At 71.4% G+C, this 48,776-nt stretch carries 46 protein-coding genes (1 of these 46 cut by a window edge); 24 read left to right on the top strand and 22 right to left on the bottom strand.

All coding sequences use genetic code 11. The features are described from left to right. Positions 1-487: 487 nt before the first annotated feature. From ABZ725_RS38420 to ABZ725_RS38410, 3 genes are all read left to right on the top strand, one after another. Complete coding sequence (locus ABZ725_RS38420; RefSeq protein WP_358807044.1) at positions 488-2,092, top strand: MFS transporter; 1,605 nt, start codon at positions 488-490, stop codon at positions 2,090-2,092. A 180-nt stretch (positions 2,093-2,272) separates the two neighbouring features. After that, complete coding sequence (locus ABZ725_RS38415) at positions 2,273-3,247, top strand: Lrp/AsnC family transcriptional regulator (RefSeq protein ID WP_358807035.1); 975 nt, start codon at positions 2,273-2,275, stop codon at positions 3,245-3,247. A gap of 160 nt (positions 3,248-3,407) precedes the next feature. Then, a complete protein-coding gene (locus ABZ725_RS38410; RefSeq protein WP_358807034.1) occupies positions 3,408-4,814 on the top strand; it encodes a cation:dicarboxylase symporter family transporter in 1,407 nt (468 codons plus the stop codon). A 9-nt stretch (positions 4,815-4,823) separates the two neighbouring features. On the opposite strand, the gene ABZ725_RS38405 is transcribed toward ABZ725_RS38410, so the two are convergent. Then, on the bottom strand, positions 4,824-5,390 hold the full coding sequence (locus tag ABZ725_RS38405) for a carboxymuconolactone decarboxylase family protein (RefSeq protein ID WP_358807033.1): 567 nt from the start codon (positions 5,388-5,390) through the stop codon (positions 4,824-4,826). Next, entirely contained in the window at positions 5,387-6,757 is a 1,371-nt protein-coding gene (locus ABZ725_RS38400; RefSeq protein ID WP_358807032.1) for a hypothetical protein, read from the bottom strand. The genes ABZ725_RS38405 and ABZ725_RS38400 overlap by 4 nt, the downstream gene beginning before the upstream one ends. A gap of 150 nt (positions 6,758-6,907) precedes the next feature. Here ABZ725_RS38400 and ABZ725_RS38395 point away from each other — a divergent pair, with 150 nt between their 5' ends. From ABZ725_RS38395 to ABZ725_RS38355, 9 genes are all read left to right on the top strand, one after another. Next, positions 6,908-7,732 carry an SDR family NAD(P)-dependent oxidoreductase gene (locus ABZ725_RS38395; protein WP_358807031.1) on the top strand — a complete coding sequence of 275 codons (825 nt, stop codon included), beginning with the start codon at positions 6,908-6,910 and terminating at the stop codon, positions 7,730-7,732. Continuing rightward, the gene (locus ABZ725_RS38390) at positions 7,725-8,675 is read left to right on the top strand and encodes an amidohydrolase family protein (protein WP_358807030.1); all 951 of its coding nucleotides are present in this window, start codon (positions 7,725-7,727) and stop codon (positions 8,673-8,675) included. Before ABZ725_RS38395 ends, ABZ725_RS38390 begins: the two co-directional genes overlap by 8 nt. Positions 8,676-8,758: 83 nt before the next feature. Next, positions 8,759-10,126 carry an FAD-binding oxidoreductase gene (locus ABZ725_RS38385; RefSeq protein ID WP_358807029.1) on the top strand — a complete coding sequence of 456 codons (1,368 nt, stop codon included), beginning with the start codon at positions 8,759-8,761 and terminating at the stop codon, positions 10,124-10,126. A gap of 14 nt (positions 10,127-10,140) precedes the next feature. Next, positions 10,141-11,148 carry an ABC transporter substrate-binding protein gene (locus ABZ725_RS38380; protein WP_358807028.1) on the top strand — a complete coding sequence of 336 codons (1,008 nt, stop codon included), beginning with the start codon at positions 10,141-10,143 and terminating at the stop codon, positions 11,146-11,148. 2 nt (positions 11,149-11,150) lie between these two features. Then, positions 11,151-11,918 carry an ABC transporter permease gene (locus ABZ725_RS38375; protein WP_351911853.1) on the top strand — a complete coding sequence of 256 codons (768 nt, stop codon included), beginning with the start codon at positions 11,151-11,153 and terminating at the stop codon, positions 11,916-11,918. Positions 11,919-11,923: 5 nt separating this feature from the next. After that, positions 11,924-12,802, top strand: coding sequence for an ABC transporter permease (locus tag ABZ725_RS38370; protein WP_358807027.1), 879 nt, complete (start codon positions 11,924-11,926; stop codon positions 12,800-12,802). Continuing rightward, complete coding sequence (locus ABZ725_RS38365) at positions 12,799-13,632, top strand: ABC transporter ATP-binding protein (protein WP_358807026.1); 834 nt, start codon at positions 12,799-12,801, stop codon at positions 13,630-13,632. The genes ABZ725_RS38370 and ABZ725_RS38365 overlap by 4 nt, the downstream gene beginning before the upstream one ends. Then, a complete protein-coding gene (locus ABZ725_RS38360) occupies positions 13,629-14,048 on the top strand; it encodes a VOC family protein (RefSeq protein ID WP_358807025.1) in 420 nt (139 codons plus the stop codon). Before ABZ725_RS38365 ends, ABZ725_RS38360 begins: the two co-directional genes overlap by 4 nt. Positions 14,049-14,181: 133 nt before the next feature. Then, a complete protein-coding gene (locus ABZ725_RS38355) occupies positions 14,182-16,173 on the top strand; it encodes a hypothetical protein (protein WP_358807024.1) in 1,992 nt (663 codons plus the stop codon). Positions 16,174-16,247: 74 nt separating this feature from the next. On the opposite strand, the gene ABZ725_RS38350 is transcribed toward ABZ725_RS38355, so the two are convergent. Both ABZ725_RS38350 and ABZ725_RS38345 read right to left on the bottom strand, forming a co-directional pair. After that, positions 16,248-17,030, bottom strand: a complete 783-nt coding sequence (locus ABZ725_RS38350; RefSeq protein WP_358807023.1) for an SDR family oxidoreductase — start codon at positions 17,028-17,030, stop codon at positions 16,248-16,250. A 40-nt stretch (positions 17,031-17,070) separates the two neighbouring features. Continuing rightward, on the bottom strand, positions 17,071-17,811 hold the full coding sequence (locus ABZ725_RS38345) for an SDR family NAD(P)-dependent oxidoreductase (RefSeq protein ID WP_358807022.1): 741 nt from the start codon (positions 17,809-17,811) through the stop codon (positions 17,071-17,073). Between the two features lie 106 nt (positions 17,812-17,917). Between ABZ725_RS38345 and ABZ725_RS38340 the strand changes: the two genes are divergently transcribed. Genes ABZ725_RS38340 through ABZ725_RS38320 form a run of 5 tightly spaced genes read left to right on the top strand, consistent with a single transcriptional unit; the run spans position 17,918 to position 22,877 of the window. Further along, on the top strand, positions 17,918-18,802 hold the full coding sequence (locus ABZ725_RS38340; protein WP_358807021.1) for a fumarylacetoacetate hydrolase family protein: 885 nt from the start codon (positions 17,918-17,920) through the stop codon (positions 18,800-18,802). A 4-nt stretch (positions 18,803-18,806) separates the two neighbouring features. Beyond that, a complete protein-coding gene (locus tag ABZ725_RS38335; RefSeq protein WP_358807020.1) occupies positions 18,807-19,634 on the top strand; it encodes a fumarylacetoacetate hydrolase family protein in 828 nt (275 codons plus the stop codon). Further along, positions 19,631-20,887: an amidohydrolase family protein gene (locus tag ABZ725_RS38330; RefSeq protein WP_358807019.1), complete on the top strand. Its 1,257-nt coding sequence runs from the start codon at positions 19,631-19,633 to the stop codon at positions 20,885-20,887. The genes ABZ725_RS38335 and ABZ725_RS38330 overlap by 4 nt, the downstream gene beginning before the upstream one ends. Continuing rightward, complete coding sequence (locus tag ABZ725_RS38325; RefSeq protein ID WP_358807018.1) at positions 20,884-22,362, top strand: carboxylesterase family protein; 1,479 nt, start codon at positions 20,884-20,886, stop codon at positions 22,360-22,362. The genes ABZ725_RS38330 and ABZ725_RS38325 overlap by 4 nt, the downstream gene beginning before the upstream one ends. 23 nt (positions 22,363-22,385) lie before the next feature. After that, on the top strand, positions 22,386-22,877 hold the full coding sequence (locus ABZ725_RS38320; RefSeq protein WP_358807017.1) for a carboxymuconolactone decarboxylase family protein: 492 nt from the start codon (positions 22,386-22,388) through the stop codon (positions 22,875-22,877). A gap of 9 nt (positions 22,878-22,886) precedes the next feature. Here the strand turns inward: ABZ725_RS38320 and ABZ725_RS38315 are convergent, their stop codons facing one another. Then, positions 22,887-23,888, bottom strand: a complete 1,002-nt coding sequence (locus ABZ725_RS38315) for an alpha/beta hydrolase (protein ID WP_358807016.1) — start codon at positions 23,886-23,888, stop codon at positions 22,887-22,889. A gap of 193 nt (positions 23,889-24,081) precedes the next feature. Between ABZ725_RS38315 and ABZ725_RS38310 the strand changes: the two genes are divergently transcribed. Continuing rightward, on the top strand, positions 24,082-24,825 hold the full coding sequence (locus ABZ725_RS38310) for a GntR family transcriptional regulator (protein ID WP_358807015.1): 744 nt from the start codon (positions 24,082-24,084) through the stop codon (positions 24,823-24,825). A gap of 39 nt (positions 24,826-24,864) precedes the next feature. Here the strand turns inward: ABZ725_RS38310 and ABZ725_RS38305 are convergent, their stop codons facing one another. The 5 genes from ABZ725_RS38305 to ABZ725_RS38285 all read right to left on the bottom strand — a co-directional run bounded on the left by ABZ725_RS38305 (position 24,865) and on the right by ABZ725_RS38285 (position 30,368). Continuing rightward, entirely contained in the window at positions 24,865-25,638 is a 774-nt protein-coding gene (locus ABZ725_RS38305; protein WP_358807014.1) for an SDR family oxidoreductase, read from the bottom strand. Positions 25,639-25,727: 89 nt separating this feature from the next. Further along, on the bottom strand, positions 25,728-26,480 hold the full coding sequence (locus ABZ725_RS38300) for a FadR/GntR family transcriptional regulator (protein WP_358807013.1): 753 nt from the start codon (positions 26,478-26,480) through the stop codon (positions 25,728-25,730). Between the two features lie 65 nt (positions 26,481-26,545). Beyond that, a complete protein-coding gene (locus ABZ725_RS38295) occupies positions 26,546-27,586 on the bottom strand; it encodes an ABC transporter permease (protein ID WP_358807012.1) in 1,041 nt (346 codons plus the stop codon). Between the two features lie 2 nt (positions 27,587-27,588). Beyond that, positions 27,589-29,268, bottom strand: coding sequence for a sugar ABC transporter ATP-binding protein (locus ABZ725_RS38290; protein ID WP_358807011.1), 1,680 nt, complete (start codon positions 29,266-29,268; stop codon positions 27,589-27,591). 50 nt (positions 29,269-29,318) lie between these two features. After that, positions 29,319-30,368, bottom strand: coding sequence for a sugar ABC transporter substrate-binding protein (locus tag ABZ725_RS38285; protein ID WP_358807010.1), 1,050 nt, complete (start codon positions 30,366-30,368; stop codon positions 29,319-29,321). Positions 30,369-30,607: 239 nt separating this feature from the next. Here ABZ725_RS38285 and ABZ725_RS38280 point away from each other — a divergent pair, with 239 nt between their 5' ends. From ABZ725_RS38280 to gndA, 4 genes are all read left to right on the top strand, one after another. Then, positions 30,608-31,930 (top strand): enolase C-terminal domain-like protein, encoded by a 1,323-nt coding sequence (locus tag ABZ725_RS38280; protein WP_358807009.1) that lies wholly within the window; start codon positions 30,608-30,610, stop codon positions 31,928-31,930. A 100-nt stretch (positions 31,931-32,030) separates the two neighbouring features. Beyond that, positions 32,031-33,764, top strand: coding sequence for a cellulase family glycosylhydrolase (locus ABZ725_RS38275; RefSeq protein ID WP_358807008.1), 1,734 nt, complete (start codon positions 32,031-32,033; stop codon positions 33,762-33,764). Between the two features lie 110 nt (positions 33,765-33,874). Further along, entirely contained in the window at positions 33,875-34,381 is a 507-nt protein-coding gene (locus ABZ725_RS38270) for a MarR family winged helix-turn-helix transcriptional regulator (RefSeq protein ID WP_358807007.1), read from the top strand. 203 nt (positions 34,382-34,584) lie between these two features. After that, a complete protein-coding gene (gene gndA / locus ABZ725_RS38265; protein WP_358807006.1) occupies positions 34,585-36,024 on the top strand; it encodes an NADP-dependent phosphogluconate dehydrogenase in 1,440 nt (479 codons plus the stop codon). Between the two features lie 80 nt (positions 36,025-36,104). Here the strand turns inward: gndA and ABZ725_RS38260 are convergent, their stop codons facing one another. Then, complete coding sequence (locus ABZ725_RS38260; RefSeq protein ID WP_358807005.1) at positions 36,105-37,559, bottom strand: glyceraldehyde-3-phosphate dehydrogenase; 1,455 nt, start codon at positions 37,557-37,559, stop codon at positions 36,105-36,107. Positions 37,560-37,904: 345 nt separating this feature from the next. Here ABZ725_RS38260 and ABZ725_RS38255 point away from each other — a divergent pair, with 345 nt between their 5' ends. Next, positions 37,905-38,303, top strand: a complete 399-nt coding sequence (locus tag ABZ725_RS38255) for an SseB family protein (RefSeq protein ID WP_358807004.1) — start codon at positions 37,905-37,907, stop codon at positions 38,301-38,303. A 6-nt stretch (positions 38,304-38,309) separates the two neighbouring features. Here ABZ725_RS38255 and ABZ725_RS38250 read toward each other — a convergent pair whose 3' ends face one another. Genes ABZ725_RS38250 through ABZ725_RS38210 form a run of 9 tightly spaced genes read right to left on the bottom strand, consistent with a single transcriptional unit; the run spans position 38,310 to position 46,991 of the window. After that, positions 38,310-39,683 (bottom strand): FAD-linked oxidase C-terminal domain-containing protein, encoded by a 1,374-nt coding sequence (locus ABZ725_RS38250; protein WP_358807003.1) that lies wholly within the window; start codon positions 39,681-39,683, stop codon positions 38,310-38,312. Next, entirely contained in the window at positions 39,680-40,801 is a 1,122-nt protein-coding gene (locus ABZ725_RS38245) for an acyl-CoA dehydrogenase family protein (protein WP_358807002.1), read from the bottom strand. The genes ABZ725_RS38250 and ABZ725_RS38245 overlap by 4 nt, the downstream gene beginning before the upstream one ends. Continuing rightward, positions 40,798-41,796 carry an ABC transporter substrate-binding protein gene (locus ABZ725_RS38240; RefSeq protein WP_358807001.1) on the bottom strand — a complete coding sequence of 333 codons (999 nt, stop codon included), beginning with the start codon at positions 41,794-41,796 and terminating at the stop codon, positions 40,798-40,800. Before ABZ725_RS38240 ends, ABZ725_RS38245 begins: the two co-directional genes overlap by 4 nt. A 10-nt stretch (positions 41,797-41,806) precedes the next feature. Next, on the bottom strand, positions 41,807-42,907 hold the full coding sequence (locus ABZ725_RS38235; RefSeq protein WP_358807000.1) for an LLM class flavin-dependent oxidoreductase: 1,101 nt from the start codon (positions 42,905-42,907) through the stop codon (positions 41,807-41,809). A 23-nt stretch (positions 42,908-42,930) separates the two neighbouring features. Then, complete coding sequence (locus ABZ725_RS38230) at positions 42,931-43,899, bottom strand: ABC transporter substrate-binding protein (protein WP_358806999.1); 969 nt, start codon at positions 43,897-43,899, stop codon at positions 42,931-42,933. Then, positions 43,896-44,612 carry an ABC transporter ATP-binding protein gene (locus tag ABZ725_RS38225; RefSeq protein ID WP_351911909.1) on the bottom strand — a complete coding sequence of 239 codons (717 nt, stop codon included), beginning with the start codon at positions 44,610-44,612 and terminating at the stop codon, positions 43,896-43,898. Before ABZ725_RS38225 ends, ABZ725_RS38230 begins: the two co-directional genes overlap by 4 nt. 5 nt (positions 44,613-44,617) lie before the next feature. Further along, the gene (locus ABZ725_RS38220; RefSeq protein ID WP_358806998.1) at positions 44,618-45,475 is read right to left on the bottom strand and encodes an ABC transporter permease; all 858 of its coding nucleotides are present in this window, start codon (positions 45,473-45,475) and stop codon (positions 44,618-44,620) included. After that, positions 45,472-46,311: a sulfurtransferase gene (locus tag ABZ725_RS38215; protein WP_358806997.1), complete on the bottom strand. Its 840-nt coding sequence runs from the start codon at positions 46,309-46,311 to the stop codon at positions 45,472-45,474. Before ABZ725_RS38215 ends, ABZ725_RS38220 begins: the two co-directional genes overlap by 4 nt. Next, the gene (locus ABZ725_RS38210; RefSeq protein ID WP_358806996.1) at positions 46,308-46,991 is read right to left on the bottom strand and encodes a lysophospholipase; all 684 of its coding nucleotides are present in this window, start codon (positions 46,989-46,991) and stop codon (positions 46,308-46,310) included. The genes ABZ725_RS38215 and ABZ725_RS38210 overlap by 4 nt, the downstream gene beginning before the upstream one ends. Before the next feature lie 307 nt (positions 46,992-47,298). Here ABZ725_RS38210 and ABZ725_RS38205 point away from each other — a divergent pair, with 307 nt between their 5' ends. After that, entirely contained in the window at positions 47,299-48,174 is an 876-nt protein-coding gene (locus tag ABZ725_RS38205; RefSeq protein ID WP_358806995.1) for a LysR family transcriptional regulator, read from the top strand. Positions 48,175-48,270: 96 nt separating this feature from the next. On the opposite strand, the gene ABZ725_RS38200 is transcribed toward ABZ725_RS38205, so the two are convergent. Together ABZ725_RS38200 and ABZ725_RS38195 are read right to left on the bottom strand one after the other, a co-directional pair. Beyond that, a complete protein-coding gene (locus tag ABZ725_RS38200) occupies positions 48,271-48,663 on the bottom strand; it encodes a MarR family transcriptional regulator (protein ID WP_358806994.1) in 393 nt (130 codons plus the stop codon). A gap of 66 nt (positions 48,664-48,729) precedes the next feature. Beyond that, positions 48,730-48,776, bottom strand: the end of a protein-coding gene (locus tag ABZ725_RS38195; RefSeq protein ID WP_358806993.1) for a VOC family protein. It continues 304 nt past the right edge of the window; the window shows 47 of its 351 coding nt (coding positions 305-351); the start codon falls outside the window, past its right edge; it ends in the stop codon at positions 48,730-48,732.

The raw sequence follows: 48,776 nt of genomic DNA, 5'->3' as shown, positions 1-48,776 counted from the left end.
TCGAGGGTGGACTGCTGGCGGTTCAGCTCGGCGTCGACCGCGGCGGCGATCTCCGGGTCGAGCTCGTGCAGGGGCGTGTTCAGAACAGTCATCTGCGGCTTCCTCGAAGAGCTACGAGTGGACTACGAGCGGACTACGAGTGAACTCGGTGTCTCGAATAACGCAACACGCTTCTGTATGTGCAACATGGTCTTCCGTCCGCTTCGAGGTTGTCAAGGAGCCTGCCGCTCCGCACCGAAGGCCTGAGCCGGTCCGGGAGTCGAAGACCGTCGGAAAGGCGGCCCCGGATGTCGGTTTTCCGGGTTTCGGCGGCCGTGGCTGGAGTCGGACGGCAGCCGGGGCCGAAGGTGATCCCCGTCAGTCGATCCCGGCTCCCAGCCCTCAGCCCCCGGCGCTCAGCGCCGCGGCGCCCCGAGAAAGAGTCTTCCCCGTGAATGCCACGACCACGGCGAACGCGCCGCAGGAACGGCGGGCCGCCACGCTCGTCATGGCCTGCGTCGGTGTGTTCGTCGCCTATCTGCCGGTGACCACCGTCTCGGCGAGCCTGCCCGCCGTCCAGCGGGCCCTCGGCGCCTCGACCTCCCAACTCTCCTGGGTCTCCGACGCGTTCGTCCTGCCGATGGCCGCCCTCATCCTCACCGCCGGAGTCTTCGGTGACGTCCACGGCCGCAAGAAGGTCTTCCAGGCGGGCCTCGCGCTCAGCGGCCTCGGCGCGCTGGTCGCGCTGTGCGCGCAGAACGTCCAGACCGTCTGGGCCGGCCAGGCCCTGGCCGGTCTCGGCTCGGCCGCCCTACTGCCCACCACCCTCGCCCTGATCAGCCACGCGGTGCCGGACCCGCGCGAGCGCGGCAAGTTCATCGGCCTGTGGGCCACCGCGCTCACCGCCGCCCTGGCCCTGGGGCCGATCATCGCCGGCACCATCCTCGACCACTTCGACTGGCGCTGGATCTACCTCCTGCCCGTGCCCGCCTCGCTCCTCGCCATGGCCGCCGCGGCGAAGCTGCTGACCGACTCCCGTGCCCCGGGCTCGCGCCGCCTGGACTGGCCCGGCCAGATCACCGCCGCCCTGACGATCACCGCGCTCGTCTACGGCATCATCGAGGGCGGCGCCGAGTCGTTCACCGACGTCAAGGTCATGGTGGCGCTGTTCGCCGCGGCCGTAGCGGCCGTCGCGTTCGTCCTGCTGGAGCGCCGCAGTGCGAGCCCGATGCTGGACCTCTCCCTGTTCCGCAGCCCGGCCTTCACCGCCACCACCCTGATCGCCATGATCAGTTTCCTGGGGCTGATCGGGTTCTTCTTCGCCCTCAGCCTCTACTTCGGGATGGTCCAGCAACTGTCCACGCTGGACGCGGCCTGGCGGCTGCTGATGGTGTCGATGGTCCCGCTGGTGCTGGGCGCCCCGGTCGGCAAGCTCGTCCACCGCGTCTCGCCGCGGCTCCTGATCCCCGGCGGCCTGCTGGTCGTCACGGCCGGACTGCTCTCCCTCACCGACATCGCCGCCGACACCTCCTTCGGGTCGCTGGCCTGGCGGCTGGCGCTGCTCGGCCTCGGCATGGCTTTCGTCATCACCCCGATGACCGCCACCGCGGTCAGCTCGGTCCCCTTCCACCAGGCCGGCATGGCGGCCGCCGGCAACAACGCCTTCCGTCAGGTCGGCGCCGCGCTCGGCCCGGCCGTCCTCGGCGCCCTGCTGTCCACCAAGGCCGTCGACGCCCTGCCGGGTCATCTGACCGACGCCGGGCTCAGCGGGCAGACCGTCCAGCAGGTCAAGGCGGTCGCCGACGCCGGCGGCATCGGCGCCGTGGCCGGTGTCGACGTCGGTGCGGACACGCCCCGCGTCCTGGGCGCGCTGTCCGAGTCCTTCCTCGACGGCCTGCACCTCTGCCTGGTCGTCGCCGCGGTGCTGACCCTGCTCGCGGCCGCCGTCGGAGCGCTCCTGCTGCGCCGCCCGCAGCACGCGGCGCCGACGAAGACCGTCGGGCCGCGTCAGGAGTCCGCCGCCCAGGGCTCCGCCGCCCGGAGTTCCGGCGGCGCGGGAGCCCAGGGGCTCGGCGAAACCCCCTCCCTGGCGGGCAACCAGACCGGAGGGTGACATCGGACGTGCCGGGCCGCGGGCGTGCCGAGCGGAACGCCAGGCCCGGCACCGACGCCGTCCGTGGGGACGGGCACGGCGTCGCACCGGGGCCCGGGATCGCGCACGATGATCCCGGGCCCGGTGCGACCGCGGCCGCCCACCCGATCACCTCGCCCCGCCTTGAACCAGGAGACCCCCGTGGACTCACCGCCCGTCGACGCACTGGACCTGAAGTTGCTGCAGGCCCTGCAACTCGACGGCCGGGCGCCCTTCAGCCGCATCGGCGAGGTGCTCGGAGTGTCCGACCAGACGGTCGCGCGACGCCTCCGGCGGTTGCGCACCACGGCGGGCCTGCGGGTGGTCGGCCGGCTCGACGAGAGCCGCCTCGGCCGCGCCAGCTGGATCGTCCGGCTGCGCTGCACGCCCGACGCGGCGGAGCGGTTGGCGAACGCCCTGGCCCGGCGCCCCGACACCTTCTACGTCGAGTTGATCTCGGGCGGCACCGAGGTCCTGTGCGCCATGAAGCCCCGCAGCCGACATGATCGCGACGAACTCCTCCTGGAGCGACTGCGGCGCACCCCCGGCCTCGTCTCCGTCAGCGCCCACTGCCTGCTGCACAAGTTCTACGGCGGTCCGCTCGGCCGGCTCGACAAGATCCAGGCACTCGATCCGGACGAGGCGGCGGCACTGCGTCCGCCGAAGAGCGAGCCGGACGACGCATCGGTGCACCTCGACGCGGACGACGAGGCGCTCGTGGACCTGCTCCAGCGCGACGGGCGGGCCACGTTCAGCGAGCTCCAGAGCGCGACCGGCCAGTCGGAGTCGGTGGTCAAGCGGCGGGTGGAACGGCTGCTCTCCTCGGGAGCCCTCTACTTCGACGTGCAGCACGACAGCGCCTTGCTGGGCCTCGCCGTCGGGGCGATGCTGTGGCTCACCGTGGCGCCCTCCGCCCTCGCCGAGGTCGGCCGGGCGCTCGCGGAACACCGCGAGGTCGACTTCGCCGGGGCCATCACGGGCCAGGCCAACCTGGTCGCGTCGGTCGTCGCCGCCGACACCGGCGAGCTCTACCGCTACCTGAGCGAGAAGATCGGCGCCCTCCAGGGCGTCCAGGCGGTCGAGACGACCCTCACTCTGCGCCAGGTCAAACAGCTGACGTACGAACCGACCCGCTGAGCACCGACACGGCGACGCATCGACCCGCTGGCGTACTTGGACGAACCTCCAAGATTTCGCCGGTGCGAGTCCGGGCTCTTCTGCGGAGTCGTCACTTGATCCATAGTGACGGGCACATCGCGGAAGATAATTTCCGCATGACGAAAGTCTGGCTCGGAGGATGCCTGTGTCGCTGTCCGTACCGTCCCGCGCGCGACGCGTCGCACGTCTGCTGCGTACCTCGCTGTTCATCCAGGTCGCCTGCGCCCTGGTGCTCGGATTGCTCGTAGGCCGGCTGTGGCCCGATGTGGGCACAGCGGTCCAGCCGTTGGGCGACGGCTTCGTGAGGCTCATCAAGGCGGTCATCGCGCCGCTGGTGTTCTGTGTGGTGGTCACCGGCATAGCCAAGGCCGGCAACCTCAGGGCGTTCGGCCGCATCGGCCTCAAGGCCCTGATCTGGTTCGAGGTGGCGACGACGTTCGCCCTGCTCATCGGACTGGTCGCGGGAAACCTGGTGCAGCCCGGCGCCGGTATGAACGTCGACCCGGCCAAGCTCGACGCGGGCGCGGTCGACGCGAAGACCGGCGGTGGCTCACTGCCGTCGACCGGCGAGTTCCTGCTGCACGCCCTCCCCGAGAGCGCGGTCGGAGCGTTCGCCGAGAACGCGCTCCTGCAGGTCCTGGTCCTCGCCTGTCTCGTGGGCGCGGCTCTGTTGCACCTGGGCCACACCAAGGTCCCCGCGATCCTGCCGGCCGTCGAGCAGGTGCAGGAGGTCGTCTTCGCGATCGTCGGCTTCGTCATGAAGCTCGCGCCCCTCGCCGTCTTCGGCGCCACCGCGCACCTGGTCGGCCAGTACGGGCTGGGCGTGCTGTCGACGTACGGCAAGCTCATCGGCGTCTGCTACGCCGTCGCCCTGCTGTTCCTGCTGCTGCTCGCGGCGGCGCTGAAGGCGTTCACCGGGCTGAGCCTGTGGAAGTTCGTCCGCTACACCCGCGAGGAGATGCTGCTCGCCCTCGGCACCGCCTCCAGCGAGACCGTCATGCCCCGCATGATGCAGAAACTGCGCCACGCCGGCTGCCGTGACGACGCCGTGGGTCTCGTGGTGCCCACCGGCTACTCCTTCAACCTCGACGGCGCCTCGATCTACCTGTCGATCGCGACGCTCTTCATCGCGCAGGCCGTGGGCGTCGACCTCACCCTCGGCCAGCAGGTGACCGTCGTGCTGATGCTCATGCTCACCAGCAAGGGCATGGCGGGCGTGCCCGGTTCGGCGTTCCTCGCCCTGTCGGCGACCGCCTCCGCGCTCGGCGTCATTCCCGCCGGGGCCGTCGCCCTGCTCCTTGGCGTGGACCGCATCATGGACTCGATGCGCGTCGCCACCAACCTCCTCGGCAACTGCGTGGCCGCCTTCGCGGTCTCCCGCTGGGAAGGCGCGCTGGATCTGGACCGGGCGAAGCGGGTCCTGAACGGGGAGGCCCCCATGGCGCCCACGGACCTCATGGACCCGGTGGACCCCGTGACCCCGACGGCTCCGGACACGGCCCCGGCTCCGGACGCCCCGCGCGTGGACGTCGACCGCCCGAGCTGACGCCCGCCGTCAGGCCGGTACCTCGAAGAGCCGCAGTTGGAGCGCCAGGGTGCTGTAGTAGCCCACCAGCGTGGACAGTTCGAAGAGCGTGCATTCGCCCAGCGTGGCGCGGGCCGTCTCGTACCCGGGCTCGTCCAGCACCCCGGCGCGGTCGGTCAGGGCCCGCGTGAACGCCCAGGCGGCCCGCTCGACGGGATCGGACAGGCCCGGGTCGCGGCCCTCGCGCAGGGCCAGCAACTCGTCGTCCGTCAGGCCGACAGCGGCCCCGACGCGTTCGTGCGCATGGCGTTCGAAGGCGCTGTCCCAGGCCTGGGCGACCACCAGGATCGCGATCTCGCGCAGCCGCGGACCGAGGCCGGTGCGGTAGCGGATCGCGGCGCCCAGCTCCTGGAGCGCCCGGCCCGCGCCGGGGCTGAGCAGCATCGCGTTGAACGGCCCCCGCAGACACCCTTCGTCGTCGGTGAGCGCGAAGAGCTGCGGGCCGGCGGAACGCGGTCCGCCGGTGATATCGGCGTACAACGCCCGCTGCTCGGTGTCGAGTTCGGCCGGGGTGAGCAGCCGCAGCCGGGTGCTCACCGCGCTTCCCCCGCCGCCGAGGCCGCGTCGGAGACCGCATCCGGCGTCGCTGCCTTCGCCAGCGCGGCCAGATCGTGGTCCGTCAGGAGCCGACCTTCACGGGCCATCAGCTCCCGGGCCCGGTCGAGAACGGCGTCCACCTGGGCGGGCGTCGGATCGACGCCGAGGGCCGTCAGCTTGTCGGTGAGGGTGTAGGGGCCGCTGTCCGGAGTGAACGGCACCTTGCGGAAGTTGCCGACCGCCGCCGGTTCGAGACAGTTGTGCAGGAGGGGGTCGATCTCCGTCTCCTGGGTGATGAGATCCATGCCGCCCCAGCAGAAGGCGTGGGTGCCGGTGACCGGATGGTTCCAGGCCGGGTGATAGTTCGTCAGTTCAGCGCCCACCCGGGCCAGTTCGGTGAGGTTCTCGGTTCTGATGCCGGTGCGCACGCCGTACAGCGCCTCGAAGGCGAGCGTGGTCGCCGCCAGGTCGGCGTTGCCGGGGCCGCCGCAGTATCCGTTGACCGACAGTTCGACGGCGCCGGCGCCGGCCCGCACGGCCGCCACCGCGCAACCGACCGCCAGGCCGAAGGTGTTGTGCGGGTGCAGCCCGATCTCCACTTGCGGTGCGAGGGCCTTCGTGCGCCCGACGAGATGCGCGAACGCCTCCGGGCTCATCGCGCCCGGGCCGTCGAACAAGGTGAGTTCACCCGCTCCGGCGGCGGTGAGGACGGCGACCGACTGCTCGTGGGTCTCGTCGGTGGCGTAGGAGACCATGAGCAGCGGCACGATCACGTCGAGGCCGCGGGCCCGGGCGTACTCGACCAGGCCCGCCGCACGGGCGAGCACGCCGGCCCGGTCGCGCGGGGTGTCCGGGGTGCGCCACTCCTCGCCGCGCCACGCCCGGCCGTACACCGGGGCCTGGTAGATCAGCGAGGTCTCGCCGAAGCCCTGCACCCAGACCTGGACGGCGTCGTAACCGGCCGCCGCCGCCCGGTCGATGTCCTCGCGTGAGCGCATCAGCGGGCAGATCACCCTGCAGTCCGGGTTCTCGCCCTTGACCAGCTCGACTTCGGCCTTCAGCGCGGCCGCGTCCCGGCCGCCGAGCCCCGCCGTGACGACCTCCGGCACTCCGCAGGCGACGAGCCGGCGCAGGAACGCCCTCTTCGCCTCGACCGGGGCCACCACGCCGGGCAGTGTCTCGACGGATCGCAGCGTCGCGTCCCGCAGCCGTACCGCGCGGGGGAGTGAACCGGTCACTTCCGGACGGCGGTTGAGGGGACTGACCGACCAGCGGCCCGGCTCGTAGGCGCCGGCCGCGCGGCGCGACGCCAGCTCGGCGCGAAACCGGGCGATCTCGTCGGGGGTGAACACGGGCGGCTTGTCCATGGATCTCCTCGGATCTCCTCAGTCGCTGTCTCTCGACTCTGTCGACACTATAGGCAATAGATATGGGTTGGCGGCCTGGATATTTACTTTCTGTCGACACATGGCTAAAACTGTCGACAGTCTCGCCCCACCGACCCGAGGGAGATCCCCGTGACCCAAGACGTGCCCGACAAGCGGCTCGGCCGACTGGCGGGCCGCATCGCCGTCATCGGCGGCGCCGGAAGCGTCGGCCCCGGCTGGGGCAACGGCCGCGCCACCGCCGTCGTCTTCGCCCGGGAGGGCGCCACCGTGTTCCTGGCCGACCGGGACGAAGCGGCCCTCGAGGTCACCGCGCGCCAGATCCGCGACGAGGGCGGCAGCGCGCACACGGCGGTGCTGGACGTCACCGAACCCACCGCCGTACGGGACTACTTCGCCGAGTGCGAGGGGCTCGCGGGACGCGTCGACATCCTTGTCAACAACGTCGGCGGCTCCCGGCCGGGGGGTGCGGTGGACCTCAGTCTGGAGGACTGGGAGAGCCAGCTGCGCACCAACCTCACCAGCGCCTTCGTGGCCTGCAAGCACATCGTCCCGATCATGCGGCGGGCCGGCGGGGGCGCCATCGTGAACACCGCCTCGGCATCCGGGCTGCGCTGGACCGGCGCCGCCCAGGTGGGCTACGCGGCGGCCAAGGCCGCGGTCATCCAGCTGTCCCGGGTCACCGCCGTCGAGTACGCGCCGGACGGCATCCGGGTCAACACCGTCGTCCCGGGGCAGTTGCACACGCCGATGGTCGAGGCCCGGCTCGCCGGTCAGCGTGCGGACGGCGACGTGGCGAAGCTGCTGGCCCAGCGGCAGGCCCGGATCCCGCTCGGCTTCATGGGCGACGGTCGCGACACGGCGTACGCCGCGCTCTTCCTCGCCTCCGAGGAGGCCCGCTTCGTCACCGGCACGGAGATCGTCGTCGACGGTGGAATGACGGCCCGCTGTGACTGAACCGGCCCTCCAGGGAGCACAGTCGGCGGTCTCGCCCGGCTGCCCGCCCCCGCACCCCGCCCCCCGCACCCCGTCCCTGGTGCTCCCGCCGGACAGCTGCGACGCCCACTGTCACATCCTCGGCCCGGCCGACGTCTTCCCCTACGCCCCGGACCGCACGTTCACGCCCGTGGACGCTCCCAAGAAGCAAGTCCACGCGCTGCACGCCCACTTGGGGATCACCCGTGCGGTGATCGTGCAGTCGTCCTGCCACGGCCACGACCACTCCGTCCTGCTGGACGCCCTGCGATCCGGCGACGGCCGACTGCGCGGAGTCGCCCTGATCGGCGAGACCACCACCCGGGCCGAGGTCGAGGAACTGCACCGGGCCGGGGTGCGGGCCTTCCGGCTCAACTTCCTTCCCCATCTGCGCACTCCGCCCAGCCGCGCCGAGATCGACTCCGTCCTCGAACTCGTCGACGGACTCGGCTGGGCGGTCCAACTCCATGTCCGGGGCGAGGAGATCGCCGTCCTGGAAGCGCTGGTGCGCGCCCTGCCCGGCAGAACCGTCATCGACCACATCGGACGGGTCGACCTCGCCGCGGGGCGCGACGACCCCGCCCTGCGCAGCCTGCGCGCGCTGCTCGACGGCGGGGAGGTGTGGGTGAAGCTCAGCGGCGTCGACCGGATCTCCCGGCAGGGCCCGCCCTACGCCGACGCGGTCGCGCTGGCCGCCTCCCTGGTGGAGTACGCCCCGGAGCGCGTCGTCTGGGGGACGGACTATCCGCACGTCAACATCGCCTCGGACGCCCCCGACGACGGCCTGCTCGTGGACCTCGTCGAGAGCATCGCACCCGACCCCGCACACCTCCATCGGCTGATGGTGGACAACCCCGCCGAGCTCTACGACTTCCCGTCAACTGCCCTTCGGCGCACTAGTGTCGGCAGTAGTGACAGGAAATGACAGGTAATTCACTGTCAGATCCCTTGAAGGGGAAAAGTGTCGACAGTAGGGTCCCGACTCGAACCCCGCGTGAGGAGAACGGCATGGTTCGGCTGTCCCGGCACAATGTCTTACGGCGCGGCGACGAGCGGTACGAGCGCGCTCGTCTCGACGCCGTCTGGAACGAGCGTAAGCCCGACCGGTATCCGGACGTCATCGTGCTCGCCGACAGCGAGCAGGACGTGGTGGCCGCCGTACGGCTCGCCCGCCGCGAGGGCCTGGCCATCGGCATCCGCTCCGGCGGTCACAGCTGGGTGGGCAACGGAGTGCGGGACGGCGGCATGCTGCTCGACCTCTCGCGACTGCAGGACGTCCGGGTCGATCCCCTGACGGGGACGGCCGCCGTACAGCCCGCGGCCAAGGGCCCGGCCCTGCTCGATCAACTGGCTCCACACGGTCTGTTCTTCCCCACCGGACACGCGCCCACCGTCGGCATCGGAGGTTTCATCCTGGGCGGCGGCTACGGCTGGAACTCCCGCCGGCTCGGCCCGGCCTGTCTGAGCATCCAGGCGATCGACGTCGTCCTCGCCGACGGCACCCTGGTGCACGCCACCGACGAGACGCACCCCGACCTGATGTGGGCGGCCCGCGGCAGCGGCCCCGGCTTCTTCGGCGTCGTCACCCGCTTCCACCTGGCCCTGCACAATCTGCCGCGCCGCATCCTGCGGACCGTGCACACCTATCCGCTCGACCTGCGCGACGAGGTGCTGGCCTGGTCGCACGCCACCCTCGAACGGCTCTCGCCGACCGTCGAGTTCTCGGCGAAGATCGGCTTCGCCCCGGGGCTCGACCGGCAGACGGTCTCCGTCACCGCCACCGCCTTCTGCGAGACGGACGAGAACCCTCTCGCCCTCCTGGAGGAGGCGCCCTTCCGTGAGCGGGCGATCCGGTGGACGGTCGCCCAGGAGACCACCATGGCCGAGCTGTACGACTACGCCGACCGCATGACCCCGCCCGGCATGCGCTGGGCGCTCGACGGGATCTGGACCGACGAGCCGGTCGAGAAGCTCCTCGACGCCGCCCGGCCGCTGTTCGACTCCGTCCCGGACACCACCAGCCATGTGCTGTGGATGCTGTGGAGCGGCCACCCGCAGCGCGCCGACGCCTGCTGGTCCAGCCAGGGCAAGGTCTACCTCTCGCCCAACGCGGGCTGGACCGACCCCGCCGAGGACCTCGCCCACGAACGCTGGGCCCACGGACACCTCGCCGACCTCCAACACCTGTCGACGGGGCTGCAGTTCTCCGACAACAACCTCGCCGACCGCTTCGACCACGGACTCAGCCCGGCCAACTCCGCACGTCTGGAGGAGATCCGGGCCGCATACGACCCCGACGGCGTCTTCCGCACCTATATGACGCCACGGGAATCCACGACCGCCTACGCCGCCGCGGGACGCGCGCGGACCCACTGAAGGAGAGCCGTTCCATGGAAACCTCGAGAAGCCCGCGGCGTCGTGGCCTCGTCGTCCTGTCCGTCCTCGCACTCACCGGATCCCTCACCCTCACCGCCTGCGGCGGGGACTCCACCACCGCCGCCTCGGCCGACGGCAAGGCCGAGATCACCGTCCTGCGCTCCAACGGCGCGATCTTCGAACCCCTCTACATAGCCGAGCAGCAGGGCTACTTCGAGGACGCGGGCCTCGACGTCACCATCAAGGCCGGCGCCCAGGACACCTCGCAGAACGCGCCGTCCGTCCTCAACGGCGAGGCGCAGTTCGCGATGACGGACAGCTCCGGCTTCCTCAAGGGCGCGGCCCAGGACATGCCCATCCGGATCGTGACGGGCCTGCAGTCGGCGACCACCAAGACCGACCCCACCGACGGACTGCTGGTCAAGGAGGACAGCGCGATCGAGTCCTTCGCCGATCTGGAGGGCAAGACCGTCGGCATCTCCGCGCTCGGCGGCACCATCCAGTTCATCTGCGAGTACCTGGTGCAGAAGGCCGGCGGCGACCCGAGCAAGGTCAAGTTCGTGGCCCTGCCCACGACTTCGCTCACCGACGCCGCCACCTCCGGCAAGACCGACGCGATCTTCTCCTTCGGCCCCTTCTACTTCGCCGGTCTCGACAGCGGACTGCGCTCCATCGGCAACGGCATGAACGACGTGCCCGGCATGGTGCAGGGCCTGCTGTTCTCCAGCGAGAAGTACCTGTCGTCCAACGGCGACACCGCGAAGAAGTTCATCGACGCGGTCGCCAAGGCCATCACCTACGCCAACGCGAACCCCGCGGCCGTGAAGGCGATCGACAAGAAGTACACCCAGGTGCCCGCCGCCTTCATCGACGCGCACGACACCAACCACTACGACAAGAACCTCGACACCACCGTCATGCGCACGGTCATCACCAAGATGCACGAGTTCGATCTGCTCGACAACGAGCCCAAGGACAAGGCCCTCTACTGGGACCAGGCCCCGACCTCGGCCGGGGAGTAACGATGGCCAAGGTCCGACTGCTCCAACTCGGCGCACTGGCCGCCGTGTTGGCGCTGTGGGCGCTGATCGCCGCGGTGGGCGTGGTCAGTTCGACCGCGCTCCCGGGGCCGGCGCCCGTGGCCGCCGCACTCGGCGACCTCCTCGGCAGCGGCGACTTCTGGCAGGCCGTCGGGGAGACGCTGCGCGGCGCGGTCACCGGGCTGGCCGTGGCGATCGCCGTGGGCGTCCCGCTCGGGCTGGTCACCGGGGTGTACCAGGCGGCCGAGGAGTCGTCCCGGCTGCTCATGGAGATCCTGCGCTCGTTCCCGGTGATCGCCCTGCTGCCGGTGTTCCTGCTGGTCCTCGGCTCCACCCCCGGGATGAAGGCGACCGTCGTCTTCCTCGCCTGCGTCTTCCCGGTCCTGCTCCAGGCCCAGTACGGCGCCCGCAGCGTGACCCCGGCGATCCACGAGACGGTGCACGGCTACCGCATCCCGCGCCTGCTGCGCTTCCGCCGGGTGATCCTGCCCGGCGCGGTGCCCTCGATCATGACCGGACTGCGGCTGGCGGCGACCACCTCCGTCCTGGTCGCCATCGGCGTCGAAGTGCTCACCACGCTCCCCGGCATCGGCCACATGATCATGGAGTCGCAGCAGGGCGGTGCCTCGGCACGGGCGTACGCCTACATCCTCGTCGCCGGCTGCATCGGCTACTCGATCACCGTGCTGGCCCAGTTCGCCGAACACCGGCTGCTGCGCTGGCGACCGCCCACCCACCAGGGAGGCGAGTAGCCGCCATGCCGTCGAAGACCCCGCCGCACATTCCGTCGAGGCTGCCGTGGAAGCCGATCCTGCGCCAACTCTGGCTGCCCGCCCTGGTGTTCGCCGTCCTGCTCGTCGCGACGGCGGGCAGCACCAGCTTCTACTTCCCGCCGCTCACCGAGGTCCTCACCACCCTGTGGGACGAACTGCTGCACGGCTCTCTCGTCGAGGACCTGCTGTTCAGCCTGCGCAACATCCTGCTCGGACTGGCCCTCGCCACCGTCGTGGGAGCCGGCGCCGGACTCGTCATCGGGGAGATCCGCACCCTGCGACTGGCCACCGGCCCGCTCCTCGACTTCGCCCGCGCGACCCCCACGGTCGGGTTCGTGCCCGTCATCATCCTCACCCTGGGCATCGGCTCCGGACCCAAGATCTTCCTGATCTTCCTGGGCTCGGTGTGGCCGATCCTGCTCAACACCATCAGCGGCGTACAGGCCATCGGCCCGGCCGTGCACGAGACCGCCCGCGGCTACCGCATCCCCTGGCCGCTGCGCCTGCGCCGGGTGATCCTGCCCGGGGCCCTGCCGCAGATCCTCGCCGGCATCCGGGTGGCGCTCTCCATCGCCGTCGTCCTCATGGTCGTCAGCGAGATCTACGGCTCGCCCATCGGCCTCGGCAACTTCATCCTGCAGAGCGGATCGAGCTTCCACGTCGCCGAGACCTGGGCCGGCACCATCCTGATCGGCGTCCTCGGATACGGCCTGAGCGTGCTGCTCCTGCTCGTCGAGCACCGCGTCCTGGGCTGGTACCACCAGCGCGCACCCCGGACGCGCTCCCCGCGGCCGGTCCCCGCCGAGACCACCGACAACACCGACAGCACCGAGAGCATCAAGAGCAACGGAGTCGTCGTATGACACGCGGTTCGAGCCTGTACGTCGAGGACCTCTGCATGAGCTTCGGGCAGGGCCCGCAGGAGCACCGGGTGCTCGACGGCCTCACCCTGCGCGTGGAGCCCGGCGAGTCGGTGTGCATCGTCGGCCCGTCCGGTGCGGGCAAGACGACGCTCCTGCGCTGTCTCGCCGGGCTGTCCCGGCCGACCGGGGGCCGGGTGCGCTACGGCGACCAGGCGCTCACCGAGCCGCACGCGGACATCGCCGTCGTCTCCCAGGACTACCGCGGCTCCCTGCTGCCGTGGCTGCGCGTGTGGGACAACGTCGCCTTCCCGCTCCAGGGCCGGGGCGTCAGGAAGGCCGTGCGCAAGGCGCGGGCGCTGGAGTGCCTGGAGGCGGTCGGCCTCCCGGACGTCGGCGACAAGTACCCCTGGCAGCTCTCCGGAGGCATGCAGCAGCGCGTGGCCATCGCGCGCGGCCTCGCCTACGACGCCCCGGTCCTGCTGATGGACGAGCCGTTCGGGTCGGTCGACGCCCAGTCCCGGTTCGACCTGGAGGACCTGACCCTGCAACTGCGCCGGCAGCTCGGCATCACCGTGGTCGTGGTCACGCACGACATCGACGAGGCCGTCTACCTGGGGGACCGCGTCGTCGTCCTCGGCGGGAAGCCGACGGCCGTCCTGGACAACCTCACCATCCCGCTCGGCCCCGACCGCGACCAGCTGACGACCCGGGCCGATCCGCGGTTCGCCGAGCTGCGCACCCGGGTGCTGGCCCTCATCCGCGGAGAGAAGGTGCCGACCCGACCGACTCGACCGTCCCGACCGACCCGACCCGAAGCGGCGCATCAGTGACCGCCAGGCTCGACCACGTCGGCATCTGCGTACCCGACCTCCGGGCCGCCGTCGCCTGGTACTGCGAGGCGCTGCACCTCACCGAGGAGCACGCGTTCACCGTGCCCGGCACCGACCTGCAGGGTGTGATGCTCCGCCATGTCGGCGGCCACCGCATCGAGTTGCTCCACCGCCCGGACGCCGTACCGGGCCTGGTCGCCGACGGCCCGGTGGAGGCGGCGGGCACGCTCGGCTACGGCCACCTCTGCCTTGCCGTCGACACCGCCGACGAGGTCGACACCGAGTTCGCCCGGCTTGTCGCCGCGGGCGCGGGCGTGCGGATGAGCCCGCGCCCGGCGCCCAGACCGGACGCCCGGATGGCCTTCGTGGCCGACCCGTACGGGAACCTCATCGAGCTGATCGACCGGGCCGGCTGACCGCCTGCCTGTCTGACCGACGGCCCGCCTCCCCCACCGCTTCCCCTCTCCTCCTTCCCTCTCGCTGACCGGCGTCCGTCGGTCAGCCATGCCCGAAAACCCACTGAGAACACTGAGAACAAGGGAGTTCACCGTGACTCGCACCAGCAGGCCCGGACCCGACGTCACCTACCGGGCCCGCCCCCGTGCCCTGCTCGTGGCGGTGGCCGCCGCCATGGCCCCGACGCTCATCGCCCCCGCGAGCGCGCACGCCGCGTCCACGAAGGCCGCGAGGAGGGCCGCCGCGTGCATCGAGGTCGCCGCCGGGGAGACCCTGGAGCTGACCGCGACGACCACCGCGAGCTGCCTCACCATCGAAGAGGGCGGCGTCATCACCGTCCCCGACGGCTACCGCCTGAGCCTCACCGTCAACGGCGTCGAGACCGGCTCCCGGCTCGCCGCACTCACCGACGGCTACGGCGGCGCGGCCACCGCGATCGCCGCCGGCAGCTACACCGGCACGATCGTCCTGACGGTCGCCGAGGCCACCGACCTCGCCTACGACGACCTCACCTTCCCCTTCCGGCAGGCGATCTACGTCGACGCCGACGGGGTCGACGAGGCCAAGTCGGTCCCCTCCGACGTGCGCGGCGGCACCGTCACCGACACCGCCGCCTCGGACATCACGCTCCTGTCCAACGGCGAGGCGTTCAACGGCGTCTACGTGACCGGCGGCGGCAGCTACACCCTCACCGACCCGAAGATCGCCTTCGACGGCAACGGCCGCTGCGACTTCATCGGCTACGGAGCCTCGGTCGTGGGCACCGGCGCGGGCACCAGGCTCGTCCTCGACGGAGCCACCATCAGCAATGTCGGCGTGGTCCGCACCGCGGTCATCGCCGACGCGAGCGCCAACGTGATCGTCAAGAACTCCACCCTGCACTGTGCCGACGGAGTCGTCCCCGACGAGTACCCCACGGCGGGCACCGGCGACACCCGCTACATGATCACCGTGCCGTGGATGCTGGGCCTGTCCGGCAACGTCCGCACCACCAACCTGCTCGGCGCGAGCACGAAGGCGTCGTTCATCAACTCCTCGATCTCCTCGGAGAAATGGGGCGCGCTCTCCGTCGACGGCGGCAGCTACTGCACCCTCACGGCCATCAACAGCACCATCGCCAACACCGGCGGCCAGGGCTACGGCTCCTACGCCATCGGCAACGTGACCGAGCACTTCCTCGGCTGCACCTTCGACGTCGGCGACTACGCCCTCATCCACTGGGGAGCGTCGGCGCACTACGGCAACAGCACGGCAGCGGCCGTCGCCGCCCTGAACACGTCGCTCGAACTCGGCCTCACCAGCGCCGAGTTGAGCGCGCTGACGGAGAAGCCGACCGTCGTGAACGCCGGTCGCTTCATGGTGCTGTGGTACGCGGCCGGCTCCGTCGCCATCGACGGCGGAACCGAGGTCAACACGGGCGAGACCACGTTCATGTGCAAGGCGGTCGCCGGCTCGGTCACCGTGAACGGCTCCCAGGGCGCCACGATCAACCCCGGCAACGGGGTCGTCTTCCAGCTCATGGACACCGACCGGCCGAGCAGTGTCTCGGTGTCGGGCAAGGCCTGGAAGACGGAGACGACCGGCACGTACACCGAGCCGACCGGGTCCCCGACCAAGTCGTCGAGCTGGGTCACCACCAGCGGCCAGTCCACCGACGCGAAGGGCTCCTTCACGGACATCGAGCTGACGGGGGACTTCTACAACTCCGTGTGGGGCGGCGGCAACGCGAGCCTCCAGGGCCAGAACCTGAACCTCACGTTCACCCGCTCGACCGTCGAGGGCGTCATCTCGGCGAGCACGGCCAAGCACAGCGTGTCCACGATCACCTCGGCCCAGTACCGGCAGATCAGCGAGGTCACCAACACCCCGAGCGCGGTCGTCAACAACGGCGTCCTCGTGACGCTGGGCGCCGGCTCCACCTGGACGGTCACCGCGACGTCCTACCTGAGCGCCCTCACCCTGGCGTCGACCGCCGCGGTGACCGCCCCCTCCGGCAAGACCGTGACCCTGACGGTCAACGGCACGACCACAGCGATCCAGGCGGGTACCACCTACACCGGAGCCCTCACCCTGACCGTCGCGTAGCCGAAGCAGCCACAGAAAGAACCGGCCCCCGGGATGCGAACCATCTCCCCGGGGGCCGGCGTTCGTGGTGAGCGCTACGCGCCCAGCATGTTGTAGCCGCCGTCCGCCACGAGGAACCCGCCCGTGATGTGGTTCGCGTCCTCCGTGGCCAGGAACAGGGCCGCTCCCGCGAGCTCCTCCGGTCCCGGGATGCGTCCCATGGGCGTCGCCGCCCGCAGTGCGTCCCCGCGCCCGCCCTGCCAGTCCGCACGGCCCAGCGTGGCCTCGGTCTCGATGAACCCCGGCGCGAACACGTTCACCCGCACCGTCGGCGCGAAAGCGTGCGCGTACGACTTGGTCAGGCCGATGATGCCGTACTTGGCGGCCGCGTACTGCGGCGCGCGCGCACTGCCCCGTACGACGACGGTGGAGCCGATGTTGACGATGGAGCCCCCGCCGTCCTGCTCCAGCATCCGCGCCCCGAACTCGTGCGTGCACAGCAGGGTGCCCTTGATGTCGACGGCGAGGACGTGGTCGACGGAACTCTCGGTGAGGTCCCGCCACGACATCTGCTCGCGGGCCACGTCGCCGACGTTGTTCACCGCCACGTCGAGTCGGCCGAAGTGCGCCCACACCTCGTCGGCGAGACGCTTGATCTGGTCGTGCTCGGCGATGTCGGCCTGGACGACGAAGGCCTTGCGGCCGAGCGCCGTCACCCGTTCCGCCGTCGCCTGCGCGCCCGCGTGCGAGCTTCGGTAGTGGACGGCGACATCGGCGCCCTCCTGCGCGGCGCGTACGGCGATCTCGGCGCCGAATCCGGTGCCCGCGCCGGTGACGAGGACGGTCCTGCCGGCGAATCGCTCGGGGACGGGTTTCATACGTTCTCCGTTCATGAAGTCTCGTGACGTGCAAGGGCGTTCATACGAGGGTCCGCCCGCCGTCCGCGTACAGCACCTGGCCGGTGACGAACGCGGACTCGGCGGACGCGAGGAACAGGACAGGCCCCGTCAGGTCCTCGGGCCGGCCGAGGCGTCCGGCGGGCACCAGCGACTCCAGGGACGCGCGCATACCGGGCTTGGCCAGGTAGCCGCGGGTGAGGTCGGTCTCGGTGTAGCCGGGGGCGACCGCGTTGACGGTGACCCCGGAAGCCGCCCACTCGCGTGCCATCACCCGCATCAGCTGGTTCACGCCGCCCTTGGTCGCCGCGTACGGCGCGTGCTCCGCGTGGGCGAGCAGCCCGGAGACGGAGGACAGGTACACGACGCGCCCGTAGCCGTTCGGCACCAGTACGGCCCCCGCGGCCCGGCCCAGCCAGAACGCGCTGGAGAGGTTGACCGCGACCAGCCGTTCCCACACCTCGTCCGGCGTCTCCAGCACGGGTCTGCGGTCGTTGACGCCGACCGCGTGCACGAACACGTCCAGCCCGCCGAGGAGTTCGACCGCCTCGCCGACCGCGGTCCGGCAGGCCTCGGCCGAGGTGAGGTCGGCGGCGATGCCGTGCGCGCCGTCCTGGGCGATGTCGTCGAGCCGGTCCTTGTCCACGTCGAGCGCGACGACCGCCGCGCCCGCCCCGGCGAGTGCCCGGGTCACCGCTCTACCGATCCCGCCGGCTCCGGCGACGAGGGCACGGGTACCGGCGAAGTCCCATGTTGTCCGCATGCCCGGACCGTAAGCCACTCCTGTGTTTTGTGTCCACACTTGGCGCACCTCTTGACGGTCGATAGGGCGATTGGCAGGGTGAGTGTCGACAGTTAGGGAGGTTCTGATGAAACTGGTGACGTTCGACGCGGGTCCGGAGACCGGACTGGTGGGGAGGCTCGACGGCGACACCGTCGTGGGGCTGGACGTGCCCTCCACCCGCGTGTTCTTCGAACGCGAGGGCCAGGTCGGCGAGACGGGACAGACGTTCGCGTCGGCCGACGTCCGGCTGCGGGCGCCGATCACGCCCAAGAAGTTCTTCCACACGGCCGGCAACTTCCGCGAACACCACGAGGATCTGGTGCGCGTGGACTGGTCCCACCCGGTGAACAAAGGCATCGTGTTCTTCCAGAACGTCGACGCGATCATCGGCCCCGACGAGCCGATCGTGTACCCGGCGAACCTCACCCGGGAACTCGACTACGAGCTCGAACTCGCCGTCGTCATAGGCAAGCCGGGCCGCTTCTTCTCCGCCGAGCAGGCCGCCGAGCACATCGCCGGCTATCTGGTCTTCAACGACATCACCGCCCGCGACATCCAGCGCAAGGAGATGGAGTCCGGGGTCTTCTCCTTCTCCAAGGCCATCGAGACCTTCTGCCCGATCGGCCCGTACATCGTCACCGCCGACGAGATCGACGACCCGCACGACCTCGACATGGAGCTACGGGTCAACGGCGACGTCCGCCAGAAGTCCAACACCGCCCGGATGTCGGTGTCCATCCCGCAACTGGTCGCCTACCACTCGCCGCAGGTCTACAGCGCCGGCGACCTCATCACCACGGGCACCGTCGCCGGAGTCGCCGCGAGCACCGAGGACCCCTTCGCCAACTACCTCAAGCCCGGCGACGTCGTCGAGGCCGAGATCGAGGGCCTGGGCGTCCTGCGCAACCGGGTCGTCTCCTGGGCCGACGCGTACGGCGGCGAAGAGCCGCCCGCCGGGCTCTGGGTGTGAGTCGATGAGGATCGCACAACTGGCCGGAAGGCCCGTCCTATTGACCGAGGACGGCGCCCTCGACCTCCCCGCCGAGTACGCCGGGGACCTCTTCCTCCACTGGGACGACCTGCTCGACTGGTCCAGGGGCGCCACAGGGGGGCGTCCCTACGACGAGGCCGAGCTGGAAGCGCCCGTCCCCGCCCCACGCCAGATCTTCGCCGTCGCCCTCAACTACCGCCCCCACACCGCCGAGGCGGGGTACCAGGAGCCCGAGGCGCCCCTGGTGTTCACCAAGTTCCCGACCTGTCTCACCGGCCCGCACACGACCGTGGAGCTGCCGGACGGCCATGTCGACTGGGAACTCGAACTGGTCGCCGTCATCGGCCGCGAGGCCCGCCGGGTGCCGGTGGAGAAGGGCTGGGAGCCGGTCGTGGCGCTCACCGTCGGCCAGGACCTGTCCGAGCGGATCGCCCAACTCGCCGGCCGCCCGGCCCAGTTCTCCCTCGCCAAGTCGCACCCCGGGTTCGGTCCGGTGGGACCCGCGCTGGTGAGCCTCGACGAGATCGACGCGACCGGCGACCGCGACGACCTGGAACTGACCTGTGAACTCAACGGCGAGCGGGTCCAGCACGACCGCACGGCCGGCATGATCTTCCCGATTCCCGAACTGATCGCGCATCTCAGCGAGTTCTGCACCCTGCTGCCCGGCGACCTCGTCTTCACCGGGACCCCGGCGGGCGTCGGCAACCGCCGGTCGCCACAGCGCTTCCTCACCCCCGACGACGAACTCGTCAGCCGTATCGGGGGCGTCGGCGAGATGCGGCACCGCTTCCGGAGGGCGACGCCATGACCCGCACGCTCTTCACCGACGTCCAGGTCTTCGACGGCACCGGGAAAGACCCCTTCCCGGCCGATGTGCTCGTCGAGGGAAACCGCATCACGGCGGTGGCCGACCGCATCCCGCGCGACCTGCGGACCGAGGCCCGGGTGATCGACGGAGGCGGCGGCACCCTGCTCCCCGGACTCGTCGACGCCCACGCCCACCTCGGCTTCGGCTCCACCGTCGAGCACCGCTCGGCGCGCCGCGACGAGCCCGAGGAGGAGAAGGCGCTGCTCGTGGCGCACGCCGGACGCGTACTGCTCGACCACGGCATCACCAGCGCCTACTCCGGCGGCAACCGGCTCCCGCGCACGGAGATCGCCGCCCGCAAGGCCTTCGCCGAGGGCTGGATGCCCGGACCGCGGCTGAAGGCCGCGTCCTGGGAGGGCAGCGCGGGCATGGTCGAACCCGGCGTCTACGACTTCCCGGGCATCGACGGGCGCGCCTCCGACCCGTACTCGGTGGCCCGGTTCGTCACCGACATGGCCCAAGTCGGCGTCGACATCGTGAAGTTGTCGCTGTCCGGGGAGAGCGCGGTCGTACAGGGGACGTCCCGGATCGTGCAGTTCACCGCGGAGGAGGTCGCCGCCGCGGCCAAGGCGGCGGAGCAGCACGGCGTCTGGCTCACCGCGCACGCACACGCGGCCGAGTCGATCAAGATGGCCGTGCGGTACGGCATCCGCGCCGTCTACCACTGCACCTTCGCCGACGAGGAGGCACTCGACCTCCTCGAAGCGGCCCGCGACCGCGTCTTCGTCGCCCCGACCCCGGGCATCATCCACGCCAACCTGCACGAGGCCGGCAGCGAACCCGAGCCGGGGATGGAGGTCGAGGCCACCGCCGAGGCCGTGCGCGCGGTCGTGCCCGAACTGGTCCGGCGCGGAATACGGGTCGTCCCGGGCGGCGACTACGGCTTCGCGTGGAACCCGGTCGGCCGCAACCTCCGCGACCTCGAACTGTTCGTCGACTGGTTCGGCTTCACCCCCGCCGAGGCGCTGCGCGCGGCGACCCGCCACGGCGGGCAGATCATGGGCATGGAGCACGAACTCGGGCTGATCCGCCCGGGGTTCCTCGCCGACCTGGTCCTCGTCGACGGCGACCCGCTGGAGGAGATCGGCATCCTCCAGGACCGCGACCGGCTGGCGGCGATCATGAAGGACGGCAAGCTGCACAAAGCCCGCGAGCTGCACAAGATCCGCGAGCCGCACAAGGCCCGCGGATGATCCGGGTCCGTACGCCCGCCGGGCGGCTCCTGGGGGAGTGGGACCGGGGCGTGGCGGTGTTCCGGGGCATCCCGTTCGCCGAGCCCCCCGTCGGCCCGCTGCGCTGGCGACCGCCCCGGCCCGCCGCCCGCTGGGCCGGCGAGCGGCGGGCGTACGACTTCGGGCCCGCTCCGCTCCAGCCGCAGCCGCCCCGCGACTCGATCATGTTCCACACCAACTTCGCCGACCGCCGCGCGCTGGTGACGAGCGAGGACTGCCTCTACCTCAACGTGTGGACACCCGACCCCGCACCCGCCGCCGCCCTGCCGGTCATGGTCTGGATCCACGGCGGCGGCAACCGCTACGGTCACGGCGGCCAGGAGATCCACGACGGGCGTGCGACGGCCCGTCGGGGGCTCGTCGTCGTGACCCTGAACCACCGGCTGGGAGCGCTCGGCTTCCTCGCCCACCCCGAACTGGCCGCCGAGGACGACCTCGGCGCGTCCGGGAACTACGGGCTGCTGGACATCGTCGCCGCCCTGGCCTGGGTGCGGGAGAGCATCGCGGCCTTCGGCGGCGACCCCGACCGGGTGACCCTCGCCGGCAACTCCGCCGGAGCCGCCCACATCTGCCACCTCATGGCCGCACGGGCCGCCCGGCCCCTCTTCCGGGCGGCCCTCGGGCAGAGCGCCTCCGGCATCGGACGCGCCGAGGGGCCGCTCGCCGACCAGCTCGCCGCCCAGAAGCAGGGGCTGCGCTGGGCGGCCGGCCTCGGCGACCCGGACGTCGACGCACTGCGGCGGTTCGACGGCACGGAACTCGTGCTCCGCGGCCACTTCGGGCCCGTCGTGGACGGACGGATCCTGACCGAGCCGAGCGACGACGTCTTCGCCGCCGGCCGTCAGCACGCCGTACCGCTGCTGGTCGGCGCCAACGTCGACGAGGGCTCGGTCTACGCGACCCCGGACGTCCTGCGCAGCCTCCCGGTGGAACCCGGCGCCGACGCGCTGTATCCCGTAGGGGACCTGGCGGAAGCCCGGCGCACGGCACGGCTGTTCACCGGCGAGAGCCGATTCGGCTACCCGGTGTGGCGTTGGGCCGTCGCCCACGCGCAGCAGGCGCCGACCCGGATGTACCGCTTCGCCCGGACGCCCCCGCTGCCGGACGGCCTGGACCTGGCGGCGCCGCGCGACGGACTGCCGGGATACGGCGTCCACCACACCGCCGAACTCCCCTACGTCCTCGACAACCTGGACTGCCGACCCTGGCCCTGGACCGAGTCCGACCGCGAGCTGGCCCGCACCATGGCGGACGCCTGGGCCCGCTTCGTGGAGACGGGCGACCCGAACGGCGGCGCGCTGCCGGTGTGGTCGGCGTTCACCGGCACCGAGACGATGGAGTTCGGGAACCCCGAGTTCGGCGACTCCGCACGGGCGGCCACCGTCGAACGCCTCGACGCCATGCGGCTGTTGGCCCGCTGTCCCCGCCCCCTCTGACTCCCCACGAGAGGACCCTGAGAGTGGCAAGACTCCCCGAGACCGAAGGCGCCGGCGAGATCGCCCACCGCGTCCGCGAACGCCGAGGCGGCGCACTGCGCCCGCTCGACCGCATGCTGCTGCACAGCCCACAGCTCGCCGACGGCTGGAACACCCTGCTCGGCGCCATCCGGGGGCGGCTGGAACTCCCGGCGGACATACGCGAGTTGGTGATCCTGCGGATCGCCGTGCTCAACCGTGCCCCGTACGAGTGGACGGCGCACGAGCCCGAGGCGCGCAGGGCAGGGCTCGACGACTCCGACCTGACCGAACTGCGCTGTGAGAAACCGGAGTTCGACGAGCGCCGACAGCGGGTCATCGCCTACACCGACGCGATGACCCGCGACGTTCACGTCCCCGACGAGGTGTTCGACGCCCTCCGCGCCCACTTCACCGACGCGGAACTCGTCGAACTGACGGCGACCGTGGCCGCGTACAACATGGTGTCCCGCTTCCTGGTCGCACTCGACGTCTAGGAACGGCTGCTAGGAACGGCTGCCGCGCTGTCGCCTGACGAAGCCGACGAGCAGCCGGTTCCACGCGGCCGGCTGTTCCCAGTGCGGGTTGTGACCCGCCTCGCGGACGACATGCGTCTCCACGTCCCGCAGGTGCCCGGCGTTGAGGCGCATGACGGACGGCGGACTGTAGAGGTCGGCGTCGCCGGTGATGAGCTGGACGGGCAGGGTGAGGGTCTCCAGGGCCGCCCAGGTGATCGTGTGCGCGAGGGACTGCGGGAAGGCGTCGGCGGTCCTGGCCCGGTCGTGGATCTCCAGCCAGGCCGCCACCCCGTCCCGGTCGCCGCCCCGGTACGACGGGCCGAGCTCCTTGAAGTCGACGGGCAGGTCGCCGAACGGGTCGGGCTGGAGCGCCGCGGTCAGCTCCGCGTACTCCGCGTCCTGGACGCCCATGATGCTGCCCGACACGGTGAGACTGCGCAGCCGGTCCCCGTACGAGAGGGCGTAGTCGATCGCCACGGGTCCGCCCGCCGCCGAACCGCAGAGGTGGAAGGTCTCCAGGCCCAACCGGTCGGCCAGCGTGTCGAGGTCGCCGGAGGCGGTGTCGGCCTCCGCCCTGACGCCCGCCACCGAGTTGTACGCGCCCCGCCGTGAGTAGCCCACGACTCGGAGCCCCGCCGCGGCCAGCACCGGCTGCTGGTACGGCCAGCTCTCGCCGCTCCCCGAGCCGGGATGCAGCAGGACCACGGCCTCCCCGGCGCCGCCGGTGTCCCAGCACCACAGGCTGCCGCCCCCGGACACCGGCACCTGATACTCGGTCACCGGAGCCTGCTCGGGCACCGGCACCGGCTCCCACGGCTGCGAAGGCTGCCCGGCGGACGTGTCCCCGGCCTCGGCCGTACCCTGGGCGACACCGGTCGCCGCGATCGCGGCCAGCGCGCCCCCCACCACGGAGCGTCTGGTGAGCGCGGACGGGGCGGACGGGGTGGACCGGGCGGCCGGGTCGGACGGGTTCGTGCGGACTCGCTTCATGATTCCTCGTTTCCTCGGTGAGATTCCGGTGAGATTCGGCGGGTTCCCCGGCGGGTCTCTCCGGTGACTGATGCTCTCTGTCGACAGGACGCAGGAGATCGCGGGGGATCCCCGCCGTGACCCGTCCTGGGGTGAGATAGTGTCGACACCGTTGTATTGGCTGTGAGCTCGGACAGGCAGGGAGAAGTGCCGCATGACCGATCAGGACACGCATCTCGTGCTGGAGCGCCTCCTGCGGCTGCGGGACCGGCGTGAGCCGCTGGTCGCGCAGATCGCCGAGTGGGTCGGCGCGGGCATCATCGAGGGCCGGCTGGAACCGGGTCAGGACCTCAACAGCGTCGATCTGTCACGCCGGTTCGACACCAGCCGTACGCCCGTCCGCGAGGCGCTGATGCTCCTCGAACAGGAGGGGCTGGTCGAGATGAAGGCGCGCCGCCGGCCCCGGGTGGCCGCGCCGTCCCCGCAGGACATCCGGGACATCTACCAGGTGCGCAAGCGCCTGCTGTCGATGCTCGCGGCCCTGCTGGTGGAGCGGGCCGACGACGAGGAGCTCGCCGAGCTGCGCACCCGCGTCGAGCGGATGCGGGAGCTGGCCGACGCCGGTGACGTGGACGCGTACTTCTGGAACCACGTACTGCTCCAGGAGCGGATGACCGAGATCGTCGGCAACGCCACCCTGAAGCAGATCCTGGACTCGCTGGCCCTGCGCACGCTGATGCTGCGACACCTGAGCCTGACCCGGGCCGGGCGCCTCGCCCACAGCATCGACGATCAGGAACGGCTGCTGCAGGCCTGCGAGGAGCGGGACGAGGAACTGGCCTCGGCGCTGATCGCGGGAGCGACGGTGCGCGCGCAGCGAGCCGTGGAGGAGCAGTTGGAACAGGACGACGCGGCACGCGGCCGCAAGCCCGTCCGCAGGCACCGAGCGGCTTCGTAGCGCCCTGCGGGCAGCCCTCCCACGCCCCCTGGGGGCGGCTCACTTGGCCAGCACTCCGCCGTCGACGGGGAAGTTGCCGCCCGTCACCCACGCCGACTCCTCCGACGCCAGATACACCGCGCACCAGGCGATGTCCTCCGGCGTCCCGACCCGGCCCAGCGGGATCCGGGCCAGCAGCGCCTCGCGTGCGGCGCCGTCGTGGGCGCCGGCGGACTCGGTCGCGGGCGTGCGCACCATGCCGGGCGAGATCGTGTTGGCGCGGATGCCCGACGGGCCTCCCTCGACGGCCAGTTGACGGGTCAGCCCGAGAACGGCCGCCTTGCCCGCGCAGTGTGCGACCATCCCGAAGTTCCCGCTGCCCCGGAAGGCGTTCACCGAGGCGAAGTTGACGATCGAACCGCCCCCGGAGGCCTCCATGTGCGGCCACACGGCCTGTACGGGCAGGAAGACCACGTCCACCTCGCCGCGCAGGGTCGGCGACCACTGCGCGGCGAAGTCCATCTCGGCGGCCGTGGCCATGTGCGGGGCGATGGCCCCCGCCGTCACCAGGACGTCGATGCGGCCGTGCCGCGCCACCGCCTCGTCCGCGAAGCGACGGGCGTCGGCGGGGACGGTCATGTCGAGCGGCGCGAGCACCTCGACGGCCAGCCCCCGGTCGGCGACCGCCTTGCGGGTGCGTTCGGCGGCGGCGGTGTCGAGATCGCAGCCGATGACGGTCGCGCCCTGCTCGGCGAAGAGCAGCGCACAGCCCTGGCCGATCCCGGCGCCCGCACCGGTGACGAGAGCGACTTTCCCAGAGAGCCTGCCGGTCACGTGGACCCCCTTCAGAAGGAGTTCATGGCGGTCGTACGAGACCGCGGCACGGCTCGCCCCTCCTTCCTAGTGTCGACACTATGGGCTAGTCAAGGGGTGTGATGCTCTGGATGGCCATTTCTGTCGACAGTTGTGGGCGGGTTCTCCTGCCAGGGCAGCAACGGATCCTCGACGAGACCGGCCGCCAGCCACTGCTCCACGGCCGCGATGTGCACCGTCGCGGTCGACACCGCCAACTGGGCGTCGCGCGCCCGCAGCGCGCGGAGGATCTCGTCGTGCTCCCGGTGCGCGTGCTCCACGGCCCGCTCGGTCCGGGTGCCCCGGACGATACGGACCCGCTGGGTACGCGTGGACAGCACCCGCAGCAGCATCGACAGCACCGGATTGCCGACGGCCTCGACGATCCGCAGATGGAACGCGATGTCGTGCCCCACGAACTCCTCGACCGTCGCCGCGGACCGGGACCGCCGCAGCACCGCGCCCAGCTCGTCGAGGTCGTCCGGACCGAGCAGCGCGGCGGCCAGACCGGTCGCCTGCGGTTCGAGCAGCCGGCGGACCTCCAGCAGTTGCAGCGCCGTCTGCCCCTGGGAGACGTCCGAGGCGAAGGAGAGCGCCTCGAAGAGGAGATGGGGCTCCAGACTCGACACATACGTGCCGTCCCCCTGCCGGGCGACCAGGATCCGCATCGCGGTCAGTGCCCGCACCGCCTCGCGCAGCGAACTGCGGGACAGGCCCAACTGTCCGGCGAGGAGCTCCTCCTTGGGCAGCCGGGAACCCGGCGCGAGGTCGCCCGCCACGATCATCGCCTTGATCTTGTCCATCGCCTCGTCGGTCACTGCCACGAGCACGCCTCCCTGTGCGGCTACTCCTGGTGCGGCTACACCTGGCTCGGCTACTCCTCGCGCGACTACTCCTGCTTCTCGCCGGAGGCGAAGCGGGAGATGATCAGCGCGACGATGATGATCGCGCCGTTGAGGAACTGGTTCCACAGCGGCGGCACACCCGCCAGCGTCATCACGTTGACGACCAGCTGGAGCGTCAGCACACCGGTCAGCGCACCGAACACGGACCCCTTGCCGCCGTTGAGGCTGACCCCGCCGATGACCGTCGCGGCGAAGACCTGGAAGATCCAGCCGCTGCCCTGGGTCGCGGAGATGGAACCGTAGTGACCGCTGTAGAGGATGCCGGCGAATGCGGCCAGCACGCTCCCCAGGATCAGCACCGCCCACACGATCCGGTCGACCCGGATGCCCGCGGTCCGCGCCGCCTCCGCGTTGCCGCCGATCGCGTACAGCGCCCGCCCGTGCCGCAGCCAGGCCAGAGCGGCGCTGCCGAGGGCGAAGAGCACGACACAGATCCAGATCGCCGCGGGCGCGCCCCACCAGGACGCCTTGCCCAAGTAGGTGAAGGATGAGGGCAGTTCGACGATGGACTGGCCCTCGGAGAGGGCGACCTGGAGACCCCGCAGCATGGTGAGCATGCCGAGGGTGACGATGAACCCGTTGAGCCGCAGCTTCAGGATCAGGAACCCGTTGACGGCCCCGATCACCGCGCCCACCAGCAGACAGAGCGGAATCGCCGTCCACTCGGGAAGGAGCCCGAGCCCGGTGAACCGGGCGCCGCTGGTGGGCAGGACGAGCCAGACGGCGATGACCGGAGCCACCCCGATGGTGGACTCCAGGGACAGGTCCATCCGCCCGCAGATCAGGATCAGCGCGGTGGCGAGCACCAGCAGGCTCAGCTCCGTCGACTGCTGCGCCACACCGATGAGGTTGTCGGAGGTCAGGAAGGCCGGGGAGACGATGAACCCGATCACCCCGAGGACCAGGATGGCCGGGATCAGGGACAGTTCACGGAACCGGCCGAGGTCGAGCCCGCGACGGGCGTCCCCGGCGGTCTTCTGCGCCACGCTCGCTGCGGAGTCGGTGACATCAGTGGTGGCGGACATGACTACCTTCCGTGCTCTTCGGTGTCGGGTGCTTCGGCCCTGTCGGCGACGTCCTGCATGAAGACGTCCGGCGCGGCGACGTCCGGTACGGCGACGCCCTCCATGGCGGCGACCACCTGCTCGTCCCGCCAGCCGGGCGCGAACTCGGCTACCACGCGCCCGTGGAACATCACGACGACCCGGTCGCACACCTTCAGGTCGTCCAACTCGTCGGAGACGATCAGCGCGGCCTTCCCGCCGTCCGCGACCTCGCGGATACGCCGCAGCAGGAACTCCTTGGACTTGACGTCCACCCCGTTGGTGGGACGGACCGCGACCAGGACCCGGGGGGCGGTGGCCAACGCCCGGGCCACCACGACCTTCTGCTGGTTGCCGCCGGAGAGCGCGGACACCGCGGTGGCCGCCCCCGGGGTCTTGATGTCGAGCTCCCGGATCATGCGCTGGGCGAAGACCCTGGTCCGGGACGGCAGCACCGTGCCGAACGGGCCCAGTTGGTCGGTGACGGTGAGCGTCGCGTTCTCCGCCACGCTGCGGCCCGGGACCAGGCCCTGGAGATGCCGGTCCTCGGGGACCAGACCGACGCCCGCGGCCAGCGCCGACGGAACGCTGCCGGTGCGTACGCCGCGCCCGCCGACGGAGATCCGGCCCTCCTCGGCGCGATGCAGACCGGCGACGGCCTCCCCGACCCGCACATTGCCGCTCGCCGCCGAGCCGGCCAGCCCGACCACCTCGCCCGAGCGCACCGACAGGGACAGCTCGCGACAGACGCCGGGGAGCGTGAGGCCCTCGATCGACAGCAGCTCGGGTCCCGGGGCCGGGTCCCTGTCCGGGTCTGTCGCCGCCGCCGTGGTGCCGCCCTCGGCGGAAGCAGCGGCGGCGCTCAGAGCGGCAGGGGCCACAGCGGCAGGAGCCACAGTGGCAGGGCTGGTCTCCCCGGTCATCGCCTCCACCAGGGCCTGGTGACCGACCTCGGCCACCGGCGCGGTGAGGATATGGGTCGCGTCGCGGTAGACGGTGACCGTCGTGCAGAGGTCGTAGACCTCCTGGAGGTGGTGCGAGATGAACAGGAAGGCGACGCCCTGGCGTTGGAGGTCGCGGAGCTTGTCGAAGAGTCTGCCGATGCCACGGGCGTCGAGCTTCGCGGTCGGCTCGTCGAGGATGATGAAGCGTGCGCCGAACGACAGGGCGCGGGCGATCTCCACGAACTGCCGCTGCTCCACGGTGAGTTCCCTGGCCCGCGCGCTCGCGTCGACGTCCACGCCGTACTCGCCGAGGAGTTCCTCCGCCCGCTGCCGCAACTGCCGCCAGCGGATGGGCTGCAGCGGGCCGCCGCTCTGCCGGTTCAGGAAGAGGTTCTCCGCGACGGTCAGGTCCTGGATGATCGTGGACCGCTGGTAGACGCAGGCCACCCGGGAACGCCAGGCGTCGATGTCGCCGACGGGCGGCGCGGGTCGGCCGGAGAAGCGCAGGGCCCCGGTGTCGGGCCGGCGCAGCCCGGTCAGCAGGGACACGAGCGTCGACTTGCCGGCCCCGTTGCGGCCCACCAGCGCGTGCGACTCGCCGGGGGCGACGGCGATACGGGCGTCGCGCAGCGCGACGGTGGCGCCGAACCTCTTGCCGACCCCGATGGCCTCGGCCACCGGGGTCGCGGCCACCGGGGTCGAGGCAGGGGTGTCCGCCATGGTGGATACCGTCCTTCCAGGGGTGCGGGCGCTGATGCCGGTCCGGTCGGTCACTGGCCGACGGTGTTGCCCCACAGGCTCTTGTCCTCGACGTTCTCCTTGGTCACCAGAGGCGCCGGCAGCTGGTCCTCGAGGCCGCCCGGGATCGCGATGATCGTGGAGTCGTGGTCGGTCTTGCCCGCCTTGAAGGTCTTGCCGTCGGCCGCCGCCTTGGCGTAGTACAGCGCGTACTTGGCGTACAGGTCGGCGGGCTGGGAGACGGTCGCGTCGATCTGGCCCTTGCGGATCGCGTCGAACTCCTGCGGGATGCCGTCGTTGGAGATGATCGAGATGTGCCCCTTCTGGCCGGCCGGCTTGAGCAGGCCCTTCTGCTCCAGCAGGGCCAGCGTCGGCTGCAGGAAGACACCGCCGGCCTGCATGTAGATGCCGTTGAGGTCGGGGTGCTGGGCGAGCAGGCTCTGCAGCTTGGCGGAGGCCACGTCGCCCTTCCAGTCGGTGGGGAGCTCGAAAACCTTGATGGCGGGGAACTTCTGCTTCATGCACTCGGCGAACGCCTCGGAGCGGTCACGCCCGTTGATGGAGTCCAGCGCGCCCTGAAGCTCGGCGACCTTGCCCTTGCCGCCGAGCTGCTTGCCGAGGAACTCGCAGGCCTTGGTGCCGTACGCCCGGTTGTCGGCGCGCACGACCATGTAGACGTCACCCTTGTCGGGGCGGGTGTCGACACTGACGACGGGGATCTTCTTCGAGGCCAGGGTGTCGAGCGTGGAGGCGATGGCGCCGGTGTCCTGCGGGGCCATGACGACGGCCTTGGCGCCCGTGTTCTGGAACACCTGCACATTGGCGACCAGCTTGGTGACGTCGTTCTGGGAGTTGCTCAGCGGCAGCGCGTTGATGCCCTCGGACTTGATGTCCTTCTGGACGTACTCGGCATAGGAGTTCCAGAAGTCGGAGTCGGAACGCGGCAGGTCGATCCCGATGGCGGGACTGTCGCCGCCCGCGCTGTCCGAACCCGCGCTGTCGCGGTTGCACGCGGTGAGGAGGGTGAGGGCCGCGACGACGACGGCGGTTGCGGCGGTGGAGCGGGTGCGAGCGAACTTCATGGCCGGGTTCTCTCCTTAGCTGAGCTGGGAGTGGAGATTCCTCCGATGTATCTCGAACGTCGAGGACGTTACGACGGTGTCACCGGCGCTGACAAGGGGTCGTGTTCGACGAATCGACGGGATTTTCGGGGTGTTGTCATGCGCGCCCGCTGCCCCTAAAGTCGCGGTTCTGCGATTCCTCCGATGAATGCCTCGGTGCACTCGACGCATGAGGACCGTCAAACAGGAAGGGCGCCCCCTTGACCGCAACCCCCGCCCGGATCGTCGCGGTGGACACCCACGACATCCGTTTCCCGACCTCCCGGGAGCTGGACGGCTCCGACGCGATGAACCCGGATCCCGACTACTCCGCCGCCTACGTCGTGCTGCGGACCGACTCCGGCGACGGGCTCGAAGGCCACGGCTTCAGCTTCACCATCGGACGCGGCAACGACGTCCAGGTCGCCGCGATCGCGGCCCTGCGGCCCCACCTCCTGGGCAGGTCGGTGGACGAGCTGTGCGCCGACCCGGGCTCCCTCAACCGCGATCTGATCGGCGACAGCCAACTGCGCTGGCTCGGCCCCGAGAAGGGCGTGATGCACATGGCCGTCGGCGCGGTGGTGAACGCGGCGTGGGACCTGGCCGCGAAACGCGCCGGGCAGCCGCTGTGGCGACTGCTCGCCCACGCCGACCCCGAATGGCTGGTCTCCCAGGTCGACTTCCGTTACATCGCCGACGCCCTCACCCCCGAGGACGCCCTCGCCCTGCTGCGGGCCGGCCGGGCCGGACTGGCCGAGCGCGAGGCGGACCTGCGCGAGCGCGGATACCCCGGCTACACCACCTCGCCGGGCTGGCTCGGCTACGACGACGAGAAGCTGACCCGGCTCGCCAAGCAGGCCGTCTCCGACGGCTTCACCCAGATCAAGCTCAAGGTGGGCGCCGACCTCGACGACGACCTCAGGCGGCTGCGCACGGCCCGCGCAGCCGTCGGGGACGGGGTGCGCATCGCCGTCGACGCCAACCAGCGGTGGAACATCGACGAGGCGATCCGCTGGACCCGTGCCCTCGCCGAGTTCGACCCGTACTGGATCGAGGAGCCCACCAGCCCCGACGACGTCCTCGGTCACGCCGCCGTCCGGGAGGCGGTCGCGCCGGTGAAGGTCGCCACCGGCGAACATGTGCAGAACCGCATCGTCTTCAAGCAGTTGCTCCAGGCCGGCGCCCTCGACGTGCTCCAGATCGACGCGGCCCGGGTCGGCGGCGTCAACGAGAACCTCGCCATCCTGCTGCTCGCCGCGAAGTTCGGGGTGCCGGTGTGCCCGCACGCGGGTGGGGTGGGGCTGTGCGAACTCGTCCAGCACCTCGCGATGTTCGACTACCTGGCCCTGTCCGGCACCACCGAGAACCGGGTCATCGAGTACGTGGACCACCTCCACGAGCACTTCACCGACCCGGTCGTGCTGCGCGACGGCCACTACACGGCACCGCTCGCCCCCGGCTTCTCCGCCGCCATGCACCCCGAGTCGCTCGCCGAATACCGCTACCCGGACGGCGCGTTCTGGGCCGCCGACCTCGCTCCGTGACAGGTCCGTGACGGGTCGGTACGGGTCGGTACGGGTCCGTGCGCGATGTCTTGACGTGTACTTGCCGCAGTGGGTTCATGGGAGCGCTCCCACACCTCTCATGCCCCCTGCCGAGTTTCTTGGCCTCACTTCTGGAGTCGCAGTGAGAACGACAAGAAGCACGTCACGAACGCACTTTTCGCGCACGTTATCGATCAGGCTGCGCACATTGCCGATCAGACTGGCCGCCGTCCTCGGCCTGGTCCTCGTCGGCGCCCTCTGCCCTGCCGTCGCCCAGGCGGAGCCCCGGTCGCCCGGCGTCCTCGCCACCGGCCTGCACGTCAGCGACGGCCGGCTGGTCGAGGGCAACGGGAACGACTTCGTCATGCGGGGCGTCAACCACGCCCACACCTGGTATCCGGGCAGGACCCAGCAGTCGCTCGCCGACATCAAGGCGATGGGCGCCAACGCCGTACGGGTCGTCCTCGCCGACGGCCACCGCTGGAGCGCGAACAGCGCCTCCGACGTGGCGGGCGTGATCGCCCAGTGCAAGGCCAACCGGCTCATCTGCGTGCTGGAGGTGCACGACACCACCGGCTACGGCGAGGACACGGCGGCCGGCACGCTCGACCAGGCGGCCGACTACTGGATCGGGCTGAAGGACGTCCTGGCCGGCCAGGAGAACTACATCATCGTCAACATCGGCAACGAGCCCTGGGGCAACACCGATCCCGCGGGCTGGACCGCGCCGACCGTCGCCGCGATCCAGAAGCTGCGCAACGCCGGATTCCAGCACACGATCATGGTGGACGCGCCCAACTGGGGCCAGGACTGGCAGGGCGTCATGCGGGCCAACGCCCAGTCCGTCTACAACGCCGACGCCACCGGCAACCTGATCTTCTCGATCCACATGTACAGCGTCTTCGACACGGCGGCGGAGATCACCGACTATCTGAACGCCTTCGTCAACGCCGAACTGCCCATCCTCATCGGCGAGTTCGGCGGCCCCGCCGACCAGTGGGGCGATCCCGACGAGGACACCATGATGGCCGCCGCCCAGCAGCTCGACCTCGGCTATCTGGCCTGGTCCTGGAGCGGGAACACCGACCCGATCCTCGATCTGACGCTCAACTTCGACCCCGCGCAGCTCAGTTCATGGGGACAGCGCATCTTCAACGGCGTCGACGGCATCGCCCAGACCGCCCGGGAAGCCACCGTCTTCGGCGGCGGCGCCCCCGGCGACACCCAGGCCCCGACCGCCCCCGGCACCCCGAACGCCTCGGCGGTGACGGCGACTTCGGCCACCCTCACCTGGACCGCCGCCACCGACAACGTCGGCGTCGCCGGCTACGACGTCGTCCGGATCAGCGGCGCCGCCGAGACCAACGCCGCCGCCTCCACCACCAATACCGCCACCGTGACCGGCCTCACCGCGAACACCGCGTACACGTTCGCCGTGTACGCCCGTGACGCCGCCGGGAACCGCTCCGCCCGCTCGGCCACGGTGAACGTCACCACCGGCAGCGCACCCGCCGTGGCCTGTGCCGTCGGCTACCGGGTCGTCGGGGAGTGGCCGGGCGGCTTCCAGGGCGACATCACCCTGCGCAACACCGGCACGACGGCCATCAGCGGCTGGAGACTCGCCTTCACGTTCGCCGACGGCCAGACCGTCACCAACATGTGGGGCGGGACCGCCACCCAGAGCGGCGGCGCGGTGAGCGTCGCCCCCGCCTCCTACACCTCCACCGTCCCCGCCGGCGGCTCGGTCACCGTCGGCTTCATCGGCAGCAAGGGCGCGACCAACACCGCACCGACCGCGTTCACGCTCAACGGCGGTGCCTGCGCCACCATCTGACGGACCGCCGTCCCGCCGATCGGCGGAGGGGGAGCTGCCCCCGCCGATCGGCGCTCACCGCGACCGGTAACTCTCCGGTGCCACCGCGCGGCACCCCGTAATGTGTGCGCATGTCCACGACGCCCCGCTGGCTCAATGCCGAGGAACGACGAGCCTGGCTGGCCTACGTCGACTTCTCCACCCTGCTCGCCGACCACCTCAACCGGCAGCTGCGGCGCGACGCCGGGATGACCCACGCCGACTACAGCCTGCTGGCCTACCTCTCGCTGGAACCCGACGGCACCCTCGGGATGTCCGAGCTCGCCCAGCGGCTGAAGATCACCCGCAGTCGGCTCACCCACGCGGTGAACCGGCTGCGCGAGGTCGGTTTCGTGGACCGGCGGGAGGACCCCGCCGACGGCCGCGGGCAGCTCGCGTACCTCACCGACGCGGGCAAGGCCCTGCTGGAGGAGATCGCCCCCGGCCATGTGGAGGCGGTGCGCCGGGTGGTCTTCGACGTCCTCACCCCCGAGCAGGTGCGCCAGTTCGCGGAGATCGGCGAGGCGATCAGCGACGCCCTGCACCGGGCCGAGAGCACCGAGGCCGACCCGGCGGTGCTGCCCTGGCGGCGCAGGTAGCGCGCCGCCGGTCGTGCGCCCGCCGGTAGCGCCGCCGCGAGGGTCCGGGCAGCGCGTTCGTACCGTCCGAGCGGCGCGTTCGCACTGATCGGCGCAAGGAATCGGCGCAGGAGTCGAGAAGAACCGGCCGACCGTCCGTACCTGGGGGTACCGGGGGGCCGCCCGCCCCTCCGACCACGCCAACGATCGTAGGGACGTACCTCGTGAACGCAACCGCCGCCATCGGTGTCACCGGCCTCGGCGTGATGGGCCGCAACCTCGCGCGCAACTTCGCCCGCAACGGCTACGCCGTCGCCGTCCACAACCGCAGCGCCGGTCGCACCCGCGCGCTCGTCGAGGAGTACGGCCACGAGGGCACGTTCGTCCCCGCCGAGTCGGCCGCGGACTTCGTCGCCGCGCTCCAGCGTCCGCGGCGACTGATGATCATGGTGCAGGCGGGCGAGGTCACCGACGCGGTCATCGACGAGTTCGCCCCGCTCATGGAGCCCGGCGACATGATCATCGACGGCGGCAACGCGCACTACGCCGACACCCGCCGCCGCGAGGAGGCCCTGCGCGCACACGGCATCCACTTCGTCGGCGCCGGCGTCTCCGGCGGCGAGGAGGGCGCGCTGCTCGGGCCGGCCGTCATGGTCGGCGGCTCGTCCGAGTCGTACGACGTCCTCGGCCCGATGTTCGAGTCCATCAGCGCGAAGGTCGACGGCGAGCCCTGCGCCACCCACATCGGCACCGACGGCGCCGGACACTTCGTCAAGATGGTGCACAACGGCATCGAGTACGCCGACATGCAGCTCATCGCCGAGGCGTACGACCTGCTGCGCCAGGTCGCCGGCTACACCCCCGCCGAGATCGCCGAGGTCTTCCGCACCTGGAACGAGGGCCGGCTCGGCTCCTACCTCATCGAGATCACCGCCGAGGTCCTCGCCCACACCGACGCCACCACGGGCGCGGCCTTCGTCGACATCGTCGCCGACGCCGCCGGTCAGAAGGGCACCGGCCGCTGGACCGTGCAGACCGCCCTGGACCTGGGCTCTCCGGTCACCGCCATCGCCCAGGCCACCTTCGCCCGTGCCGCCTCCGGCCAGCGCGAACTGCGCGCCGCCTACGCCGGGCTCCCCGGCGGCACCACACCCCCGCTCAGCCGCACCGAGGCCACCCGCTTCACCTCGCAGGTCGAGCACGCCCTGTACGCGTCGAAGGTCATCGCCTACGACCAGGGCTGGAAGATGATCCAGGACGCGGCCGGCGAGTTCGGCTGGAAGATCGACCTGGGCGCGGTCGCCCGGATCTGGCGCGGCGGCTGCATCATCCGCGCCTCGTTCCTCGACCGTATCCGCGCCGCGTACGCCGCCGACCCGGACCTGGTCAGCCTGCTCGGCGAGATGGAGTTCGCCATGGAGATCACCGACGCACAGGTGCCCTGGCGCGAGACGGTGGCCTCGGCCGCCCGCCGCGGCATCCCCGTCCCCGCGTTCTCCGCCGCGCTCGCCCACTACGACACGCTGCGCGCCGACCGGCTGCCGGCCGCGCTGCTCCAGGGCCAGCGCGACTACTTCGGCGCCCACACCTACCAGCGCACCGACCGGCCCGGCGCGTTCCACACCCACTGGGCCGAGGCCGGCCGCCCGGAGACGTCGGCCTGACCTGAGCGGCGGGGCGCCCCCGGCCCGGGGCGCCCCGCTTCATGACACGGCCGGCGGTCTCGTGGTCGGCGGACGCGGTGTCAGTGGTCCCAGTGGGTGGTCGCCGGGTACGTCGGGTACTCGACGCCGGAGACGTGCTGGACGACGCGGACGACCTGGCAGGAGTAGCCGAACTCGTTGTCGTACCAGAGGTAGAGGATCGCGTTGTCCCCGTCGACCTTGGTGGCGCCGGCGTCGATGATCGAGGCGTGGCGCGAGCCGATGAAGTCCATGGAGACCGCGTCCGGCGCCGTCGTGAAGTCGATCTGGCGCTTGAGCGGCGAGGTCAGCGAGACCTCGCGGAGGTACTCGAGGACCTCTTCGCGGTCGGTCTCCCGGCCGAGCCGCAGGCTGAGGATGGCGATCGAGACGTCCGGCACCGGGACCCGGATCGAGCTGCCGGTGATCGGCGCCTTGAGGTCGGGCAGCGCCTTGGCGACCGCGGAGGCGGCGCCGGTCTCGGTGATGACCATGTTCAGCGGCGCCGAACGGCCGCGGCGGTCGGCCTTGTGGTAGTTGTCCAGCAGGTTCTGGTCGTTGGTGAACGAGTGGACGGTCTCCACATGGCCGCGCAGCACGCCGTACTCGTCGGCCATCGCCTTCAGCGGCGGGACGATCGCGTTGGTGGTGCAGGAGGCGCAGGACAGGATCTGCTCGTCCGGCTTGATCGTGTCGTGGTTGACGCCGTGCACGATGTTCGGCACGTCGCCCTTGCCGGGGGCGGTCAGGACGACCTTGTCGATGCCGGGCCGCAGGTGCTTGGAGAGGCCCTCGCGGTCACGCCACTTGCCCGTGTTGTCGATCAGGATCGCGTCGCTGATGCCGTACGCCGTGTAGTCGACCTGGCTCGGGTCGTCGGCGTAGACGACCGTGATCTCGTTGCCGTTGGCGATGATCCGGTTGTTGGCCTCGTCGACCGTGATCGTGCCCTGGAACTGGCCGTGCACGGAGTCGCGGCGCAGCAGGGACGCGCGCTTGACGAGGTCCTGATCGCCGCCGCCGCGCACCACGATGGCGCGCAGTCGCAGCCCGTTGCCGGAGCCGGACTTCTCGATCAGCAGCCGGGCGACGAGACGGCCGATGCGCCCGAAGCCGTACAGCACGACGTCGCGCGGCTCACGCCGGTCGATCTTGTTGACGCCGGTGGCGCCGGCCACGGCCTCGGCGGTGAAGTCCAGCACGGACAGTCCGCGGTCGTCGGCCCGGTAGGTCGCGGCGAGCATGCCGATGTCGATCTGGGACGGGCCGAGGTCGAGCGTGGTGAGGGCCTCGAGGAACGGCAGCGTCTCGGTGACCGAGAGCTCCTCGCCCGCGATCTGCCGGGCGAACCGGTGGGTCTTGAGGATGCTGACCACCGACCTGTTCACCAGGGAGCGGCTGTGCAGCAGGATCGTCACGTCCCGCTCACGGTGCAGCTTCCCGATCATCGGGATCATCGACTCCGCGATCTCCTCGCGGTTCTTCCAGTTGGTGAACGAATCGTCGTTGAGCGTCACGGGCCTATCTTTCGAGCTAGGTGGCGCTCATATGCTAACCCCCTGCTCGTTCGAGCATCCCGGCGGGCCGGGGCAGGGGCGTCAGGCTCGGTCACGTGCCTGCTCGGCGAGCTCGTCGAGCTCGTCGAGGAGTTGGGCTGGGACGCGCACGAGTCCGCCCCCGCCCGGGCCGCCCTCGCCGAGACCCTGATCTCGCTGCGCTCCCTCGGCGTCCCCGTGGACCGGCGCACAGCCCGGTCGTGCCGGGAATGATCCCCGCACGACCGGGTACGCGAGGCCGGAGCCGTTTTCGGAGGGAAGCCCTCCGGAGCGGGCCGCACGATCGCCGCGACGAGGGGAACTGTCATGGAGACGCCCGCCCACGACCGCAACGCCGACCCCGCCCGGTGGGCGCTGGACGCGCTGGCCAGGGACACCGAGGACACGGCGGCACTGAACACGCTCGCGCGCTGCGACGTCCTCGTGCCGGTGCCCGAGGACGCCACCGACGAGGACGTCACCGACCCGGCCACGCTGGCGCTGCCGGTGCTGGACAACCCCGGCGGAGCACCCGTCGTACCGGTGTTCACGTCCGAACCCGAGATGGCCGGACTGCTGCCCGGCATCGACCGCTACCGGCTGGTGCCCCTCGGCCTGCTCGCCGCGCAGTGGCCCACCGGGGAGCTGTCGCTCGCCATCGACGCCGCCGGCGACCACCCGCTGACGCTCACCTCCGAGGGGGTACGCACGCTGCTCGCCCGCTGATCCGCCTCACAGACCCTTGCCGGGATTGAGGATCCCGCGCGGATCGAACGCCTCCTTCAGCCGCCGCTGGAGCGCGTGGGCCTGCGGCCCCAGCTCCTCGGCGACCCACTGCCGCTTCAGCACGCCCACCCCGTGCTCCCCGGTGAGGGTGCCGCCGAGGCGCAGCGCCAGCGCGAAGATCTCCCCGGCCGCCTCCCAGGCGGCGTCCGGGAGCCGGTCGAGCGACGGATCGACGACGATGATGGGGTGGAGGTTGCCGTCCGCGGCATGGGCGATCGTGAACACGGGCACGTCGTGGCGGGCGGAGATCGCCCGGATCTCCGCCACCGCCGGGCCCAGCCGGGAGCGGGGCACCGCGATGTCCTCGATCAGGGGCCGGCCCAGCCGCTCCAGCGCGGGCAGCGCGAGCCGCCTGGCCGCGAGCAGCGCCTCCGCCTCGGCCGGATCCTCCGTCGTCTCGACGCTCGTGGCCGTCGGCGCGAGCAGCTCGGCGACCGCCGCCGTCTCCACGGCCGCCCCGGCCCCGTCGCACTGCACGATCAGCAGCGCCGCGCCCCGGGCCCGCAGGGCGGGGTCCACGGCCGCCAGCACCGGGCCGTCGACCAGCTCGGCCAGCGCCGGCACGACCCCCGCCCGGCCGATCGCGTACGAGGCCTCCGCGGCCGCCTCGAACGTGGCGAAGTACGCGGCTGCCGTGGCCGTCGCCACCGGCGTCGGCCGCAACCGCAGCGTCGCCGAGGTGATCACGGCGAGGGTGCCCTCGGAGCCGGTGAGCAGCGCCGTCAGGTCGTAGCCGGTGACGCCCTTGACGGTACGGCGGCCCGTGCGCACCACCGTGCCGTCGGCGAGGACCGCCTCCAGCCCGAGGACGCTGTCCCGGGTCACCCCGTACTTCGCGCACCGCAGACCGCCCGCGTTGGTGGCGATGTTCCCGCCGATCGTCGACCACGCGGCACTCGCCGGGTCCGGCGCGTACCGCAGACCGTGCGCGGCGGCCGCCCGGTCCAGGTCGGCGGTGACCACACCGGGCTCGACGACGGCGAGCTGGTCCTCCACCGACAGCTCCAGGATCCGGTCCATCCCGGACAGGTCCAGGACCAGCGCGCCCTCGCCCGCGGACGCCCCGCCCGACAGACCGGTGCCCGCGCCCCGGGGCACCACCGGCACCCGCAGGGCGTGCGCGTGCCGAAGGGCGACCGTCACGTCCTCCGTGCGCCGGGCGCGCACCACCGCGAACGGCAGCCCGTCCGGGCGCAGCCCCGAACGGTCGGTGGCCCGGTCGGCCAGTGTGCGCGGGTCCGTGGCGAGCCGGTCGGGCGGCAGATCGCGGGCGAGGAGCCCCAGGAGGCGGGCCGACGTGGTGGGGAGTGCGAGGGTCACAGCGCCAGCGCCTTCGTTCCGATCGCCAGCAGCGACACATCCTCCTGGGGCGCGTGCACCGGCGCGCACTGGATGTCGCGCCAGTGCCGCTCCAGGGGGTTGCCCCGGGCCAGCCCCGGATTCCCGAGCAGCCGCACGGCCAGCTCCACGGCCCGCACCCCGTGCCGGTCGGCCAGCACCCGCGCCCCGAGCGCCTGCTCCGGCGGATACGAGGCGTCCCCGGCGTCGATCCGCGCGGCCCCCGTGAACACCAGCTGTTCCGCGCCGGACAGCAGCACCTCGATCTCCCCGGCCGTCCGCCGGAACCGTTCCGTACGCGCCACCGGGTGGCCGAGCTGGGCGGGCACACGCGCATGGGCGAACGTGTGGAAGAACTCCTGGGCCGCCCGTGCCACGCCCAGGTACAGCGCGGCCAGCGGCAGATGCAGGGAGGCTCCCGCCCGGTTGTCCTGCTCGGCGGCGGGACCGTACGGCCCGATCCCGATGACGTGCTCGTACGGCACCTCCACGTCCCGGAACGTCACGTCGTGGCTGCCGCTCGCGCGCAGGCCCAGCTGGTCCCAGCGGCCGGTGACCGCGATGCCGGGGGAGCCGCCGGGCACCAGGAAGGTGCCCACACGGGGCTCCGGTTCATCGGTGGTGGCCCACACCAGGAACCAGTCGAGGCCGTCCGCCCCCGTCACGAACCGCTTGGCGCCGCTGATCGCCCACCCGTCGGCGGTGCGCCGGGCCCGGGTCGCGGGCAGCCCGCCCCGCGCGGGGGAGCCCAGATCGGGCTCCACGCGCGCGTGGTTGATCAGCACGGGCCGGGCGAAGGACTCCTTCACCACGCGCGCGTACAGCTCCTCGGGCCAGTGCGGCTGCACCGCCTGACGGGCGTGGGTGGCCAGGGTCATCGCCGTGATCAGCGCGACGGAGGGATCGAGCCGGCCGAGCCGGTGCAGGATCCGCGCCGACTCCTCGACCCCGGCGCCCTGGCCGCCGTAGCGCTCGCCGATGGTCGGGGTGAGCAGTCCCGCCTCGTGCGCGAGGCGGAGCGAATCCTCGGGGAAGGCGCCCGAGAGGTCGTACCCGGCGGCCAGTTCGGCGATCCGGGCGGTCACGGTGGGGGCGGTCACAGGGCCTTCCTCAGGTCGGCGTCGAGGGCGTCCGTCCAGAACGACTTCACGTCCAGCCGGGACTTCAGCGCCCCGAGCTCGGTGAAGGCGTCCGCGACCTTCTGCTGGGAGGCGGTCGCCGCGTCGGTGACCGGCTGGGCCTTCGTCGGCCGCTGCTTCTGCTGGGCGACGAGATCCGACTCGGCCTGGGCGAGCGGCTGGTGGGTGTTCTGGGCGATCACCTTCGCGAACTCCGTCTCGTGTCCGTTGCGGACGTACGCGTACGCCTTCGTGATGCGGGCGATGAGATCCGCCGCGGCCTCCTTCTGCGCATCGCTCTTCAGGACGCTGTCCCTGGCGGACCACAGGAAGTTGCCCGACAGGATGTCCGCGCCCGAGCCGATCGTCGTCGCGCCCCGCTGGTGGGCGGTGATGATCGAGGTGCCGTAGGAGGCGAAGGCGTCGATCGAGCCGCCGTTCAGGGCGGCCAGCCCGTCGTTGGGCAGGAGCGGCTTGGCGTCGATGTCGGACCACTTCAGGCCGGCCTGCTTCAGCAGCTCGTACAGGAAGTAGTGGGCGGTGGTGTTCTGGACGTAGCCGACCTTCCTGCCCTTCAGGCCGGCGACGTCGGTGACCTTCGAACCCTTCGGGACGACGACCTCCTGGTTGAGGGTCGCGGCCCGCTGTACGGCGACCACCTTGAAGTTCGGCTTGCCGTCGGCGGCCGCGAAGACGGGCGGGATCTCGCTGGAGGAGGCCAGGTCCAGCGCCCCGGCGCGAACCGCCTGGAGCTGCAGGTCGCCGCCCTGGAACACGCTCCACTTGACGTCGTATGGGGTGTCGTCGAGGTGGGCGAACTTCAGCACCGCCTCCTCGACCTTCCATCCGGTGGCGCCGACCCGCAGGGTGACAGCGGACTCGGCATCGGCCTGTGCGTCACCGCCGCAGGCCGTCGCGAACGGCAGGAGCAGGGCCAGCACGGCGGCGGACGTGCGAAGGGAACTGCGGAACGACACGGGATCTCCATCAGGCTGCGTGGGTGGCGGTGGCGCGGTGGGCGAGTTCCTGCCGGACCAGCGGCAGGACGTGACGGGCGTAGTCGACGGCGTCGTTGAGCGGGTCGTAGCCCCGGATCGACAGCAGGTCGCAGCCGATGTCGACGTAGTCGAGGAGCGCCTTGGCGACGGTCTCCGGGGAGCCGACCAGGGCGGTGGAGGCCCCGGCCGCGTTGGTGGCGACCGCCGGGGCGGTCCACAGGCAGCGGTCGTGGACCTCGCCCCGTTCGGCGATGTCGAGCAGCCGCTGCGAACCGACGTTGGCGGGACGGCCACTGGTCTTGTAGTGCCGCAGCAACTCGGTGTTCTTCGTCTGGTCCTTCAGCACGCCCAACGTGCGGTGCGCCTTCTCCCAGGCCAGTTCGTCGGTGGGCGCGATGATCGGGCGGAACGACACCCAGATACGGGGGTCGGGGCGCCCGGCGGCCCGGGCGACCGCGTTGACGGCGGCGATCTGCTCCGCCGTCTCCTTCAGCGGCTCGCCCCACAGCCCGAAGATGTCGCCCTGCTGCCCGCCGACCCGATAGGCGTCCTGCGAGGACCCGCCCACCGAGATCGGGACCAGCCCGTTCACCGGCTTCACATCGGAGTGGTAGCCCTCGAAGCGGAAGTGCTTCCCCTCGTGCGAGACGGGCCCGTCGGCCTGCCACACCTTCCTGAGGATCTGGATGTATTCGTCCGAACGCTCGTACCGCTCCCTCTTGTCGAGGTAGTCCCCCTCCCTGCGCTGCTCCTCGTCGCTGCCCCCGGAGATGATGTGCAGGGTCAGCCGGCCGCCGCTGATCCGGTCCAGGGTGGCGAGCGCGCGGGCCGCGTGCGTCGGGAAGATCACCCCCGGCCGGTGCGCCAGGATCGGCCGGACCCGCTCGGTGTGCGTGGCGACGAACTGGGCGATCTGGAAGGCGTCCGGCGAGGCCGAATGGTAGGCGACCAGCGTGTGGTCGAAGCCCCCGTCGTCCAGGGCGCGGGCGTACTTGCGCAGGTACTGCACGTCGAGAGCGGTACGGCTCGACGCGGCCGGACCCGAGGCCCCGGCGTCGGTGTGGACGGCGCTGATGAACTCGACAGGCATGAGCAACTCCTTCTGGGAAGCGCCTACTTGAGGACGGATGTGTCGGCAGACTTCGCCACGTCGACGCTCGGATCGAGGACCCCGATCCCGTGCATCAGGTCGGCCACGCCCTGGACGGTGGTGTTCACGTCGTCCGTGATCGGCAGGACCTTGCTGTACGCGGCCGAGGCGAGCGTCTTCGCCACGGAGGCATCGGCGCCGTTGCGGGTCTCGATGGCGTCGGCGTACTCCTCCTGGTGGGTGCTGGTCCACTCCAGGGCGGTACCGAGACGCTTCAGGAAGTCGCCGAGCGCGGCCTTCTTCGCGCGGTCCGCGAGCGCCTCGTCGGAGGCCCCGACGAAGCCGTAGCCGCTGACCCGCCCGTCCGCGCCGTCGACCAGCAGCTTGCCGCCCTGCTCCAGGGCCACCGCCTGGTACACCCCGAAGATCGCCCAGACCTTGATCTTCCCGGAGGCGAAGGCGGCCTGCGCGTCGGTCGGAAGCAGGTACTGCACCGTGACGTCGGAGTACTTCAGCCCGTTCTGCCGGAGCACATTGGCGAGCAGGTACTCGGAGATGCTGCCCTTCGCCGAGGAGACGACGACCTTCTGACCCTTGAGGTCCTTGACGCTGTCGATGCCCGAGTCCTTGCGCACGACGAGGCCGACATGCGTCCCGTCGTTCTTCAGCGCGGCCACGTTCTTGAACTTCACGCCACCGCTGAGCGCCTGGAGCGCCGGCAGGTCCGCCGAGAACGTGGTGTCGGCGGCACCCGCCTGCACGGCCTGGTACAGCGGGGCGGCGCCCTCGAACTCGGCCCACTTCACCTTGTAGTCGGCGCCCTTCAGCGCTCCCGACGCGGCGACGATCGTCTGAAGGGTCTTGGCCTGGTCACCGATGGTGAGGGTGACCTTCTGCGCGGACGAGGCGTCGGCGGCGGAGTCCGCGCCGCAGCCGGTCAGCGCCAACAGGGCGGTGAGGCTCAGCGCGGCGGTGGCGAGTCTGCGGATCACGAGGGGGTTCCTTCCAGGGTGCGGGTGACGCCGAGCCAGTCGAGGAGCCGGGCGCGCAGGGAGACGAAGTCGGGGGCGGTGAGATCGCGGGGGCGGGGCAGGTCGACGGTGAGCTCGTGCGCGATCCGGCCCTCGTCCATGACCAGGACCCGGTCGGCGAGCAGCAGCGCCTCCTCCACGTCATGCGTGACCAGGAGGATCGCGCAGCCGTGCACCTGCCACAGCTCCGCGACGAGTTGCTGCACCCTGCCGCGGGTGAGGGCGTCGAGTGCCCCGAACGGCTCGTCCAGCAGCAGGAGTTCGGGCTCCCGGACCAGGGCGCGGGCCAGCGAGACCCGCTGGGCCTGTCCGCCGGAGAGGGTCTTGGGCCAGACGTCGGCGCGTTCCGCGATGCCCACCTCGTCGAGCGCCTTGCGGGCCAGCGCCTTGTCGGCCCGCCCGGGCAGCCCGAGGACGACGTTGCGCCACACCTTCAGCCAGGGCAGCAGCCGGGGCGACTGGAACGCGGCACTGCGCCGCGCCGGCACGGTCACCTCGCCGCCGATCTCCTCGTCGAGCCCGGCCAGGATCCGCAGCAGCGTCGACTTGCCGCAGCCGCTGTGCCCGAGCAGGGCCACGAACTCGCCCTCACGGATGTCGAGATCGAGGTCGTGCAGGACGGTGTTGCCTTCGAAGGCTCGCGAAAGCCCTCGTATCTCCACGCTGTTGGCCATGCCGCTCACGCCTCGCCCTCGAAGTTGGCCCGCCAGGTCAGCAGCCGCCGCGACAGGATCCGTACGGCGAAGTCGCAGGCGAGCCCGAGCAGCGCGTACACGACGAGGCACAGCACGATGACGTCCGTGCGGAAGTACTGCTGGGCATTGCTCATCAGATAGCCGAGGCCCGCGTCCGCGTTGATCTGCTCGGCGAAGACCAGCGCCAGCCAGGCGGTGGACAGGGCGTACCGGAGCCCCACGAGGGCGCCGGGCAGCGCGCTCGGCAGGATCACGTAGGCGATCAGCCCCAGTCGGCCCAGCCCCATCATCCGTGCCGCCTCGACGAGTTGGGCGTCGGTGGAGCGGATGCCGCCGTAGATGTTGAAGTACAGCGGGTAGGTCACGCCGAGCGCGACCAGGGCGATCTTCGGGGTCTCCTCGATGCCGAACCAGACGATGAACAGCGGGATGAGACCCACCCAGGGGATCGCCCGGAACATGCCCATCGAGGAGTCGATGACGTCCTCGCCGAGCCGGAACAGCCCGGCCAGCAGGGCGAGGCTCAGCGCGATCGTGGCGCCGATCAGAAAGCCGGTGGCGGCGCGGCGTCCCGACGCGGCTATGGCACTGGGGAGTTCGCCGTTCTTCGTCAGTGCGACGGCCTGGTCGATGACGTCGACGGGGGAGGCGAGCACGGACTCCGGGAGCACTCCGGTGGCCGAGGTCAGGAACCACAGCAGGACCAGGCCGACGGGACCTGCGGCCCGCCGTACGGAACGCGGGACGGTGCGGCGGCGGTCGGACTTCGCCGTGCCGCGGATGGTGACCCGGGTGGAGAGTCCGGGGACGGAGGTGTCGGGCGCCAGTGGTGTCGTGGTCATGGACGGCTTCCCTTCGCAGCGGGCCGCGCGGGATCGGCCGACCAGGCGGACCAGGAGCCGGGGAAGAGCGTCGCGCTGAACCCGGCGATCTCCAGGGCGGCGATCTGGTGGGCGGCGGTGACCCCGGAGCCGCAGTAGACGCCGATGCGTTTCCCGCCCGCCGCCCCCTTCTCCTCGAACCGCCTGCGCAGCACATCGGCCGGGAGGAAGGCGCCGTCCGCCGCCAGGTTCTCCCCGGTCGGTGCGGACACCGCGCCCGGGATGTGCCCGGCGCGCGGATCCACCGGTTCCACCTCGCCCCGGTACCGCTCACCGGCACGGGCGTCCAACAGCAGCCCGGCAGAAGCCAGTTCGGCGGCGCCGTCGGCGTCGGTGACCGGCAGCCCGCCGTACCGCAGGACGACGTCACCGGGAGCCGGATCCGCCGGGAACCCGGACTCCAGTGGCAGCCCGGCCGTTCGCCAGGCACCCAACGCCCCGTCGAGCAGGGTCACTTCGCCGATCCCCGCGTACCGCAGAAGCCACCAGGCGCGCGCCGCCGCCGTGTTGCCGAGGTCGTCGTACACCACCACGGACCGGCCCTCGCCGACACCCCATCGACGGGCCGCGCTCTGTAGCTCGGCGACGTCCGGCAGCGGATGCCGGCCGCTCGCCCCGCCGGGCGGCGCGGCCAGTTCGGCGTCCAGGTCGACGTAGACCGCGCCCGGGACGTGCCCCTCGGCGTAGTGGTCGCGGCCGTGCGGGTCGCCCAGCGCCCAGCGCACGTCGAGCACGACCGGCGGCCGGTCTCCGGACAACCGTGCACGCAGGTCCTCGACGGCGATCGTCACGCTCATACGAGACCCTCCGCGATCAACGGCAGCTCGGGCGAGAGCCGCAGCCGCTCCAGGAACAGCACGACGGTCGCGGCGACCGTGCGGTGCAGGGCGTCGTTGAGGACGTCGTGCCGGCCGCCGCGGAAGGTCACCGGGCGGACGGACGTGCCCGCGTAGGCTTCGTCCACCGGGCTCACCCTGTCGTTCGCGCCGTGCAGCGCCAGCACCGGAACCCGTACGCCGTCCAGGGAGTGCGCGACCGGAGCCTCGCCGAGCGCGCCCCGCCGGAAGTCCGGGTCGGCCGTCAGACGTCCCCGGTGCGTCGGGCAGGCGGTGCGCGCCTCGGCCTCCTCCTCCCAACTCCCCGCGGTCCACGCACCGGTGGGCAGTCCGGCCAGGATCAGAGCGTCGACGCCCGCGGTCCGCTCGGCGGCGAGCCGGACGGCGTACGAGGCGCCGGTGTCGGAGCCCACGAGGACCTTCGGGCCGGGCAGGGACTCGTCGGAGAGCAGCTTGGCCGCCTCGTCGAGCACCGCCGGGTCGGCGGCCGGGTCGCCGAGGGCACGCACCCGGTAGGCGTCGAAGGCGAGGCGGCGGCCGAACCGCTCGTACACACCGCCGTGTTCGCCGCGCCCGGCCAGCACGATCAGCGCGCCGCGCGGGGCGAGGCCTTCGGGTTCGTCCCAGGAGAAGAAGGGCATGACAGGGCAACTCCCATGAAGAGGGCAGAAGAAAGGGCAGGCCACGACAGCTGTCACGTGTCAGTGATCAGTGGGGCCGGAAGGAGTGCGGAGAACGCCGGGGAAGGGCGGAAGAGGTCAGCGACAGCGCGCGCTGCACGCCACGCCGAAGTCGATGACTCGGCGCTGCGTCAGAAGGGCAGCAGAAGCGGTCGCGTGCAACATGCGCCCATCATGACCGACCGTGACCGAAAGCGTCCAACGATGATTCCGCATCGAAATCGATCAGGTATCGCGATCGAACGCCCGGACGACTAACGTCACCGCCATGTCCCGACCCGTGCTCGACATCGTGGCCCTGCGCAGTCTGACCGCGATCGCCGACTGCGGCGGATTCCACCGTGCCGCCCAGACCCTCGCCCTGAGCCAGTCCGCGGTGAGCCAGCATGTGCGCAAGCTGGAGAAGACCCTCGGCCGGCCCGTCGTCGAACGGGAGGGCCGCGGCACCCGGTTCACACCCGCCGGACGCCTTCTGCTCGAACAGGCCCGCCGTGTCCTCGCCGTTCACGACGAGGCCGTACGCGCCCTCCTCGACGTCGACGTCGACACCGTCACCATCGGCTCCACCGAGCACGCCGCCGACCAGTTCCTGCCCCGGCTCACCGCCGCCGTGCAGCAGGTGCGCCCCGGCTGCCGGGTCCGCTACCGCATCGACCGCTCCGCCCGTCTGGTGGAGGCCGTGGAACGCGGCAGCGTGGACGTCGCGGTGTACGTCACCGAGGCCGCCGCCACCGAGGGCACCCCGGTCGGCGGACTCCCGCTCACCTGGCACGCCACCCCCGGCTGGCGGCCCCCGCCCGCCCCCGCGCCCGTGCCGCTGGTCGCGATCGAGGACCCGTGCGCGATCCGCCGCCGCGCCATCTCGACCCTCGCCGCGCACGGGGTGCCCGCCATGGTCGTCGGCGACGCCGGCTATCTCGCGGGCGTCCTCGACATCGCCCGCACCGGCCAGGGCGTGGCCCTGCTGGCCGCCGTGGGACCGGCCCCCGACGGACTCACCCCCTGCCCGTCCCTGCCCTCCGTCACCCCCATCCCGATGAGCGCGCTGGCCCGGTCCGGAGCAGATCCGGCGACGGTCGAGGCGGCGTTCGGGGCGGTACGGGAACTGCTGCACGCGGAGCACGGCCGGCCCCGCGGCACATGATCCGGAACGAGCCCGTGATCCAACCGACGACAACCCGCGGGGTTCACCGCGCCGCGGGACCTCGCCCGCTCGATCGCGACACCCCGGGCAGAGCGCTCAGACGCGCCCGAGCATCCGCTCCAGCACCGCCCGCTGCAGCGGCAGCACCTCGGTGTGCAGGTCGCGGCCCTTACGGGTGAGGGCGACCCAGACTCCGCGCCGGTCCTCGACGCAGACGGAACGCTCCACGAGGCCTTCCTTCTCCAGCCGGCCTATGAGGCGGGACAGCGCGCTCTGGCTGAGATGCACCCGTCCGACGAGGTTCTGCACCCGGCAGTGATCGCCCTCCCGGGGCGCCTCGGAGGCGAGGATGTCGAGCACTTCGAAGTCACTCGCACCGAGGCCGTGCGGGTGCAGCGCACGATCGATCTCGCACATCGTGCGCGCGTGCACCGACAGGATGTCCCGCCACCGCTCCTCGAGGCCCGCCCCGGCCGTCTTCGCTGCCATACCCGCACGGTAACACCGATCCGGACATTTGTTGCCCGTGCAACTAGTGCGGGCGCAAGCAGTTCGCTACGAGGGGTCCTGGAGCAGCCCGACCAGGTTGCCGTCCGCGTCCT

The organism is Streptomyces sp. NPDC006872, from assembly GCF_040635845.1.
In the GTDB taxonomy this organism is placed as follows: domain Bacteria; phylum Actinomycetota; class Actinomycetes; order Streptomycetales; family Streptomycetaceae; genus Streptomyces.
This window is presented reverse-complemented; position numbering and strand designations above follow the sequence as displayed.

Bases quoted from the DNA above. Each gene is read 5' to 3' on its own strand.
- ABZ725_RS38420 (WP_358807044.1), top strand. From the start codon at position 488: ATGGCCTGCGTCGGTGTGTTCGTCGCCTATCTGCCGGTGACCACCGTC.
- ABZ725_RS38410 (WP_358807034.1), top strand. From the start codon at position 3,408: ATGCCTGTGTCGCTGTCCGTACCGTCCCGCGCGCGACGCGTCGCACGT.
- ABZ725_RS38400 (WP_358807032.1), bottom strand. From the start codon at position 6,757: ATGGACAAGCCGCCCGTGTTCACCCCCGACGAGATCGCCCGGTTTCGC.
- ABZ725_RS38385 (WP_358807029.1), top strand. From the start codon at position 8,759: ATGGTTCGGCTGTCCCGGCACAATGTCTTACGGCGCGGCGACGAGCGG.
- ABZ725_RS38380 (WP_358807028.1), top strand. From the start codon at position 10,141: ATGGAAACCTCGAGAAGCCCGCGGCGTCGTGGCCTCGTCGTCCTGTCC.
- ABZ725_RS38375 (WP_351911853.1), top strand. From the start codon at position 11,151: ATGGCCAAGGTCCGACTGCTCCAACTCGGCGCACTGGCCGCCGTGTTG.
- ABZ725_RS38370 (WP_358807027.1), top strand. From the start codon at position 11,924: ATGCCGTCGAAGACCCCGCCGCACATTCCGTCGAGGCTGCCGTGGAAG.
- ABZ725_RS38365 (WP_358807026.1), top strand. From the start codon at position 12,799: ATGACACGCGGTTCGAGCCTGTACGTCGAGGACCTCTGCATGAGCTTC.
- ABZ725_RS38350 (WP_358807023.1), bottom strand. From the start codon at position 17,030: ATGAAACCCGTCCCCGAGCGATTCGCCGGCAGGACCGTCCTCGTCACC.
- ABZ725_RS38345 (WP_358807022.1), bottom strand. From the start codon at position 17,811: ATGCGGACAACATGGGACTTCGCCGGTACCCGTGCCCTCGTCGCCGGA.
- ABZ725_RS38340 (WP_358807021.1), top strand. From the start codon at position 17,918: ATGAAACTGGTGACGTTCGACGCGGGTCCGGAGACCGGACTGGTGGGG.
- ABZ725_RS38335 (WP_358807020.1), top strand. From the start codon at position 18,807: ATGAGGATCGCACAACTGGCCGGAAGGCCCGTCCTATTGACCGAGGAC.
- ABZ725_RS38330 (WP_358807019.1), top strand. From the start codon at position 19,631: ATGACCCGCACGCTCTTCACCGACGTCCAGGTCTTCGACGGCACCGGG.
- ABZ725_RS38325 (WP_358807018.1), top strand. From the start codon at position 20,884: ATGATCCGGGTCCGTACGCCCGCCGGGCGGCTCCTGGGGGAGTGGGAC.
- ABZ725_RS38315 (WP_358807016.1), bottom strand. From the start codon at position 23,888: ATGAAGCGAGTCCGCACGAACCCGTCCGACCCGGCCGCCCGGTCCACC.
- ABZ725_RS38310 (WP_358807015.1), top strand. From the start codon at position 24,082: ATGACCGATCAGGACACGCATCTCGTGCTGGAGCGCCTCCTGCGGCTG.
- ABZ725_RS38295 (WP_358807012.1), bottom strand. From the start codon at position 27,586: ATGTCCGCCACCACTGATGTCACCGACTCCGCAGCGAGCGTGGCGCAG.
- ABZ725_RS38290 (WP_358807011.1), bottom strand. From the start codon at position 29,268: ATGGCGGACACCCCTGCCTCGACCCCGGTGGCCGCGACCCCGGTGGCC.
- ABZ725_RS38285 (WP_358807010.1), bottom strand. From the start codon at position 30,368: ATGAAGTTCGCTCGCACCCGCTCCACCGCCGCAACCGCCGTCGTCGTC.
- ABZ725_RS38275 (WP_358807008.1), top strand. From the start codon at position 32,031: ATGCCCCCTGCCGAGTTTCTTGGCCTCACTTCTGGAGTCGCAGTGAGA.
- ABZ725_RS38270 (WP_358807007.1), top strand. From the start codon at position 33,875: ATGTCCACGACGCCCCGCTGGCTCAATGCCGAGGAACGACGAGCCTGG.
- ABZ725_RS38255 (WP_358807004.1), top strand. From the start codon at position 37,905: ATGGAGACGCCCGCCCACGACCGCAACGCCGACCCCGCCCGGTGGGCG.
- ABZ725_RS38235 (WP_358807000.1), bottom strand. From the start codon at position 42,907: ATGCCTGTCGAGTTCATCAGCGCCGTCCACACCGACGCCGGGGCCTCG.
- ABZ725_RS38225 (WP_351911909.1), bottom strand. From the start codon at position 44,612: ATGGCCAACAGCGTGGAGATACGAGGGCTTTCGCGAGCCTTCGAAGGC.
- ABZ725_RS38220 (WP_358806998.1), bottom strand. From the start codon at position 45,475: ATGACCACGACACCACTGGCGCCCGACACCTCCGTCCCCGGACTCTCC.
- ABZ725_RS38215 (WP_358806997.1), bottom strand. From the start codon at position 46,311: ATGAGCGTGACGATCGCCGTCGAGGACCTGCGTGCACGGTTGTCCGGA.
- ABZ725_RS38210 (WP_358806996.1), bottom strand. From the start codon at position 46,991: ATGCCCTTCTTCTCCTGGGACGAACCCGAAGGCCTCGCCCCGCGCGGC.
- ABZ725_RS38205 (WP_358806995.1), top strand. From the start codon at position 47,299: ATGTCCCGACCCGTGCTCGACATCGTGGCCCTGCGCAGTCTGACCGCG.
- ABZ725_RS38200 (WP_358806994.1), bottom strand. From the start codon at position 48,663: ATGGCAGCGAAGACGGCCGGGGCGGGCCTCGAGGAGCGGTGGCGGGAC.